Source organism: Seminibacterium arietis, assembly GCF_042675725.1.
Lineage (GTDB): Bacteria > Pseudomonadota > Gammaproteobacteria > Enterobacterales > Pasteurellaceae > Seminibacterium > Seminibacterium arietis.
The window spans coordinates 288,358-346,028 of sequence record NZ_JBHTJN010000004.1 but is presented as its reverse complement, the minus strand read 5'-3'; the positions used below and the strand labels follow the sequence as shown (position 1 = coordinate 346,028).

Annotated in this window: 51 protein-coding genes, 7 tRNA genes and 1 riboswitch (2 of these 59 only partly in view); of the genes, 35 read left to right on the top strand and 23 right to left on the bottom strand. The window is 35.3% G+C overall.

Translation table 11 applies throughout. The features are described from left to right. The 3 genes in view from ACFQ02_RS02570 to ppdD are tightly spaced (at most 15 nt apart) and all read right to left on the bottom strand, a layout consistent with a single transcriptional unit that may run on beyond the window. Positions 1–329, bottom strand: the 5' portion of a protein-coding gene (locus ACFQ02_RS02570) for a type II secretion system F family protein (RefSeq protein ID WP_449329119.1). 892 nt of this gene lie to the left of the window's left edge; only the first 329 of its 1,221 coding nucleotides appear in the window; it begins with the start codon at positions 327–329; the stop codon falls past the left edge of the window. Beyond that, positions 316–1,713, bottom strand: coding sequence for a GspE/PulE family protein (locus ACFQ02_RS02565; RefSeq protein WP_380818867.1), 1,398 nt, complete (start codon positions 1,711–1,713; stop codon positions 316–318). The genes ACFQ02_RS02570 and ACFQ02_RS02565 overlap by 14 nt, the downstream gene beginning before the upstream one ends. Before the next feature lie 15 nt (positions 1,714–1,728). Continuing rightward, positions 1,729–2,163, bottom strand: a complete 435-nt coding sequence (gene ppdD, locus ACFQ02_RS02560; protein WP_380818863.1) for a prepilin peptidase-dependent pilin — start codon at positions 2,161–2,163, stop codon at positions 1,729–1,731. Between the two features lie 122 nt (positions 2,164–2,285). On the opposite strand from ppdD, the gene ampD reads away from it, so the two are divergent. Next, the gene (gene ampD, locus ACFQ02_RS02555) at positions 2,286–2,840 is read left to right on the top strand and encodes a 1,6-anhydro-N-acetylmuramyl-L-alanine amidase AmpD (protein ID WP_380818858.1); all 555 of its coding nucleotides are present in this window, start codon (positions 2,286–2,288) and stop codon (positions 2,838–2,840) included. Positions 2,841–3,000: 160 nt separating this feature from the next. Here ampD and ACFQ02_RS02550 read toward each other — a convergent pair. Together ACFQ02_RS02550 and gltX are read right to left on the bottom strand one after the other, a co-directional pair. Continuing rightward, a tRNA-Ala gene (locus ACFQ02_RS02550) sits at positions 3,001–3,076 on the bottom strand. Positions 3,077–3,154: 78 nt separating this feature from the next. Beyond that, positions 3,155–4,597, bottom strand: coding sequence for a glutamate--tRNA ligase (gene gltX / locus ACFQ02_RS02545; RefSeq protein WP_380818853.1), 1,443 nt, complete (start codon positions 4,595–4,597; stop codon positions 3,155–3,157). Positions 4,598–4,761: 164 nt separating this feature from the next. Between gltX and ACFQ02_RS02540 the strand changes: the two genes are divergently transcribed. From ACFQ02_RS02540 to ACFQ02_RS02530, 3 genes are all read left to right on the top strand, one after another. Further along, positions 4,762–4,837 (top strand) — tRNA-Val (locus ACFQ02_RS02540). 47 nt (positions 4,838–4,884) lie between these two features. Then, positions 4,885–4,960: transfer RNA gene (locus tag ACFQ02_RS02535), tRNA-Val, on the top strand. 74 nt (positions 4,961–5,034) lie between these two features. Next, positions 5,035–5,110, top strand: a tRNA-Val gene (locus ACFQ02_RS02530). Between the two features lie 303 nt (positions 5,111–5,413). Here the strand turns inward: ACFQ02_RS02530 and mglC are convergent. The 4 genes from mglC to ACFQ02_RS02510 all read right to left on the bottom strand — a co-directional run bounded on the left by mglC (position 5,414) and on the right by ACFQ02_RS02510 (position 10,176). Continuing rightward, positions 5,414–6,415 (bottom strand): galactose/methyl galactoside ABC transporter permease MglC, encoded by a 1,002-nt coding sequence (gene mglC, locus ACFQ02_RS02525; RefSeq protein WP_380818851.1) that lies wholly within the window; start codon positions 6,413–6,415, stop codon positions 5,414–5,416. A gap of 28 nt (positions 6,416–6,443) precedes the next feature. Then, positions 6,444–7,967 (bottom strand): galactose/methyl galactoside ABC transporter ATP-binding protein MglA, encoded by a 1,524-nt coding sequence (gene mglA, locus ACFQ02_RS02520; RefSeq protein ID WP_380818849.1) that lies wholly within the window; start codon positions 7,965–7,967, stop codon positions 6,444–6,446. A 52-nt stretch (positions 7,968–8,019) separates the two neighbouring features. Continuing rightward, entirely contained in the window at positions 8,020–9,012 is a 993-nt protein-coding gene (gene mglB / locus ACFQ02_RS02515; RefSeq protein ID WP_380818846.1) for a galactose/glucose ABC transporter substrate-binding protein MglB, read from the bottom strand. A gap of 162 nt (positions 9,013–9,174) precedes the next feature. Then, positions 9,175–10,176, bottom strand: coding sequence for a substrate-binding domain-containing protein (locus ACFQ02_RS02510; protein WP_380818844.1), 1,002 nt, complete (start codon positions 10,174–10,176; stop codon positions 9,175–9,177). A gap of 240 nt (positions 10,177–10,416) precedes the next feature. Here ACFQ02_RS02510 and galT point away from each other — a divergent pair, with 240 nt between their 5' ends. The 5 genes from galT to lnt all read left to right on the top strand — a co-directional run bounded on the left by galT (position 10,417) and on the right by lnt (position 16,204). After that, on the top strand, positions 10,417–11,457 hold the full coding sequence (gene galT / locus ACFQ02_RS02505; protein ID WP_380818841.1) for a galactose-1-phosphate uridylyltransferase: 1,041 nt from the start codon (positions 10,417–10,419) through the stop codon (positions 11,455–11,457). Between the two features lie 19 nt (positions 11,458–11,476). Next, complete coding sequence (gene galK / locus ACFQ02_RS02500; protein ID WP_380818838.1) at positions 11,477–12,634, top strand: galactokinase; 1,158 nt, start codon at positions 11,477–11,479, stop codon at positions 12,632–12,634. Next, the gene (galM, locus tag ACFQ02_RS02495) at positions 12,628–13,656 is read left to right on the top strand and encodes a galactose-1-epimerase (RefSeq protein ID WP_380818836.1); all 1,029 of its coding nucleotides are present in this window, start codon (positions 12,628–12,630) and stop codon (positions 13,654–13,656) included. Before galK ends, galM begins: the two co-directional genes overlap by 7 nt. 131 nt (positions 13,657–13,787) lie before the next feature. Beyond that, the gene (gene corC, locus ACFQ02_RS02490) at positions 13,788–14,660 is read left to right on the top strand and encodes a CNNM family magnesium/cobalt transport protein CorC (protein ID WP_380818833.1); all 873 of its coding nucleotides are present in this window, start codon (positions 13,788–13,790) and stop codon (positions 14,658–14,660) included. Between the two features lie 5 nt (positions 14,661–14,665). Then, positions 14,666–16,204: an apolipoprotein N-acyltransferase gene (lnt, locus tag ACFQ02_RS02485; RefSeq protein ID WP_380818831.1), complete on the top strand. Its 1,539-nt coding sequence runs from the start codon at positions 14,666–14,668 to the stop codon at positions 16,202–16,204. 14 nt (positions 16,205–16,218) lie between these two features. Here lnt and glpE read toward each other — a convergent pair whose 3' ends face one another. Continuing rightward, a complete protein-coding gene (gene glpE, locus ACFQ02_RS02480; protein ID WP_380818828.1) occupies positions 16,219–16,563 on the bottom strand; it encodes a thiosulfate sulfurtransferase GlpE in 345 nt (114 codons plus the stop codon). A 115-nt stretch (positions 16,564–16,678) separates the two neighbouring features. Between glpE and ubiA the strand changes: the two genes are divergently transcribed. The 5 genes from ubiA (at position 16,679) to ACFQ02_RS02455 (ending at position 24,000) form a co-directional block, all read left to right on the top strand. Continuing rightward, positions 16,679–17,542, top strand: coding sequence for a 4-hydroxybenzoate octaprenyltransferase (ubiA, locus tag ACFQ02_RS02475; RefSeq protein ID WP_380818826.1), 864 nt, complete (start codon positions 16,679–16,681; stop codon positions 17,540–17,542). Positions 17,543–17,653: 111 nt separating this feature from the next. Then, complete coding sequence (hslV, locus tag ACFQ02_RS02470) at positions 17,654–18,178, top strand: ATP-dependent protease subunit HslV (protein WP_380818823.1); 525 nt, start codon at positions 17,654–17,656, stop codon at positions 18,176–18,178. A gap of 22 nt (positions 18,179–18,200) precedes the next feature. Next, a complete protein-coding gene (gene hslU / locus ACFQ02_RS02465) occupies positions 18,201–19,529 on the top strand; it encodes an HslU--HslV peptidase ATPase subunit (protein WP_380818820.1) in 1,329 nt (442 codons plus the stop codon). 274 nt (positions 19,530–19,803) lie between these two features. Then, entirely contained in the window at positions 19,804–21,018 is a 1,215-nt protein-coding gene (locus ACFQ02_RS02460; RefSeq protein ID WP_380818817.1) for an aromatic amino acid transporter, read from the top strand. Positions 21,019–21,264: 246 nt separating this feature from the next. Further along, positions 21,265–24,000, top strand: a complete 2,736-nt coding sequence (locus ACFQ02_RS02455) for a TonB-dependent receptor domain-containing protein (RefSeq protein WP_380818814.1) — start codon at positions 21,265–21,267, stop codon at positions 23,998–24,000. Between the two features lie 144 nt (positions 24,001–24,144). On the opposite strand, the gene ACFQ02_RS02450 is transcribed toward ACFQ02_RS02455, so the two are convergent. The 3 genes from ACFQ02_RS02450 to dnaQ form a co-directional block, all read right to left on the bottom strand. Continuing rightward, positions 24,145–24,221: transfer RNA gene (locus ACFQ02_RS02450), tRNA-Asp, on the bottom strand. A gap of 18 nt (positions 24,222–24,239) precedes the next feature. Beyond that, a tRNA-Asp gene (locus ACFQ02_RS02445) sits at positions 24,240–24,316 on the bottom strand. A gap of 96 nt (positions 24,317–24,412) precedes the next feature. Next, positions 24,413–25,174 (bottom strand): DNA polymerase III subunit epsilon, encoded by a 762-nt coding sequence (gene dnaQ, locus ACFQ02_RS02440; protein WP_380818812.1) that lies wholly within the window; start codon positions 25,172–25,174, stop codon positions 24,413–24,415. Between the two features lie 174 nt (positions 25,175–25,348). Here dnaQ and rnhA point away from each other — a divergent pair, with 174 nt between their 5' ends. Further along, complete coding sequence (gene rnhA / locus ACFQ02_RS02435) at positions 25,349–25,816, top strand: ribonuclease HI (RefSeq protein WP_380818811.1); 468 nt, start codon at positions 25,349–25,351, stop codon at positions 25,814–25,816. A 41-nt stretch (positions 25,817–25,857) separates the two neighbouring features. On the opposite strand, the gene ACFQ02_RS02430 is transcribed toward rnhA, so the two are convergent. The 4 genes from ACFQ02_RS02430 to rsmD all read right to left on the bottom strand — a co-directional run bounded on the left by ACFQ02_RS02430 (position 25,858) and on the right by rsmD (position 28,403). Then, positions 25,858–26,484: a 7-carboxy-7-deazaguanine synthase QueE gene (locus tag ACFQ02_RS02430; RefSeq protein WP_380818808.1), complete on the bottom strand. Its 627-nt coding sequence runs from the start codon at positions 26,482–26,484 to the stop codon at positions 25,858–25,860. Next, positions 26,481–26,903 (bottom strand): 6-carboxytetrahydropterin synthase QueD, encoded by a 423-nt coding sequence (gene queD / locus ACFQ02_RS02425; RefSeq protein ID WP_380818806.1) that lies wholly within the window; start codon positions 26,901–26,903, stop codon positions 26,481–26,483. The genes ACFQ02_RS02430 and queD overlap by 4 nt, the downstream gene beginning before the upstream one ends. Further along, positions 26,896–27,579 (bottom strand): 7-cyano-7-deazaguanine synthase QueC, encoded by a 684-nt coding sequence (gene queC, locus ACFQ02_RS02420; protein ID WP_380818804.1) that lies wholly within the window; start codon positions 27,577–27,579, stop codon positions 26,896–26,898. The genes queD and queC overlap by 8 nt, the downstream gene beginning before the upstream one ends. 4 nt (positions 27,580–27,583) lie before the next feature. Then, positions 27,584–27,628: riboswitch (PreQ1 riboswitch) on the bottom strand. Positions 27,629–27,773: 145 nt separating this feature from the next. Next, a complete protein-coding gene (gene rsmD / locus ACFQ02_RS02415) occupies positions 27,774–28,403 on the bottom strand; it encodes a 16S rRNA (guanine(966)-N(2))-methyltransferase RsmD (RefSeq protein WP_380818803.1) in 630 nt (209 codons plus the stop codon). Positions 28,404–28,490: 87 nt separating this feature from the next. Here rsmD and ftsY point away from each other — a divergent pair, with 87 nt between their 5' ends. The 5 genes from ftsY (at position 28,491) to ACFQ02_RS02390 (ending at position 33,684) form a co-directional block, all read left to right on the top strand. Continuing rightward, complete coding sequence (ftsY, locus tag ACFQ02_RS02410) at positions 28,491–29,681, top strand: signal recognition particle-docking protein FtsY (RefSeq protein ID WP_380818801.1); 1,191 nt, start codon at positions 28,491–28,493, stop codon at positions 29,679–29,681. Positions 29,682–29,763: 82 nt separating this feature from the next. After that, positions 29,764–30,414: a cell division ATP-binding protein FtsE gene (locus tag ACFQ02_RS02405; protein ID WP_380818798.1), complete on the top strand. Its 651-nt coding sequence runs from the start codon at positions 29,764–29,766 to the stop codon at positions 30,412–30,414. Positions 30,415–30,423: 9 nt separating this feature from the next. Continuing rightward, positions 30,424–31,353: a permease-like cell division protein FtsX gene (ftsX, locus tag ACFQ02_RS02400; RefSeq protein ID WP_380818796.1), complete on the top strand. Its 930-nt coding sequence runs from the start codon at positions 30,424–30,426 to the stop codon at positions 31,351–31,353. 201 nt (positions 31,354–31,554) lie between these two features. After that, the gene (asd, locus tag ACFQ02_RS02395; protein WP_380818794.1) at positions 31,555–32,670 is read left to right on the top strand and encodes an aspartate-semialdehyde dehydrogenase; all 1,116 of its coding nucleotides are present in this window, start codon (positions 31,555–31,557) and stop codon (positions 32,668–32,670) included. Between the two features lie 45 nt (positions 32,671–32,715). Further along, positions 32,716–33,684, top strand: a complete 969-nt coding sequence (locus ACFQ02_RS02390; RefSeq protein ID WP_380818792.1) for an alpha/beta fold hydrolase — start codon at positions 32,716–32,718, stop codon at positions 33,682–33,684. Here the strand turns inward: ACFQ02_RS02390 and crcB are convergent. Continuing rightward, a complete protein-coding gene (gene crcB / locus ACFQ02_RS02385; RefSeq protein WP_380818790.1) occupies positions 33,655–34,035 on the bottom strand; it encodes a fluoride efflux transporter CrcB in 381 nt (126 codons plus the stop codon). The genes ACFQ02_RS02390 and crcB overlap by 30 nt on opposite strands. A 13-nt stretch (positions 34,036–34,048) precedes the next feature. Then, positions 34,049–34,867: a Cof-type HAD-IIB family hydrolase gene (locus tag ACFQ02_RS02380; RefSeq protein ID WP_380818789.1), complete on the bottom strand. Its 819-nt coding sequence runs from the start codon at positions 34,865–34,867 to the stop codon at positions 34,049–34,051. A gap of 361 nt (positions 34,868–35,228) precedes the next feature. On the opposite strand from ACFQ02_RS02380, the gene ilvG reads away from it, so the two are divergent. The 6 genes from ilvG (at position 35,229) to ACFQ02_RS02350 (ending at position 43,008) form a co-directional block, all read left to right on the top strand. Then, positions 35,229–36,875, top strand: a complete 1,647-nt coding sequence (gene ilvG / locus ACFQ02_RS02375) for an acetolactate synthase 2 catalytic subunit (protein WP_380818786.1) — start codon at positions 35,229–35,231, stop codon at positions 36,873–36,875. A gap of 13 nt (positions 36,876–36,888) precedes the next feature. After that, positions 36,889–37,113: an acetolactate synthase 2 small subunit gene (gene ilvM / locus ACFQ02_RS02370; RefSeq protein WP_380818783.1), complete on the top strand. Its 225-nt coding sequence runs from the start codon at positions 36,889–36,891 to the stop codon at positions 37,111–37,113. Between the two features lie 52 nt (positions 37,114–37,165). Beyond that, positions 37,166–39,001, top strand: coding sequence for a dihydroxy-acid dehydratase (gene ilvD, locus ACFQ02_RS02365; RefSeq protein ID WP_380818781.1), 1,836 nt, complete (start codon positions 37,166–37,168; stop codon positions 38,999–39,001). A gap of 52 nt (positions 39,002–39,053) precedes the next feature. Further along, complete coding sequence (gene ilvA / locus ACFQ02_RS02360) at positions 39,054–40,589, top strand: threonine ammonia-lyase, biosynthetic (protein ID WP_380818778.1); 1,536 nt, start codon at positions 39,054–39,056, stop codon at positions 40,587–40,589. A 265-nt stretch (positions 40,590–40,854) separates the two neighbouring features. Continuing rightward, positions 40,855–41,643 (top strand): glycosyltransferase family 32 protein, encoded by a 789-nt coding sequence (locus tag ACFQ02_RS02355; protein ID WP_380818774.1) that lies wholly within the window; start codon positions 40,855–40,857, stop codon positions 41,641–41,643. Between the two features lie 141 nt (positions 41,644–41,784). Beyond that, complete coding sequence (locus ACFQ02_RS02350) at positions 41,785–43,008, top strand: LysM-like peptidoglycan-binding domain-containing protein (RefSeq protein WP_380818770.1); 1,224 nt, start codon at positions 41,785–41,787, stop codon at positions 43,006–43,008. A gap of 83 nt (positions 43,009–43,091) precedes the next feature. Here ACFQ02_RS02350 and rdgC read toward each other — a convergent pair whose 3' ends face one another. Beyond that, positions 43,092–43,997: a recombination-associated protein RdgC gene (gene rdgC / locus ACFQ02_RS02345; protein ID WP_380818768.1), complete on the bottom strand. Its 906-nt coding sequence runs from the start codon at positions 43,995–43,997 to the stop codon at positions 43,092–43,094. 70 nt (positions 43,998–44,067) lie between these two features. On the opposite strand from rdgC, the gene proC reads away from it, so the two are divergent. Genes proC through xerD form a run of 3 tightly spaced genes read left to right on the top strand, consistent with a single transcriptional unit; the run spans position 44,068 to position 46,945 of the window. Further along, complete coding sequence (gene proC, locus ACFQ02_RS02340; protein WP_380818765.1) at positions 44,068–44,883, top strand: pyrroline-5-carboxylate reductase; 816 nt, start codon at positions 44,068–44,070, stop codon at positions 44,881–44,883. Continuing rightward, complete coding sequence (locus ACFQ02_RS02335; RefSeq protein WP_380818762.1) at positions 44,883–46,046, top strand: 3-phenylpropionate MFS transporter; 1,164 nt, start codon at positions 44,883–44,885, stop codon at positions 46,044–46,046. The genes proC and ACFQ02_RS02335 overlap by 1 nt, the downstream gene beginning before the upstream one ends. Before the next feature lie 5 nt (positions 46,047–46,051). Continuing rightward, the gene (xerD, locus tag ACFQ02_RS02330; protein WP_380818760.1) at positions 46,052–46,945 is read left to right on the top strand and encodes a site-specific tyrosine recombinase XerD; all 894 of its coding nucleotides are present in this window, start codon (positions 46,052–46,054) and stop codon (positions 46,943–46,945) included. Between the two features lie 80 nt (positions 46,946–47,025). Here xerD and rlmKL read toward each other — a convergent pair whose 3' ends face one another. Further along, positions 47,026–49,173, bottom strand: a complete 2,148-nt coding sequence (gene rlmKL, locus ACFQ02_RS02325; RefSeq protein WP_380818758.1) for a bifunctional 23S rRNA (guanine(2069)-N(7))-methyltransferase RlmK/23S rRNA (guanine(2445)-N(2))-methyltransferase RlmL — start codon at positions 49,171–49,173, stop codon at positions 47,026–47,028. A 119-nt stretch (positions 49,174–49,292) separates the two neighbouring features. On the opposite strand from rlmKL, the gene ACFQ02_RS02320 reads away from it, so the two are divergent. From ACFQ02_RS02320 to rnb, 3 genes are all read left to right on the top strand, one after another. Continuing rightward, positions 49,293–50,048: a Nif3-like dinuclear metal center hexameric protein gene (locus ACFQ02_RS02320; RefSeq protein ID WP_380818755.1), complete on the top strand. Its 756-nt coding sequence runs from the start codon at positions 49,293–49,295 to the stop codon at positions 50,046–50,048. A gap of 94 nt (positions 50,049–50,142) precedes the next feature. After that, positions 50,143–50,931: an enoyl-ACP reductase FabI gene (locus ACFQ02_RS02315; RefSeq protein WP_380818753.1), complete on the top strand. Its 789-nt coding sequence runs from the start codon at positions 50,143–50,145 to the stop codon at positions 50,929–50,931. Between the two features lie 67 nt (positions 50,932–50,998). Next, the gene (gene rnb / locus ACFQ02_RS02310; protein ID WP_380818751.1) at positions 50,999–52,981 is read left to right on the top strand and encodes an exoribonuclease II; all 1,983 of its coding nucleotides are present in this window, start codon (positions 50,999–51,001) and stop codon (positions 52,979–52,981) included. Positions 52,982–53,067: 86 nt separating this feature from the next. Here the strand turns inward: rnb and miaB are convergent, their stop codons facing one another. Beyond that, entirely contained in the window at positions 53,068–54,492 is a 1,425-nt protein-coding gene (miaB, locus tag ACFQ02_RS02305) for a tRNA (N6-isopentenyl adenosine(37)-C2)-methylthiotransferase MiaB (RefSeq protein ID WP_380818748.1), read from the bottom strand. Between the two features lie 183 nt (positions 54,493–54,675). Here miaB and ACFQ02_RS02300 point away from each other — a divergent pair, with 183 nt between their 5' ends. Both ACFQ02_RS02300 and ACFQ02_RS02295 read left to right on the top strand, forming a co-directional pair. Further along, positions 54,676–55,863, top strand: a complete 1,188-nt coding sequence (locus ACFQ02_RS02300; protein ID WP_380818745.1) for an FAD-dependent oxidoreductase — start codon at positions 54,676–54,678, stop codon at positions 55,861–55,863. Between the two features lie 232 nt (positions 55,864–56,095). Continuing rightward, positions 56,096–57,112, top strand: a complete 1,017-nt coding sequence (locus ACFQ02_RS02295) for a porin (RefSeq protein WP_380818742.1) — start codon at positions 56,096–56,098, stop codon at positions 57,110–57,112. Between the two features lie 160 nt (positions 57,113–57,272). Here the strand turns inward: ACFQ02_RS02295 and ACFQ02_RS02290 are convergent. Beyond that, positions 57,273–57,362 (bottom strand) — tRNA-Ser (locus tag ACFQ02_RS02290). A 176-nt stretch (positions 57,363–57,538) separates the two neighbouring features. Here ACFQ02_RS02290 and dauA point away from each other — a divergent pair. Continuing rightward, positions 57,539–57,671 carry the start of a C4-dicarboxylic acid transporter DauA gene (gene dauA / locus ACFQ02_RS02285; protein WP_380818739.1) on the top strand. 1,598 nt of this gene lie beyond the right edge of the window, so 133 of the gene's 1,731 nt are visible here — the first part of the coding sequence; the start codon lies at positions 57,539–57,541; its stop codon lies off the right edge, out of view.

Here is a 57,671-nt window from a genome sequence, read left to right as displayed (position 1 = left end):
AAGCTAAGTCCTGCTTCAAGATCTTGAATTAATAAACGTAACCAACGATTTAGTGATAGATTAATACAGTTTTGTAATAAAATTTGTAAACTCTGTTTTAATGTAACAGAAGCTTGTAATAGAACAGATAGTTGCATAACAAGGTCACATATTTCATATGGTTTTGGCTTGGTTGGAAATTGCCAATTTTTTTGTAAAGTGACTTGTCGTAGTCCTCGTTGAAATAATTCTCTTTGAGCAATAGCTTGGTTTTCTGCAACGATTAGACCTCGTTGTTTCTGTTGTAAGTGATTTTTACCCTTCCAATAAAATAGACTAAGCTTCATCATTTGCTTTCCCTAGTACACGTTCTACTTCTGTTATATTAGTAATACCAACTTTAATTTTTTCTAAGGCACTTTCTCTTAAGTTAGAAAAATCTGTTTGGTATGAAATTTGATTATCAATAAAGTGCGGTTGTAAAAATTGATAAATACCAATTCTTCCCTTGTATTCTTCACTATTAGCAAGACTTTTACGAACTAATCGTTGAGCGATTACAAGTAATAAAGTGTTTTCGATTTCATAAGATTTTATCCCTAGCTGTTGTAATCGAGATAGTGCCGACATCGCATCATTAGTGTGTAATGTTGAAAGTACTAAATGTCCAGTTTGAGCTGCTCTTAGAGCAATAGACGCAGTTTCATTATCACGAATTTCACCTAACATAATAATATCTGGATCTTGCCTTAAAAACGTGCGTAATAAGCGACTAAAGTCCAGTCCAATTTGGTTATTCACTTGCGTTTGAATGATACCTGGCAACTCTATTTCTATTGGGTCTTCTGCTGTTAAAATATGTTTTGATATATCGTTTAGCCATTGAAGTGCGGTATAAAGAGTAATTGTTTTTCCGCTACCCGTTGGACCAGTTACTAGAATTAGTCCTTGTGGTTGAGATAGAGCTTGTTGTAATACGTTTTGCTGATCGTCTGTCATACCTAATTCGGCAAAGTTTAGTTGAATAGGCTTATTTTGTTGTAATCGTAGTACTGCTTTTTCTCCAAAATGAGTTGGTAATGTAGACAAACGAAAATCTAGTACATCAGAGAATGTCGTTTTAAAATGAAACCGTCCATCTTGTGGTAAGCGAGTTTCACTAATATCTAATTTAGCTAATAATTTTAAACGAGAAATCACTCTATTTGTTAATGTAGTAGTAATAGCAGGTTGTAATTGTAAAACTCCATCAACTCTAAATCGCACTTGTAAATAATTTGCTTGTGGTTCAAAATGAATATCCGAAGCTTTTTTCTTTAGTGCATACTCAAAAATTTGATCTAATAGTTGGATAACAGGTTCATCTGTTTTATTGACTATCGGTTCATAAATAATCTTATCTTCTATGTTGTAAAAATTTTGAGAATCTTGTTCATAGAGAGAAGATTGAGGTGAAAGTGATTGTAATAAGAATTTTAAATGTTCTCCTTCTAATACTACAGGCTCTACGACTTTTCCTGTTAAAAAAGAAAAAGTTTCACAGGCGGAAAGATTAGTTAAATCATCAATACCTAGCCATAATGTTGTTTCATTTTCTTGTAGAGGTAAAGCGAAGTATCGCAGTAAAAGATCTTTTTGCTGCTGATTTTTTTGCCATAACTGCGGTGTTATTTCGAAACTATTACCATCTATAGATAAAACAAGTGGTGGCAAGCTAAAAGTGCGGTCTATCATCTTTCCACCTTCATATTATTTATTACAAAAACCCGCAGGGAAAATATCAGCAGGATTGCAAACGACAGTCCAAGTGATGCCGCTTGAAACATCGCCCTCTGGAGTTAATGTGTATTGGGTATTAGCGAGACTATCTTTTCCTATTACAGTGATTACGCCGCCTTGTACATCGATTGAGCTGACACGTCCTTTATTTGATAATTTATTTTGAATACCATTGCTTCCAGCGTTACAGCTATCTTTACTGCCTTTATTATAAATACAAAGTTCTACTTCTGAGCGATATGGTGCTGATGCCTGTAATAATTCAGAAATAGCCGCTTTTTTAGTATAATTTTGATAAGATGGAATAGCTATAGTGGCTAAGATAGCGACTATTGCAATAACTATCATTAATTCGATCAAAGTAAAGCCTTTTTGGGGAAATGAAAAATGAGATAATGTCTTCATGAGATTTTCCTTTTATTGATAAATTCATCTGTCAGAAATGACATTAGAAGTGTGCAATAAAAGAATAAATAGAAAAAATAGCTTACTCTTTTTTATCGATCTAGATCGCAAAAATATTATTTATGACAGAAAAAAGACTATATATTAAACAAGGTTGGCTAGAAAATGCTGATAGACTTCTATCTCCGCATTTTGATCAACGTCCAGATCCAATGGATATTTCTCTTTTGGTTATTCATTATATTAGTTTACCTCCACAACAGTTTGGTGGTGGTTATATTAAAGATTTTTTTCTTGGAAAGCTTAATCCGACAGTTCATTCTTACTTTGCTGATATTTATCAAATGCGTGTTTCTGCCCATTGCTTTATTGATCGCTTAGGACAGATTACTCAGTTTGTTAATTTTAATCATCGAGCCTGGCATGCGGGATTATCTGAATTTCAAGGGCGACAAAAGTGTAATGATTTTTCTATTGGTATTGAGTTAGAGGGATGTAACGAATCACCTTTCACCATGCACCAATATGTAGCTTTAACTATGTTAACTAAAAGTATTATGTCAGCTTATCCACAAATTACGAAAGAGCGGATTGTTGGACATTGTCATATTGCACCTGAACGTAAGCTCGATCCTGGACAATATTTTGATTGGAGAAAATATCTGGATTCTTTATAAGCAATATAAGAGCGGTTAATATTTTCAATCTTTACAATAGAAAAAGAGGATTTAGAAAGTTAATTTAGGCTTGGTTTGAGGGGGAGTAAAAACTTAACTTATCTAAGTTCAAGGCATTATTTAGGATTGACATAGTTAAACTATAAACTAAAACAGTTATTGGTGGAGATAATCGGGATCGAACCGACGACCTCTTGAATGCCATTCAAGCGCTCTCCCAACTGAGCTATATCCCCATTCGTGGTGGTCATAATAAATTCCACCACATTGACTGTCAATATAAAATTGTGACGATTTACTTAGTCGACTAAATATTAAGCGTTCTGTGACTGAATAAAATCAATTGCTTTTTGTATACGAGCTAATACACGTTCACGACCAATGCCTACTAAAGTTACATCCATTGAAGGTGACTGCCCAACACCTGTAACTGCAACTCGTAATGGCATTCCTACTTTCCCCATACCTAGTCCTAATTCTTTGGCTGTATCTTCGATAGCTTGATGAGTGTTTTGTAAGTTCCAACTGCTAACTGCGGTAAGTTTTTCTTTTACTTTACATAGTGCTTCAATAGCTGTAATTTTAAAATGTTTTTTAACCGCACTTTCATCAAAATTATCAAAATCTTCAAAGAAATAACGACTAGTTTCAGCCATTTCTTTAAGTGTTTTACAACGTTCAGCTAGCATGGTTACAATTTCAGCTAACGCAGGTCCATTTGATGTATTGACTCCTTGATTTTGATAATGCCACGCCAGATGTTTAGCTACATAATCAGCAGGTAGAGTACGGATATAGTGGTGATTTAGCCATAACAATTTTTCTGTATTAAATGCACTAGCTGACTTACTTACTTGTTCTAATTCAAATAGTTTGATCATTTCTTCGATAGAAAAAATTTCTTGGTCACCATGCCCCCAACCTAATCTGACTAAATAATTTAACAAAGCTTCTGGTAAATAGCCCTCATCACGATATTGCATTACGCTGACCGCACCATGTCGTTTCGACAATTTTTGACCATCATCTCCCAAAATCATCGAAACATGGGCATAAGTTGGAACAGGAGCATTAAGTGCCTTTAAGATATTGATTTGACGAGGTGTATTATTAATATGATCTTCACCACGTACAACATGAGTTATGCCCATATCCCAATCATCGATCACCACACAAAAATTGTAAGTCGGAGAATTATCTGAACGGCGGATAATTAGATCATCTAATTCGCTATTGCTGATTTCGATACGTCCTCTTACAGCATCTTCAAATACTACAGAACCTGTCTGTGGATTTTTAAATCTTACTACATGTGGTTTAGTTGGATCTTCGTGGCAATGCTTTAAACAAGCCCGATCATAACGAGGCTTCTCTTTTCTTGATTCTTGTTCATTACGTAAATTTTCTAACCGCTCTTTGCTACAGTAGCAACGATATGCTAAGCCCTGTTCAAGCATTTGATCAATTACTTGATTGTAGCGTTCAAAGCGTTTTGTTTGGTAGAAAGGACCGTGTTCCCAACGTAAATTTAACCATTCCATACTTTCTAAAATTGCTTGTGTTGCTTCAGGTGTTGAACGTTCTAAATCAGTATCTTCGATGCGTAACACAAACTCACCATTATTGTGTTTTGCATAAAGCCATGAATAAAGAGCGGTTCTTGCTCCTCCTACGTGTAAATAACCTGTTGGACTTGGAGCAAAACGAGTACGAACCTTAATATTAGGATCTAAGTTAAATAGAGACTGAATTTTCATTACGTAACCTTTGATTATTAAAAATTTTATTTATTGTACTATGACTTTGATTAATGAACGACAAAAATATGCAATCTTGCCTATTTTTACAACAAACAAGCAAGAAAATATAAAAATGTGTTGACTCAAATCTATCAGCAATTATAATGCACCCCACAACGTAAGGGCGATTAGCTCAGTTGGGAGAGCACCTCCCTTACAAGGAGGGGGTCACTGGTTCGAGACCGGTATCGCCCACCAATTTTCACGATGACTTGAAAAGACTTACGTTGAATGCTTAAACTAACGGGCGATTAGCTCAGTTGGGAGAGCACCTCCCTTACAAGGAGGGGGTCACTGGTTCGAGACCAGTATCGCCCACCACGCTAGTTTAAGTTCCCATTTGATTTTTAAATCAAAGCCGATAATTAAAGTAAATTTTTTACTTTTTTAGTGTCGGGCGATTAGCTCAGTTGGGAGAGCACCTCCCTTACAAGGAGGGGGGCACTGGTTCGAGACCGGTATCGCCCACCAAACCTATGTGAACTCCTCTATTTGATTACTTTTTAAGTAAAAGTGTTATTCGTATAGCAATAAAAGTGAGCATTTTTATGCTGATTAAAAACGTAGCCGACAAAGAATCATGTCTATGTCGATATGCTATTCTAATTACGATAATAGTTAGATTGTAGAGAGTTAGATGATAAATTTAGCAAGTTTTGAACCGCTCTTTGAATAATAGTAAGTGTCGGCACGAACAGCTCGTTCACTATTTATGTCTCACTTTAAGTAGAGGTTACTGCTAAAAGAGCGGTCTTTTTTTTAAAAAATTAATCGTTATTTTTTCTTCGCATATTTTAGTGAATCAATAGCTACAGCTAGAATGATTATGCTACCTTTAATGATATATTGCCAGTAAGGGTTCACACCAATATAAGTTAAACCATAGTTTATTACCGTGAAAATTAATACCCCTGTTACTACGCCAATAATTGTACCTACACCACCAGCAAAAGAAACGCCGCCTACTACGCAAGCAGCAATTGCATCCATTTCATACATAAAACCTAAGTTATTGGTCGCACTGCCGATACGTCCAGCTTCTAACATACCACCAAAGGCATAAAAAACACCCGCTAGAGTGTAGATGATTAATAAATTACTAATAACATTGACACCCGATACTTTAGCAGCTTCAGGATTGCCTCCAATAGCAAATATATTCTTTCCAAAACGAGTTTTATTCCACAATATCCACATAATTATTGTCGCAATAATAGCGTATATAGTGATGTAGGATAGTTTAAATGCCCCTATTCGATAAAATCCTTGTGCAAAATTTGAGAAATTTTCTGTGAAACCTGCTATAGGTGATGAGCCTACAGCATCATAATAAAGAGAATTAATACCATACACGATGATCATCGTACCCATTGTAGCAATGAAAGGAGTTACATTTAAAACAGCTATAACAAATCCATTGAGTAAACCAATGATTGCACCGATAGCACATACTAAAATTACAACCGCAATAATAGGCATTTCTGGTAGATCTGGGAAAACCCTATTCATGTTGTCCATTCCTTGTAACATTGTCGCAGAAACTACAGCAGCTAAGCCCACTTGACGACCAGCAGACAAATCCGTTCCCTGTACTACTAATAATCCAGCGATACCTAGTGCGATGATGAGACGTACTGACGATTGAGTCAAAATGTTACTAAAATTTCTTAAGCTGAGAAAGCTAGGATCTTGTGCAATGATAATTAGCAATAAAATTAATAAAACGAAATAAATTGCATTTTGTTTAAAAAAATCCCAAGTTTTATTTTGATTCATAGTTATAACTTCCTTCTTGTTTAATTTGTTATAAATACTTGGCGGCAAGTTGTAAAATTTCTTCCTGAGTCGTTTTTGCGGTTTCGACAATTCCCGCAACTCGACCATTGCTCATAACTAAAATTCTGTCGGTGATACCAAGTAATTCAGGCATTTCAGAAGAAATCATAATGATTCCTTTATCTTTTTGTGCAAGTTGCATAATTAATTGATAAATTTCATATTTAGCACCAACGTCAATCCCTCTTGTCGGCTCATCAAGCATGAGGATTTCAGGTTGAGTAAGTAACCAGCGACCAATTACTACTTTTTGTTGATTACCGCCTGAAAGAGAGCCTATATTTGTTTTATGTGAAGGAGTTTTCACATTCATGGCATCAATTACCCATTGAGTATCACTCTTCATTTTTTTATTGCTGAGTAAACCAAAGCGGCTGATGTAAGATTTTATATTTGAGATTAATGAGTTAAATTCGATACTAAGGTTGGAATAAATCCCTGTGGATCTACGTTCTTCAGTTACTAAAGCGAACCCGTTATTAATTGCTTCAAGTGCGGTATGATTTTTTAAGTTTTTTCCATTTAAAATAATCCTACCTTCTTTCCTTTCACGTACGCCAAAAATAGTTTCAACTATATCAGTACGCTTTGCTCCTACAAGCCCTGCAATACCAAATATTTCTCCTTTCCTCAGTTCAAAACTAACGTCTTTAATTGAAGGTTGGTTGAGAGCAGTTAGGTTTTGCACTTGTAGTATTATTTCTTTCGGACTGTTTATTTTTTCTGGAAAACGCTGAGTTAATTCACGACCAACCATCATAGCTATAATACTATCCATCGTCGCTCCTTTAACTGGTACAGTGTTAATCCATTTCCCATCGCGTAAAATAGTAATTTCGTCACAAATTCTAAATATCTCATCCATCTTATGAGAAATATAAATAATTCCACAGCCTTTATTTTTTAGCTTCTCGATGATTTTAAAGAGATGATCCACTTCTTTTTCTGATAATGAAGAAGTTGGCTCATCCATAATGACTATTTTAGCATTGTAAGAAAACGCTTTTGCAATTTCTATCATCTGCATTTGTGAAACAGATAAGTTTGCTACTTTTTCTTTTGGATCGATGTCGATTTCTAATTCTTTGAATATGTTCTTAGTATCATTGTACATTTTTGCATGGTCAACGAAGACACCCGCTTTTAAAGGGTAGCGTCCCAGCCATAAGTTTTCCATTACACTGCGTTGCCTAACTAAATTTAATTCTTGGTGAACCATTGAAATGCCATTTTCTAATGCTTCTTTTGATGCTTTGAAATTAACTGTTTTGTTTAAAAACAAAATTTCTCCTTCATCTTTTGCATAAATTCCGAACAAACACTTTAATAATGTTGATTTACCTGCTCCATTTTCTCCCATTAAAGCATGAACAGAATAGGATTTAACTGTCAAATTCGCACGATCTAACGCCTTTACTCCAGGAAAAGATTTACTGACATTTGTCATAGCGAGCAATATTTCACCCTGATGTCCTTCAGTTTGTACCGTCATATCCAACCTCATTTATAAAAGGGAGAGACGGTTCTCTCCCTAAATAGCAATATTATTTTAAGAATTGATTTAAATTATCAGCATCAATACCAACGTAAGGAATGCGTAAGACTCGTTTTTCTAATGACCAATTCGTTCCTTCTGTTGCTGGTTTACCTTTTGCTAAGTTATTCGATAGTTGGACAATCGCTTTTCCTTGTGTTACACCATCATTTAGTACTGTTCCTGCTATTTCACCTTTTTTCACTAACTGCAATACTTCTGGTAGTGCATCAACACCAAAAATAGGGAGCTTTTTACCGTGTGCTTTACTTGCTTCTAATGCGCCCATTGCCATACCATCGTTATTTGCAATGATTACTTCAATTTCATTGGCTTTAGAACTTGATAACCATGCATCCATTTTGTCTTTTGCTAAAGCAGCATCCCACATTCCAGTATCAATGAAAATTTGTTCAGTTTGTATACCTTTTGCATTTAAACCTTCAATAACATATTTTGTGCGAGCTTCTGCATCAGGGTGTCCTGGCTCACCTTTTAATAATACATATTGAATTTTACCGTCTTTGTTTAAATCAAATGCAGGGTTTGCTTTCCAATGTTTTGCAATTAAATCTCCTTGAATCAGTCCTGATTCTTTTGGCTCAGTACCAACGTAGTAAGCATTTTCGTAGCTAGCAATTGCCTTTTCACCAGGATCTTTATTAAAGAAAATAACAGGTATATCTTCCACTTTTGCTTTACTGATAATTGTTGGAGCGGCAGCAGGGTCAACTAAGTTAATTGCTAATGTTTTAACTCCTTTTGAAATAAGCACATCAACTTGATCATTTTGTATAGATTGAGCATTTTGAGAGTCATTCATCAATAGTTCAATATCTGCGACTTTTTTCGCTTCTTTATCGATTTCTTGACGCATTAATGCCATAAAATTGTCATCATATTTGTAAATAGTTACACCAATACGATTAGCAGCTTGTGCTGAAGTTACTACTGTACCTAAACCTACAGCTAATGCGATTATACTTAACCCTTGTTTTTTCATAAAACGCTCCTTTAGTGCATTAATAATTGATGTTACGTAAAAGTAATATCAGATTTGTGAGATTAGAGAATATACTAAAATCTGTTTAAATACTGTGATCATTCTCACATTTATGAAAACGATTACAAAAAATAAAAACATAGAGTGTTAGTGGCGTGTCAGTTAAACAAGACTTTTTGTCGAAAAACGCTTAACTAAAGTTGGATTAAAGTGCATGTGATTAGGTGGACTTACACCATCATCAACTAAACTTAATGCTAAATTTGCGGCATATGTTGCCATTAAATCAATAGGATAGCGTATAGTTGTGAGTTTTGGGATAAGATAGCGAGCAATAGGCATATCATCGAAACCAATAATAGAAAATTGTGTTGGTACATTGATGTTATTTTCATTTAAAACTGAAATTGCTCCAGCCGCCATGCTATCATTGTAAGCAACTACAGCGGTGAGGTTAGAGTTATAACTTAATAAATCAATCATTGCTTTTTCTCCTCCTTCGAAATCAGGTGAGCTATTAGCAATAACATATTGATTTAGATGTATATTATAGTGTTTAAGTGCGGTCAAATAACCATCCATTCTTTCTTTAGCATCAGTAATTTGATGATTTGAACCAATATAGCCAATGTGTTGGTGACCTAAATGAATTAGAGTTTCTGTTGCGTAAAATGTGCCTTTGATGTTGTCTAGACTGACACAGCGATTCTCAAATTTTGGTACAACACGATTAATAATTACCATACCTGGTACTCTAGTTAAATACTGTTGTAATTCAATATCGCTCAGTGCTTTTGCATGAACAACTAAACAACTACAACGTTTACACAACAGCGTATCTATTGCTTTACGTTCTTTTTCTTCGTTGTGATAACCGATGCCAATCAAAATAGTTTTATGGTGTTGTTCCGCAACTTTATCTACAGCTTTCACTAAAATAGCAAAAAAAGGATCTGCTACATCAGTAACAACTACGCCAATAGTATCATTATGTTGCATTGCTAGTGCTTTGGCATTAGCATTTGGATAATAACCCAATTTTTCAACCGCACTTTGCACTGCTAAACGAGCTTTTTCACTAGAAGATCGATGGGAGTTTAATACTCTGGAAACGGTTGCAACAGAAACACCTGCTTGTTTTGCTACATCACGAATAGTAATCATAAGACACCTTTATAAGAGCAAACTTTTGATCCTTATGATAACGGATATTCAGTAAATTTAAAGAGCTAATAATAAAAATAAATACGTATATTACTGTAATAAATTGTTCAAGTGATTTTTATAGTAGCTAAAATTTTTATTTTTTAATCAATTTTGTGATCTAGTTAATAGTTTATTTTTTTAAATCTGCTATCTTATAGCGATATTATTTTGTAATCGCTTTCATTTTAGGGTTTGATCATGGTTGATTTATTTATTCCAACAGAACATCCACATCGCCGTTACAATCCGCTTACTGAGCAGTGGGTATTGGTTTCACCTCATAGAGCAAAACGTCCTTGGCAAGGGCAACAAGAAAAGCCAGCTAAGCAACATAATATAGTTTATGATCCAGATTGTTATCTTTGTCCAAATAATGTCCGTATTACGGGGGAAAAAAATCCTAACTATCATAAACCTTTTGTGTTTAGTAATGACTTTTCCGCATTAATGGAAAATACACCTTCTCCGCCTCAATCCTGTGATCCTTTATTTAAAATGTCGCAGGCAAGAGGAGAAAGCCGGGTCATTTGCTTTTCACCAGATCACAGTAAAACACTTCCTTTACTTAGTATTGAAGAAATAATAGATATTATTCATGTGTGGCAAGCACAATTAGCAGAATTGAGTCAAAAATACCTTTGGGTGCAAATTTTTGAAAATAAAGGTGCAGCAATGGGCTGTTCTAATCCTCATCCTCATGGTCAAATTTGGGCAAATAGTTTTTTACCTAATGAAGTTGCTAAAGCTGATCAGTCCCAGAGAAATTATTTCCAGAAGCATGGTTCAGTTTTGTTACTTGATTATGTACAGAGGGAACTTGAGCTAAAAGAACGTGTTGTTGTAGAAACTCAGCATTGGCTTGCAGTTGTACCTTATTGGGCAGCGTGGCCATTTGAGACACTTTTGTTACCGAAATTCCACGTTAAATGTATGATGCAACTCACAGAACCACAAGTCGCTGATTTTGCCTTAATATTAAAAAAACTCACAACAAAGTACGATAATTTATTTAATACTTCCTTCCCTTATTCTATGGGATTTCATTTTGCTCCTTTCAATGGTGAGGATAATTTACATTGGCAGTTGCATGGACATTTCTATCCACCATTATTGCGTTCAGCTACTGTGCGAAAATTTATGGTTGGTTATGAGATGTTGGGGGAAACTCAGCGAGATTTGACTGCTGAACAGGCTGCTGCTCGGTTAAGAGATTTAAGCGATATTCATTATCATTTATGACGAAATTCTGGAGAATATTATGAATCCTCAACAATTGGCGAAAAAATTATTTATTGAAAAATTCCACCGCACTTCAACACTGACAACTTATGCACCTGGAAGAGTCAATATTATTGGTGAACACACAGATTATAATGAAGGTTTTGTTATGCCTTGTGCTATTAACTATGGTACTGCAGTTAGTGGTGCGAAGCGAGAAGATAAAATATTTCATGTCTATGCAGCACAATTGGGGCAGTATGATAAATTTCGTTTAGATCAACCTATTGAACCTAATACTCAATATAAATGGACAGGTTATGTGCGAGGTGTCATTAAATTTATCCAAGAACGATGCCCAAATTTTACACAAGGTGCAGATTTAGTCATTACAGGAAATGTGCCTCTTTCTGCAGGACTTAGTTCTTCAGCATCTTTAGAAGTTGCAATAGGTAAATTTTGTCAACAATTAGCTGATTTGCCACTTACTGACACTGATATTGCTCTAATTGGGCAGAAAGCAGAAAATCAATTTGTTGGTTGTCAATGTGGCAATATGGATCAGCTGATTTCTGCTTTAGGTCAGCAAGATCATCTGCTTATAATTGACTGTCGTACGCTGGAAACGTTTCCGACGCCAATTCCATCAAATGTTGCAGTTATTATTGTGAATTCCCACATTAAGCATGATTTAGTGTCAGGAGAATATAACAATCTTCGTCGTCAATGTGAAAGTGCAGCAAAATTTTTTGGAGTTAAATCGCTACGAGATGTATCTATTGCAAAATTTACTGAAAAACTATCAGAATTGACCGCACTTAATGCTGAAATAGCAAAAAGAGCGAAACATGTTATCACAGAAAACCAGCGGGTACTTGATGCGATGGAAGCTTTACAACAAGGTGATTTGCGACGTTTAGGTAAATTGATGTCACAGTCTCATCAATCAATGAAAGAAGATTTTGAGAACACAGTACCAGAGATTGATTATTTAGTTGAATTGGCACAAAAAGCTATTGGTGAGGAAGGTGGAGCAAGAATGACGGGAGGTGGATTTGGCGGTTGCATTGTCGCAATTTCGCCAATTAATAAAGTGGAACAAGTACGAAAAATGATAGCGGATAATTATGAAAGACGAACAGGTTTGAAAGAGGATTTTTATGTTTGTACTGCTTCTCAAGGAGTAAATGTATGCTAAGAATTCATTCACAAGGCATAGCACCTGATGGAAAGCCATTTCGATGTTTTGATATAACAAATAATAGAGGAATGACTATCAGTATTATGGATTGGGGAGCTACTTGGGTATCTTGTAGAGTACCTGTTGAACAACAATTGAGAGAAGTGCTACTAGGTTGCCGAATAGAAGACTATCCGAAACAAACGGTCTATTTAGGTGCAACAATAGGACGCTATGCCAATCGTATTGCGAACGCTCGTTTTCGTTTGCAAGGTAAAACAGTTTGCTTGGTAGCAAATCAAGGTAAACATCAATTACATGGCGGCAAAGGATTTGATAAACGTCGTTGGAATGTAGAAAAGTGCGGTGATAATTTTGTCACTTTTAGTTTATTTTCAGCAGATGGTGATCAAGGATTTATAGGAAATTTGCAAGTTCAAGCCACTTATCAACTGACAGAAGATAATGCTGTATTGATTAGATTCAATGGTATAACTGATCAGAACGGCCCATTAAATTTAACTAATCATGCTTATTTTAATTTAGATAATGCAGAAATTGGTACAGATGTTCGTCAGCATTATTTACAAATTAAGGCTGATTATTTTTTACCAGTTGATCAACACGGAATACCTAATAACATATTAAGCTCAGTTAAAAATACTAGCTTTGATTTTGAGTCAACTAAACAAATAGCAAGAGATTTTATGCAAGGTGAGCAATGCTCGACAAAAGGTTATGATCATGCGTTTCTACTTCATAAGAATAGTAGTAATCAGCCTTGTGCAACACTTTATTCAGCAGATAAAAAACTGACCATGAAAGTTTCAACTTCTCAACCTGCGTTACAAGTTTATACGGGTAATTATTTAGCAGGAACGCCAAATAGGTGGGGAAGTACTTATAATAATTATGCAGGGATTGCTCTGGAAACTGAAAGCCTTCCTGATACTCCGAACCATTTAGAGTGGCATAAATTTGGTGGAATGGCTAAAGCAGATAGTGTTTATTCACAATGGACAGAATACCGTTTTGAGTGATCACGCTTATTACATTGTTAAAATCTCTGTTTAAATTCGTAAATAGGGATTCTATGTTTTAATTTTGCGATCCTAGATAAAATATGGTAATTTGCTTTGAGTCAATTCGACGGTAACTATTAGAACGAACTATGAATAATCACCAGACACAGAACCAATCAATACCCTCATCTAAAAAAAATTTTTTTCAATCTTTGTTGGGCCTATTTTTCCAAAACGATCTTAAAAATCGAGAGGAATTAGTGGAAGTTATTCGTGATTCAGAACAGAACTCCCTGATTGATACAGATACTCGAGAAATGATTGAAGGGGTGATGGAAATTGCTGAGTTGAGAGTACGTGACATCATGATACCGCGTTCCCAAATTACTTTTATTGAAACGGAACAAGATCTAGATTCTTGTTTGCAAACTATTATTGATACAGCCCATTCTCGTTTCCCTGTTATTACAGATGGGCGTGATAATGTTGCGGGAATTTTACATGCTAAAGATTTATTGAAATTTTTACGTCCTCAACAACAAGAATTCAACCTGCTTTCATTGCTGCGTCCAGCAGTTATTGTACCTGAAAGTAAGCGAGTGGATCGCATGCTAAAAGACTTTCGTTCAGAGCGTTTTCATATGGCAATTGTAGTTGATGAATTCGGAGCAGTGTCAGGTTTAATTACTATTGAAGATATATTAGAACAAATTGTTGGTGATATAGAAGATGAATTTGATGAAGAAGATATTGCTGACATTAGACAGATTTCTCGTCACACTTATTATGTGCGAGCTTTGACTGATATAGAAGATTTTAATCATCAATTTAATACTCATTTTGCTGATGAGGAAGTTGATACTATTGGTGGTGTGATCATGCAAGCTTTTGGTTATTTACCAAAAAGAGGGGAAGAAATCACACTGGAAAATCTTATATTTAAAGTTACATCAGCAGATAGCAGGCGGATTATTCAACTGCGAGTTACTGTGACTGAAAAAATAGAAACTGTAGTGGAATAATATTTGTGAAAAATTACTTGTTTTATTTAATTGCTATATTTAGTGGGGGAGTTGGTGTTTTCGCTTTTTCGCCTTTTGATTTTTGGCAAGTAAGTTATTTTTCTTTGCTTTCTTTAATTTGGGTTATTAAAACGGCACCGAAAAAAATAGCCCTTTATAGTGCCTTTTTATGGGGAATAGCCTTTTTTGGTTTTGGAATAAATTGGGTTCATATTAGTATCTACCAGTTTGGTGGAGCTTCATTAATAGTTAGCTACATATTAGTTATACTATTAGCTTCTTATTTAGCTTTATACCCTTTATTATTTGCTTATCTTATAAGACGATTTAACGTTACTAGCCCAGTCATTTTTTCTATTATTTGGACATTTTGTGAATACTTACGAGGAACACTATTTACAGGGTTTCCGTGGCTACAATTTGGTTATACTCAGATCGATAGTCCTTTTTTAGGTTTAGCACCATTGTTTGGAGTAGAAAGTTTAACTTTCTTCGTTGTCTGGGTAAGTGCGGTGCTTTTTAGTGTTATTTCTAGATTTACTTGTAAACCAAAAATGTTATCTTCAGTTTTTGTTCAATTATGTTCTCTTTGTCTTATTAGTGGATTAGCTACATTTTCCTCTACAATAAATTATACAGAGGAAGTTGAAAATAAAGCGATTAATATCACTTTAATACAAGGAAATATTGCTCAAAATTTAAAATGGGATCCTAAATATTTATTTGATACTCTTAATACTTATCAAAAATTAATTTATCGCCATTTAGGAAAAACTGATCTGATTATTTTACCCGAATCTGCATTGCCTATTTGGGAAAATAATATTCAGCCATTTTTCACCGCACTTCAGCACACTGCCCAGCAAAATAACACTGAGATTATCATGGGGACGATATACTATGATGAAAATCAAAGTAAACAATTTAACTCAATTATTAATGTTGGAAATTTAGATTTGCCTTATGAAATGAATACATCAAATCGATATAACAAGTATCATCTTGTTCCTTTTGGTGAATATGTTCCTTTGGAATCCTTGCTACGACCTCTCGGAAATGTATTTAATTTACCTATGTCAGCATTTCACAGTGGAGAAACTGTTCAACCGCCTTTATTAGCTAAAAAACGGTATTTTACTCCAGCAATTTGTTATGAAATTATTTTTGGTTCACAATTACAACAGAATATTCGTTCAGACAGTGATTTTATATTAACTATTTCTAATGATGCTTGGTTTGGGAATAGTATTGGTCCATGGCAACATTTACAAATAGCACGCATGCGAGCATTAGAATTAGGCAAACCTGTGATTCGAGCAACTAACACAGGGATCAGCGTTTTTATTAATGCTAAAGGAAAAATTATCGCTCAGGCTCCACAGTTTAGGGAAACTACTTTAACTCAGAAAATCGCACCAACAACAGGACGCACACCTTATTCTATCGTAGGAAATATCCCGCTTTATTTATTGAGCCTATTACTAATTTTATTGCATATTAGTATGGCATTGTTGAAACGTAAGTTGCGGTTGACTACAGCGTAAAGCAAAATTAATCCCTAAGTCATTTGGGGATTAAATTTGCTTTCATTTTCTGTAGGAAGGTTGTTTTTAACCCAACTGTCGAATCCACCAATTAAACTATATACTCGCTCATAACCTTGTTCGATTAAAAACGCCGCAGTATTAAGGCTACTGACACCGTGATAGCAAACGACAATGACAGGACGATCATAATCACATTGTTGTTGAAAGGTGTTGTAACTTTGGTTCGTTAAATGAAAAGCATTTTTAGGGTGAGAAAGATTAAATTGAGTTGAGTCTCGAATATCTACTAAAATAGCATTTTTTTCAATTTGCATTTTCCATGCTTGCCGTGCAGTTATTTCACTAAATGAGGTCATTTTTCAATCCAAAATTATAAATGATGAGTATATTATCAATTTAACTTATTTTGTTAAAGAAATTTAACAAAATTTACAGTAAAATAACTTAACGATTAACTTAAATATAAAAAACATGTTTCTATCAAAAGAAAAATTGATCGCTTATGTGCAATTAATGCGTTTTGATAAGCCGATTGGCACGCTATTATTACTTTGGCCAACTCTTTGGGCATTGGTATTAGTAAAAAAAACTATGCCTGATTTTTTCACTTTACTGATATTTATTTTAGGTGTTATTTTAATGCGTGCAGCTGGCTGCGTGATAAATGATTATGCTGACCGAAATATTGATGGTAATGTGAAACGTACATCATTACGGCCATTAGCCACGGGAAAGGTGAGTCCAAAAGAAGCAAAAGTGCTATTCATAGTATTGATCTTTTGTGCTTTTATTTTAGTGTTATTCTTAAATTATTATGCTGTTTTACTTTCTTTTATCGCTGTATTACTGGCTTTTATTTATCCATTTATGAAACGTTATACTCATTTACCACAATTTTTCCTTGGCATCGCGTTTGGGTGGTCAATCCCAATGGTTTATGGAGCATTAATTGAACAGCTTCCTCTTGAGTGCTGGCTACTTTTTATTGCAAATTTGTCTTGGACAGTTGCCTACGATACACAATATGCAATGGTAGATCGTGATGATGATTTGCGTATAGGCGTAAAATCTACAGCTATTTTATTTGCTCAATATGACAATAAGATCGTCGCATTATTGCAATTTATCGCACTAATTGTTTTGATGATTATTGGTTATTTATCTGAATTAAATGACAGTTATTTTATTTTGCTCTTTATTGCTTCATTTTTCTTTATTTACCAATCTAAGTTAACGAAAACTCGTTTTAGAGAGAATTGTTTCAAAGCATTTTTAAATAATAACTACTTTGGAATGACTGTTTTTATTGCGTTTTTGGCTGGCATTTTTATTTGAGTTTAGCTTGATGATAAATTATCTGTACAATAAAATTTGCCTTATTTAACTTGAAAAACCAGTTTCAGTCCTCATATTTGACTACAGTCATTAGATAAAAAAGGAAAATATATGACAACAATAGTTAGCGTTCGTCGTAATGGAAAAGTTGTAGTAGGTGGAGATGGTCAGGTATCTCTTGGTAATACCATAATGAAAGGGAATGCACGCAAAGTTCGCCGTTTGTATAACGGTAAAGTGTTAGCAGGCTTTGCAGGTGGTACAGCTGATGCTTTTACATTATTTGAGTTATTTGAAAGAAAATTAGAAATGCATCAAGGACATTTGCTAAAAAGTGCGGTTGAATTAGCAAAAGATTGGAGAACCGACCGAGTTTTACGCAAGTTAGAAGCCATGTTGATTGTTGTTGATGAAAAAGAAAGTTTAATTATTACTGGAATTGGTGATGTTGTACAACCAGAAGAAGATCAAATTTTAGCGATTGGTTCAGGTGGTAATTACGCATTATCTGCGGCTCGTGCATTAGTTGAAAATACAGAACTTTCTGCACGAGAAATTGTAGAAAAATCTTTGAAAATTGCTGGAGATATTTGTGTATTTACTAACTTAAATCACACTATCGAAGAATTACCTTAATCAAAATTTGAAGGAATTAATTATGTCTGAAATGACACCACGTGAAATTGTATCTGAATTAGATCGTCATATTATTGGACAGTCAGAAGCGAAAAGAGCGGTTGCTATTGCTTTACGTAATCGCTGGAGAAGAATGCAGCTACAGGATCCTTTACGTCATGAAGTGACTCCTAAAAATATTTTAATGATTGGACCGACAGGCGTAGGAAAAACAGAAATTGCTCGTCGTTTGGCGAAGCTGGCCAATGCTCCTTTTATCAAAGTAGAAGCAACAAAATTTACTGAAGTGGGGTATGTTGGTAAAGAGGTGGATTCTATAATTCGTGATTTAACTGACAGTGCAATGAAGTTAGTACGTCAAACGGAAATAGAGAAAAACCGCTATAAAGCCGAGGAAATGGCTGAGGAGCGTATTTTAGATGCTTTACTCCCACCACCTAAAAATCAATGGGGAGAAACAGAAAGTTGTGATAATAACAATACTCGACAACTGTTTCGTAAGAAATTGCGAGAAGGGCAGTTGAACGATAAAGAAATCGAAATAGATGTTATTGCGCCAACTATGGGAGTTGAAATTATGGCACCTCCTGGCATGGAAGAAATGACTAACCAATTGCAATCTATATTTCAAAATTTATCGTCTGGAAAAACTAAAAAACGCAAGATGAAAATTAAAGATGCCTTAAAAACTTTGATTGACGATGAGGCAGCTAAATTGATTAATTTAGAAGAATTAAAAGATAAAGCGATTGAAGCTGTTGAGCAAAATGGAATCGTATTTATTGATGAAATTGATAAAATTTGCAAAAAAGGGGAATATAGTGGAGCTGATGTTTCTCGTGAAGGAGTACAGCGTGATCTACTTCCTTTAGTAGAAGGTTCAACAGTGAATACTAAACACGGAATGGTAAAAACCGATCATATTTTATTTATTGCATCTGGAGCATTTCAAATAGCTCGCCCTTCAGATTTAATTCCTGAATTGCAAGGTCGTTTACCGATTCGAGTTGAGCTTTCTGCATTAACGACAACCGATTTTGAGTGTATTTTAACGGAACCTAATGCTTCCTTAACAGAGCAATATCAAGCACTGATGGCAACAGAAGGGGTTAATATTGAGTTTACGGAAAGTGCGGTCAAAAAAATTGCTGAAGCAGCATTTCGTGTTAATGAAAAGACAGAAAATATAGGTGCTAGACGTTTGCATACAGTCATGGAGCGTTTAATGGATAAAATTTCTTTTAACGCTAGTGATATGAGTGGTCAAAAAATTATTATTGATGGAGAGTATGTGACTGAAGCTTTAGGTGATATTGTCGAAAATGAAGATTTGAGTCGTTTCATTTTATAACTTCATTAGTTTAAATTAATTTAATAATCTATTAAAAATCGAGTTTAGCAATAAACTCGATTTTTTTGTTTTTTTAGTTGTAAAAACAATAATTACATCGCAATAATTGTAAATTATAGTTTACAATCCGTAATATATTTGGTACATTTGCTTTCCGATAAGCAAGGATTATTGATTAAATCGAAAGCGTAATTGTTCCTTAGGGGATTGTTTAGGGCAGGTCTCTGCTTATTGTGATCGCATTTTTATTTCTTTAAAAGAAAAAGGATATACTATGAATAAAACATTAGGAACTACTTTTCTTGTTTCAGGAACCATGATTGGTGCAGGTATGCTGGCAATGCCATTAACCTCAGCTGGAATTGGCTTTACTTTTACTGTAGTTTTGTTATTTGTGCTTTGGTTCTTGTTGACATACAGTGCATTGCTATTTGTCGAGGCTTATCAAACTGTAGAAAGTGATGCTGGGATTGGATCTCTAAGTGCGGTTTATTTTGGTGGTTTTGGTCGATTTATTTCTACAGCAGCGTTAATGATCTTTTTATATGCCTTGTTAGCCGCATATGTAACAGGAGGCGGTAATCTATTATCTGTTATGGTGCCAACAATTCAATCTGCTGAAATAACTTCTCAAATTAGTATCATTATTTTCACTGTAGTTTTTGGTGCTTTTATTATACTTGGCACACAGACAGTTGATGGATTAAATCGTATTTTACTTTTTACTATGTTAGTCGCATTAGGTGCAGTGTTATTTTTGTTAGTTCCCGAAGTAAAAATGGATAACTTAATGGCTATGCCAATTGATAAAGCGCTCTTAATTTCTGCTAGCCCTGTTTTCTTTACTTCTTTTGGCTTTCACGGTTCAATACCAAGTTTGAATAGATATCTTGGTGGTAATATTAAGGCATTACGTATCTCGATTTTAATTGGTTCGTTTATCACACTCTGTGTTTATATCTTATGGCAATTAGGTACGCATGGTGTATTAACTCAATCTGTTTTTTTACAAATTTTACAAGATGAACCAACTTTGAATGGACTTGTGGCAGCTACTAAACAAGTAACAGGAAGTGATGTCATTTCAGGTACAGTCAAATTGTTTTCCGCTTTAGCTTTGATTACTTCATTTTTAGGCGTTGCTTTAGGATTATTTGAGTGTATTGATGATCTATTGAGCCGAGTTTTTAAATTGAAAGCAGGACGTATTACACTTGGATTGTTAACATTTATTCCGCCGTTATTATTTGCTTTGTTTTATCCAAAAGGTTTTATTTTAGCTTTAGGGTATGCAGGACAGATGTTTGCTTTCTATGCAGTAGTGTTACCTGCGGCGTTAGTATGGAGAGTGAGAAAATTGCATCCTAATTTACCTTATCGAGTGTTAGGTGGTTCAGCATTGCTAATAATTTCTGCACTCTTAGGTATATTGATTACTATGATCCCATTTGTCATGAAAGCGGGCTATTTGCCATCAGTTGTGGGATAAAAACATTTATTTTATAGAAAATCGGTACTCAAGATAGTGCCGATTTTTTTTATTTTTATCAACTCGTTAAACTATAAAAATATTGAAAACAGTTTCATTAACTTAATTTTAGAATAAAAATAATTATCATTTATTGACATAGAGTGTTGTTTTTATATACTGTCAACCATCTTTTATTCTATTGGTAAAAGATGGTTAGTTTGTCTATAACATGAAAATTTTTTATTTTTTACATTAGAGGAATGTATGTTTAACCAATTTAAACTTAGTATAGCTACATTAGCTATATTTAGTGCAACTGCGTATGCGGAACAGCTTGAACAAATTAATGTTGAAGCATCTATTCCACCTAAGGAACAAGTATTTAAAAAAGCGAGTGCGGTTAGTACTCGTGAGAATATTTCAGCTTCAACTCAGTCTATTGATGATATTATCAGAACAGTGCCAGGTGCATTTACAAATTTAGATAAAAGTTCTGGCACAGTGTCTGTTAATGTACGTGGTTTAACGGGCTTCGGACGTGTTAATACAATGGTTGACGGAGTGTCTCAAACATTTTTTGCTACTTCTGGCGATAATAGTGAAAAGGCAGGTGGTACATCTCAATTTGGAGCAACAATTGATCCTTCTTTTATTACAGGTGTTGATATTCAACGAGGTGGTATAGGAGGAAGAGCAGGTGTTAATGCATTAGTTGGCTCAGCGAATTTTAGAACAATTGGGGTTGATGATGTTCTAATAGAAGGTAAAAATGTAGGTGCATTATTGAATGTAGGTGGAGGAACAAATGCAACAGGTCCTAATTATCTAGGTGCATTAGCATATCGCTATCCTTTATCTGATACCGCTTCACTCGGTTTTATGTATGCTTATAGCTGGCGTAAAATTTCTCAGGATTTTAAAGTCGGGGGGGGGCTAAACATAAAAGATGTTGATGACGAAGAAGTCGAAAGATTGGTTGATAAAGCCTGTAGTGGTGAAATATTTTGTAATAGAGAAGAAGCTCGCAAAAAATATGGATTAGAACCTTATGAACCAAGCAAGTTGTTGAATTATCCTGAAAGCCATTTAGTAAAACTTGAGTATAATGATGAACACAATAAAGCAGTGCTTTCATACCGAACTTTAGCAACCGCACTTTCAGGCAGAAAGTTAGGTAATAAAAACTACCAACTAAATTATCAGTTGAAACCAAAGGAAAATTTACAATTAGAATTAATCTTAGCTGACAATACTTCCACACAAACTTATCAAAAAGGGACGTTATTTAATCATAAAGAATTAGAGAATGTGCTAGAAACTAAAAACCGTTCAAAAACGATGGATCTAAATGTACATTTTTCTGTTCCATTGACAGAAAAATTCTCTTATGAAGCAACATTAGGCGGAAACTTTCTTGAGAATAAATACAGCAAAAATCGACACCCAAGAGAGTTAGCTTATTATTTCGAAGGTGGTGAACCTAACTCTAGTGATGGATGTGATAAAGTTGGTGACTATAAAAATGCGTGTAAGTATCACGGTATAAGATCTAATACATTTCAACCTGATGGTCAACAACGCTTTAAAACATTTTATTTTGATCAAACCTTTAAATACGATATTTATAGTTTAAAATTAAATGTTAATCGTCAAATGTATAAGTATAGTGGCACAACTTTCCCTCGTGATCCTAGAGATAAATTTTCTGGTGAATATCATGAAACAGAGTTAGAAACAAAAGATGGTTTAAAAGTTTGGGTAAACGCTAATTCAGAAGAAATAGTTAATAAGTATGGTGTTGAAGAAGCAATAAAACAAGGATGTAACATTTACCGTAATGAAAGTAAGGGTTATGTAGATATTTATAATTGCCCTACAGACTATTCAGTCAAAAAAGGGAGTTCAAGATCTCATGATAATTACTCTTTATCTTTCTCAGCAGATTTTCATCCGCTCTTTTCACCATTTGTCAGCTACGCAAAAACACACAGGGTTCCAAATATCAAAGAAATGTATTTTTCTGAGTTCGGTACTTTAGCAGTGAATACAGACTTAAAATCAGAAAAAGCAAAAACTATTCAATTTGGTATTAATGGCTATAAAGATAGAATTTTCTCAGAGTATGATGTGCTAGGATTTAAAATATTGGCTTACCAAACAAAAATTAAAGACTACATTTTAAATGTAAAACAAGAGTGTAGTACTAATAGTTATCGAGGTGGCGATAATCCTCCGACTGCTTATGATTGTATTGAGCATATTAGTCATATTAACTATAATGGCGGTAAAACAATTCTTAAATCAGGAAAAAAATATACGGGTGATTTCTGGGTTGACGAGCATCAGCTTATTCCTGTTGATTCATCTCCAGTTGTCAAGATTCAAGGACTAGAACTGGAGTTAAATTATGATATTGGTTGGTTCTATGCAAATTTATCTTATGCAAGACAAAAAACTAATCAACCAAGTTCGTTTTCTGACTCTAGTTATAGAGTTAATACTGAAAGCGAGAATGGAAAATATTTACAAGGTTTTGGTTTAAGTAAAATATCAGTTCTACCGAGAGATTATGGCTCCCTTGATATTGGTACTCGCTTATTTGATGGTAAATTAACGCTAGGCAGTATTGCAAAATACTATGGTAAAAGCAAAAGATCTAGACTTGATAAAGTAGATGGCGATGTTATTTTACCAGGGACTTTTGAATCTAGAGATGGTAAAGTATATCTCACTTACGTGCGTATAAGCGGTACGGAAGAAGTCAAAGCTCAACCAATGATTTTTGATGTTTATGCTATTTATCAACCAACAGAGAACTTGACAATCAAAGGTGAGATTCAAAATTTATTTGATAAAAAATATATTAACCCATTAGAAGCGAATAATGATTCTTCAAGTCAAATGACTTATGCTATGGGAGTGGGTGATGGATATAACAAAACCTTAAACAATTACGCAAAAGGTCGTACTTTTATCTTGAATGTAAATTATAAGTTTTAAGAATTAGTTATTAAGAAAGACATATTTTAAACCTAGAGTAGAATATGTCTTTTATTTTGTTTCTAGTCACAAATAGATAAATTAAAACTGAGTTCTTATGACGATTAGAATTCATTTAGATATTTTTATAGATGCTAGGAAAATTGGCGGAACGGACGGGACTCGAACCCGCGACCCCCTGCGTGACAGGCAGGTATTCTAACCAGCTGAACTACCGCTCCGTATTAGAATATAAAAATTGGCGGAATGGACGGGACTCGAACCCGCGACCCCCTGCGTGACAGGCAGGTATTCTAACCAGCTGAACTACCACTCCGTAAGACCGAAACGAATAATAATAGCGAATGCTAAATTCGTCAAGATATTTTTAGTATTTATGTTTTATTTGTTTAATCCATGAACGTTAATAGCGTTAATGTTTTATTTTTTCCTCGACTTGTTTATACCATAAGCAATTTTCTTTACTTTTTTTATTGATTAATTTGAGATATTCAATATGGTCTTTTAACTCATCTTCGTTAGGTGGTATTAGTTTTAGATTTTTGGAAAAGGTTACCGCACTTGAGTCTATTTTATTTGGAGTTTCTATTTCAGTCAGCTCAGATTCTTGGTGATCAAATAAACTAGTTTGTCCACCAGTCATTGCTAAATAGACATCACCGAGTATTTCAGCATCCAATAATGCACCGTGCAAAGTGCGTTTACTGTTATCAATATGCAAACGGTCGCAAAGTGCATCTAAGCTGTTACGCTTTCCAGGGTAAGTTTGGCGAGCCATTTGTAATGTATCAGTAACTACACAAATATCATTTGTTTTAATGTTGATATTATGTTTTTGAAACTCGTAATCAATAAAACCGACATCGAACGGTGCATTATGAATAATTAACTCAGCACCTCGAATAAATTCGATAAATTCTGTAGCAATAGTTAAAAAATTTGGTTTATCTTTTAGAAATTCGTCTGTGATGCCGTGAATTTTTACCGCTTCGGGATCAACTGACCTATCAGGTTTAATATAGAGGTGTAATTTTCTACCTGTGTATTGTCGATTGACCATTTCAACCGCACCAATCTCAATAATGCAATGTCCTTCGTAATGAACACCGTAATTGTTAATACCTGTAGTTTCTGTATCTAAAATAATTTGACGAGTGGGAATCATGTAATTCATTCTTTATTGCAGTGGACTATTCATTAAGCATAGTTTCTATTATCTCTATTTTTAAAAAAAATGGATAGTGTAAAATAGAATTTTATAGTTTGGTTAGGCTTAATAGATTGAGATTGCAACTTTTTTTTGCTAGAGTTCGGTCTATTTTCTGATAATTTTTTGATATTTAGAAAGATGCAAAAACAAGTAGAAATATTTACTGATGGTTCCTGTTTAGGAAATCCTGGTGCTGGTGGAATAGGTGTATTACTTCGCTATAGAAAACATGAAAAGTCATTTAGTAAAGGCTATTTTTGTACAACTAACAATCGCATGGAGTTAAGTGCGGTGATAGAGGCATTACAAATGTTAAAAGAACCTTGCTCAGTTACTTTATATAGTGATAGTCAGTATATGAAGAAAGGAATTACACAATGGATTTTTGCGTGGAAGAAAAATAATTGGAAGGCTTCAACTGGAAAACCTGTTAAAAATCAAGATTTATGGATTCTTTTAGACCGTCTTGTGCATAGACATAAAATTAATTGGCGTTGGGTGAAAGGACATAGTGGTCATCGTGAAAATGAAATTTGTGATCAACTAGCAAAACAAGGTGCTGAAAATCCTCAGTTCGAAGATTCGGGCTTTAACTCAGGGTCTTAGCTTTCAGCAGTCCCCTGTTAAGTATTGCAAACAAAAATGTATTATTCAATTCCAATCAACTTATGAGATTGGATGCTGAGTTGCCATTTAAGTTTGCTTTGTCGTTGATTTAATCTTCCTAACAAGGTGATTGTCTCCAATAGATTCATTTGTAGGCGAATTTCACAAGGAGATAAATAATAGTATTTTGCGTTGATTTTTTGTTCAATGAACTCACAAAAAGCAAATATGTCTTCACCCTCATCAACTACAATTCGTACTTCATCAGCCTTTGATATACATTCTTGGCGATATTTATTCCAGTAATAGCATTTTGGACTTACTGCAATATAATCAATAGCTTGAGGTATAGGTTTTAATCCGTTGCTCTCAATTGCAATAAAGTAATTTTCTGCCTTTAAAGCGATTAATAGTTTATCTATTTGTGGCTGAATACTGGGTTCTCCTCCTGTAATGATGATATTTTTTGCTGAAAATGACCGCACTTTTTGCATGATTTCCGACAATGGCATTTTTTTAAAATGTTTATAATCAGTATTACACCATACGCAAGCTAAATTACATTTCCCAAAACGAATGAATATTGCAGGCATTCCTGTATTGCTGCCTTCTCCTTGTAAGCTTTGAAAAATTTCTACAATCGCATAAATAGGATCATTATTATTCATGAGCAGTACTCACAGAATGATGTAGGAGTTTCCCATAAACGAATGGCAGATATATTTAACCCTTCTGCTTGTAGTGTGTTGAAAATAAAGCGAGCTATTTCTTCAGCAGTTGTTCGATGGTTCATAGCAAAAGTCTTTGAGGCTAACTCATCAAGCAGTTTTGCTATTTTAGATTTTCTTTCACTGTTACAATCGTATAAAAAAGCGTGATCCATTGGGTCTAAGATAAGATTTTGCACTATAGTTTTTAAGTCACTAAAATCAATGACCATTCCTTTTTTGGGACCGCATTTATATAGATTCCCCGTGATTTCTACTTGTAAACGATAAGTATGACCGTGTAAATTTTTACATTTGCCATCGTGTCCATCTAATAAGTGGGCAATATCGAAAGTAAATTCTTTAGAAACTTTAAACATTTTTGACCGCACTTTTTTGTTGTAAATACTCAGATAGTCCTTTTTCTCGTAACAAGCAACTTGGGCAACTGCCACATCCTCCTTCGATACCGATATAACACGTATGAGTATGTTCACGTACATAATCTAAAGCATCCAGTTGATCAGCTAATTCCCAAGTTTGTGCTTTTGTAAGATACATTAACGGAGTGATAATATTAAAATTAAAATCCAGTGCTAGATTGATAGTAACATTCATTGATTTAATAAATACATCACGACAGTCAGGATAGCCACTAAAATCAGTTTCACATACCCCGATAATGATGTCATGAATACCTTGTGATTTAGCATAAATAGCAGCATAGAGTAGGAAAAGAGCATTACGACCATCTACAAAAGTGTTTGGTAAACCATTATCCATAGTTTTGATAGTCGCATTATCATCCATCAGTGCATTATGAGTAATAGATTTGATCACAGATGTATCAATCATAGTTTGTTTTACACCTAGATCTTGAGCAATCCATTTAGATTTTGTCAATTCAATTTCATGACGTTGTCCATATTGAAAAGTCAATGCTTCGACATTTTGGTTACCGTATTGCTTAATAGCTTGAATTAGGCAAGTTGTTGAGTCTTGTCCGCCTGAAAAAATCACTATTGCACGGCGTTGATTTTTATTTAAATTGTTCATTATCTTTTTCCTAGTTTTTTAATGTGGGAGGTTTACGAACCACAAGTTTACAGAACTCGCTATTCTACAATTAAAGTAATTATAATACAAAGAGTTAACGTAGTTTGTTTTAGCTAACCTTATTTAAATCATTTACTTTTTGATCTTTTAGTGGCAGTTAATCAGTGTTAAATTGTACTATTCTTTGATTGTAATTAAGCGTTCAATTCAGTTTTGCTGTGATGTTGGTACAAACGATAACAGACTTGTCCAGTTATTTTTTCCTTTAACAGTTGCCAGTTTTGAGGTGTAAAGAGCGGTTTATTTTTTTCTGTTTCTATATAAATCAAAGACTGATCTTTTAACCAATTATTTTTTATTAAACTCTCAATAGCTTGTTCGACTAGATTGAAATGGAAAGGCGGATCAAGAAAAATTACATCAAAGAGCGGTGTGTTTTGTCGTTGTTCGAGAAATTTCAAGCTGTCTTGATGCAATACTTGTGCATTTTGACACTGTAGTTTATGTAAATTTTTTTTCAATTGTGTTGCTACAGATTTTTCCTTCTCCAAAAAAATAACTTGTTTTGCTTGGCGAGAAAGTGCTTCAAATCCCAGTGAACCACTGCCAGCAAAACAATCTAAGCAACATGCGTCTACAATATCATGTGCTAGCCAATTAAATAATGTTTCTTTGACACGGTCACCTGTTGGTCGTAGTCCATTTGCATTTAGTACAGGGAGTTTTCGACCACGCCAGAGTCCCGCAATAATTCGCACTTCACCTTTGAAATTATTAGATTTTAATTGATTATGTTGAGTATTTTTATGAAGATTTTTTTTCATATTTGATCTTTAAATTATGATAGACTATGCAAAATTTTACTTTATTTTCTCTAAAAACTCAGCAAGCAAATTTGATGGTAGAAAATTATGTCGGAACAAAATAAAAAAAGTGGGTTTTGGTCTTGGTTAGGACGCTCTAAAAATAAAGACCAGATACAACAATCTATAGAAAATGAATCTATTGAAAGTGAACAACAGAATACAACGGTAGAATTACAGCAAGTACAAAATGAACAACAAAATTTAACTGAAATTGCGGTTAAAACTACAGAAGACGTTCTTGTGGAACAAGAACAAAGCAATGAAATAGAAGATGGTGAGCAAAATTTCTTTATTCAAGAGCAGGAGAAACCGTCACAGGGTGGTTTTTTTAGTCGTTTAGTAAAAGGATTACTGAAAACTAAACAAAATATTGGCGTAGGGTTTCGTCATTTATTTACAGGTAAGAAAATTGATGACGAATTATTTGAACAGTTAGAAGAACAATTGATAATCGCAGATATTGGTATGCCGACTGCTACAAAAATCATCAATAATTTAACTCAGCACGCTAGTCGAAAACAGTTACAAGATGCAGATCTATTATATCAACAACTTAAAACAGAGTTAGCGGATATTTTGCTTCCAGTCGAGCAACCATTAAAAATTGACAATAATAAAAAACCTTATGTGATTTTAATGGTAGGCGTAAATGGAGTAGGTAAAACCACAACGATTGGTAAGCTGGCTCGGCAATTTCAATCTCAAGGCAAGTCAGTGATGTTGGCAGCAGGTGACACTTTCCGAGCAGCTGCTGTTGAACAGCTTCAAGTTTGGGGAGAACGCAATCATATCCCTGTAGTGGCACAAAGTACAGGTGCAGATTCTGCTTCAGTGATTTTTGATGCAATGCAGTCAGCAGCTGCGAAAGATATTGATATTTTAATTGCTGACACAGCAGGAAGGCTACAGAATAAAGTAAATTTAATGGATGAGTTGAAAAAAATTGTTAGAGTAATGAAAAAATACGATGATTCTGCTCCGCATGAAATTATGTTGACGCTAGATGCAGGCACGGGTCAAAATGCAATTAGTCAAACTCAATTATTTAATGAGGCTGTTGGATTAACAGGGATTAGTTTAACAAAACTTGATGGAACAGCTAAAGGGGGAGTGATTTTTGCTATTGCAGATCAATTTAAACTTCCTATTCGTTATATCGGTATAGGTGAAAAAATAGAAGATCTTCGCCCTTTTCAAGCTAAAGAATTTATTGACGCATTATTCAGCAGTGAGTAATTTATTTTGCTATGTAATGGAATAATAACTGATAAAGTGCGGTGAAAGTTTTAATATTTTCTATTGTGCTAAGGATTGTCCTATGATTCGTTTTGAAAATGTAAGTAAAGCATATTTAGGTGGTAAAACTGCCTTACAAGGAATAAGTTTACATTTACCCGTAGGGAGTATGGGATATTTGACTGGGCATTCTGGAGCTGGAAAAAGTACATTATTAAAACTGATTATGGGGATGGAAAAAGCAAATGGTGGACGGATTTGGTTTAATGGCCACGATATTACTCGTCTTTCTTCGATAGAAATTTCTTTTTTACGTCGACAAATCGGCATGGTTCATCAAGATTATCGATTACTTCCTCATCTTCCTATTGTAGAAAATGTATCTTTACCTTTGATTATTGCTGGTATGTCAATGAAAGAAGCATTACCAAGGGCTTTGGCTGCATTAGATCGAGTTGGATTACGAGATTATGCAAATCACTTACCTGTTTATTTATCAGGGGGAGAGCAACAACGTGTGGACATTGCCCGTGCGATTGTACATAAGCCCCAACTTCTATTAGCAGATGAGCCAACAGGAAATTTGGATAACGATTTATCTCGAGATATTTTCAATTTATTTAAAGAAATGAACGCATTGGGAATTACGGTATTAATTGCAACTCACGATTTAAATTTGGTGCAACAAGAACCTAGTACCTGCTTTGTGTTAGAGCAAGGGCATTTACGCTAAGGATTTACAATGACTCAATTTAAATTTTCTTCATGGGTACAAATGAAATATATTTTTGCTAAAGTGATACTAAATTTATGGAAAAAAAAACTGAATACTTTTTTGACAGTTTTAGCTATTGCCGTTTCTCTTAGTACGCCGACACTTAGTTATCTGCTATGGAAAAATTTAAATTTTTCTATGATGCAGTTTTCTCTCACTTCAGAATTAACTTTATATCTACATAAAAATTTATCTGAGAAAGACAGTAAACATCTTGCAGAGAAAATTCGTAAGCAAAATGGTGTAGAAAACGTACATTATATTTCACGGCAAGCTAGCCTTGATGAGTTTCGCCAATGGTCAGGTTTACGGGACAGTTTGAACATTTTAGAGGATAATCCATTGCCTGCTGTAATTATTGTTACACCACAAAAAGATCTCACTGAAATCAAAACATTAGCAGAAAGTTTGAGTAAATTCAAAGGCGTGCAAGAGGTCCAATTAGATTCTGAAAAATTAGAAAAACTGACCGCACTTTCTGGATTAGCGGGACATATAGTTTTGTTTTGTGTAGCTGTAATGCTAATTTGTGTTTGTTTAGTTATTGGTAATGCTATTCGAGCTGATCTTTATGCTAGTCAAGCAAAAATTGCAGTACTGAAATTATTAGGTGCAACAGATTATTTTGTATTACGGTTTTATCTTTATACAGGCTTAATTTACGCTTTATTAGGTGGATTATTAGCTTGTGGATTGAGTGTTTCATTACTTTATTATTTCAATCAACTAGTACAAAAGATCACAGCAATTTTTGCTGCGGATTTTGAATTACAGTTATTTTCGTTGGGAGAGGTTGCGTTTTTACTCATTAGTACAGCTCTAATTGGTTATATAGCAGCGTGGTGTTTTGCTAGTAGCACGATTAGTCAAATGGAAAAACAACGTAATATGATTTAAATAACGTTTGTCTATTTTCATACTTCTGTTGATCATGCCCTTCAAATAACTCAGTTTTTAATTTTAACTGCATAAAACTGCGGTATGATTTTTTGAAATTTTCATCGTTTTGGATAAAAAGCTTGATTTTATTTAATAAATCTTGTAATAAATTAGATCTACTTTGAATTTAAAACACAACATCAGAAAAGGAAAATTATTATGCAAAATGTCGGTTTTGTCGGTTGGCGTGGTATGGTGGGATCTGTTCTAATGGATCGTATGGAGCAGGAAAATGATTTCACTAATTTAAATCCAGTTTTTTTTACTACTTCACAATCAGGACAAAAAGCACCTGTATTCGGTAGTAAGGATGCTGGAGAACTAAAAGATGCTTTTGATATTGATGCACTAAAACAACTAGATATTGTAGTTACTTGCCAAGGTGGCGATTACACTAACGAGGTGTATCCAAAATTGCGTGCTGCGGGTTGGAATGGTTACTGGATTGATGCTGCTTCTGCTCTACGTATGAAAGATGAAGCTATTATCGTATTAGATCCTGTTAATCAGCATGTAATTAGCGAAGGTGTAAAGGCTGGAGTGAAAACGTTTGTGGGAGGTAATTGCACAGTAAGTTTGATGTTAATGGCATTAGGTGGATTATTTGAGCGTGATTTAGTCGAGTGGATTTCTGTTGCTACTTATCAAGCTGCCTCTGGAGCTGGTGCAAAAAATATGCGGGAACTATTAGTGCAAATGGGACAACTTGAAGACAGTGTTGCTGATGAATTGTCTAGTCCTGCGTCATCAATTTTAGATATTGAACGTAAAGTAACTGCTAAAATGCGTGCAACAGATTTTCCAACAGATAATTTCGGTGCGGCATTAGGTGGTAGCTTAATCCCTTGGATTGATAAATTGTTACCTGAAACAGGGCAAACTAAAGAGGAATGGAAAGGATACGCAGAAACCAATAAAATACTCGGTTTAAGCGATAATCCGATCGCAGTTGACGGTTTATGTGTACGTATAGGTGCTTTGCGTTGTCACAGTCAAGCTTTTACTATCAAAATGAAAAAAGATTTGCCGTTAGCAGAAATTGAACAAATTTTAGCAGGTCATAATGAATGGGTAAAAGTGATTCCAAATGATAAAGAAGCTACTTTGCGTGAATTAACCCCTGCGAAAGTGACGGGGACATTAAGTGTACCTGTTGGACGTTTGCGTAAATTAGCAATGGGACCTGAGTATTTGGCCGCTTTCACTGTTGGAGACCAATTATTGTGGGGCGCAGCAGAACCAGTTCGTCGTATTTTAAAACAATTAGTAGCTTAATTTAATAGGGATTGTCTTCGGATAATCCTTAGTTTTATAAAACTTATGGAAAGAGAACCGCACTTTCACCGCTTTGTGTTGACAAAAATAGCACCTTTTATTTCACAATTTCCTATCCAATACATCAATGGAAAAAGAAATTGTGCTATTGCGTATCGCCATTTTGTTCATCTTAATCCAAGCAAACGTCAACTAATAGTTTTAGTTAATGGGCGTTCAGAAAATTTACTTAAATGGTCTGAAGTTGCTTATGATTTTTATCAACAAGGTTTCGATGTGTTGCAATTTGATCATCGAGGACAAGGTTATTCAGATCGTCTGTTGAAAGATCAATATAAAGGTTATATTGATGAATTTCGATTTTATGTAGAAGATATGGATTCACTAATAAGTTATGTGAATTCTAAATATAATTATAAAAATCAATACGTTATTGCTCATTCAATGGGGGCGTTGATTTCATCTTATTATTTGGCTAATTTTGATCATCAAATAAAAAGTGCGGTATTTTCAGCCCCATTTTTTGGCTTACCTACAGAACATCCTTTGCGTGATGAACTTATCATTAATTTAATGATGTTGTTTGGGCAAGGGCAGCGTTATGTGTTCGGTAAAACAGAATATAAACCAGCAGATTTAAAAGTGAACGAACTAAGTTTTTGTAAGACTCGAATGCGGTGGATGAATCGAATTAATCGCCATAATCCAGAATTACGTTTAGGTAGTCCAACTTTTCGCTGGATTCATCTATGCTTAATTGCAATTAAACAATTGCCTAGCATCTTACCGCGTATTGAAATTCCAGTATTAATTTTGCGTGCGGAAAAAGAAAAAATTGTGAAAAATGAAAACCTTGATCAATTAGCTACATTTTTACCACAGAGCAAAGTGCAAGTTGTTCCTAATGCAAAGCATGAAATTTTATTTGAACGAGATAGTATTCGTAACAAAGTATTAGCACAAATTATTTCCTTTTTTATCCTATCATTTCAACAAGATACGACAAAAGAATAAACCAAACATTGTGAAAAAGATACCGCCCACTAAATGAATTGAGATCAAACTGAAAACAGTTAACCATTTTTCAGAGAGAAAATTTTCGATTACTTCAGCAGAAAAAGAGGAAAATGTAGTAAAGCTACCAAGAAAACCAGTCATTAAAAACAATCGCCATTCATTTGATATTTGTGGGAATTGCCAGAAAATTGCTAATAACATGCCAATAATGAAACAACCTAGAAGGTTAGCAACTAATGTTCCAAGCGATAAAAATTCAAGTAGAGGATCCAATATTAAATTAAGTCCCCAGCGAGCGGTTGCACCTAATATTGCTCCACAAGCGACTAAACTAACAGATTGCCACATTTTTACTTCCTTTTTAATTAATAGCAAAAATTGCTCGTAAATAGCTTGCTACTGCTTCATGTTGATTGCTACCAATTTGTTCTAATTGCGGTAAGTGAGATTTTAAACGTTGATCTGCGTTGTGCATGATACAACCTTTTTTCACTATGCTGAGCATTTCTAAATCATTCATGCCATCACCGAAAGCAATACATTGTTCTACTCCATAGTCACGTTTAGCGAGTACTTCTAAAAGTGCGGTTGCTTTCGATACATTTTTGTTCATGATTTCAAGACAATTAGGCAGAGAATAAGTTAACGTGATTTGATCATGAAATTGATTTTCAAGCTGATGTTCAATAGCTAACAAATCTTGTGGTGTACGTCCAATAAAAAATAATTTTTCTACGCCACTTGCATGATGTTTTTTAAAATCAACTACTTGGTATTGAAATCCAGAATCCTGATGGAATTTTGATAACTGTGGTACATCTTTATTGATAAACCAGCCATCATCTTGATAAGTGTTAAAGCAAACGTTCTCTTGATCAAAAGGCAATTGCATAATTTCAAGTGCTATTTGTTCGGGGACGTTATTTGCAAGTAGCCGTTCTCCTTGCAAATTATGTACTCTAGCTCCATTAGAAGTGATCATAACAGCATGATTTGTATTAATTTTAGTTAAAATAGACGATACATCAATGTAATTTCGACCCGTTGCAAGAATAATATCAATATTGTGCTTGGCTAGTTTTTCTAACGTCTCAATAGTGAACTGACCAATCATATGATTTGCATTTAGTAATGTGCCATCTAAGTCTGATATTACGGCACGAAAAGGAAGTGAAAACATTATTTTTTCCTGATATAAATTTGCAATCTACTTTGAATTATAATCTAAATTATCGTGCTTTGCTTTTTCTTTGAAAATTTTTTATCACGGATAAATTTTAAAAAAATATTTCTTTTATAGCTAATATGTGTTATTTATATAGACATCAGTGAAGTTTTGAATTTCTATTTAGCAATTTTTTTTACAATATGATGAAAAATCTACTTTCAGTATTCAGTATTATTATTAACCTCGTGGTGATTATTATCACTGCGAGGTGCTTGCTGGTATCTAGAATGTAGTTAAATTCTTAATATTTGTAGCCCCTCGCAATTATCGAGGGGCTTTTTGTATTTGAAAAATAAATAATAAGGTGAGTGAAATGAATGGAGCGAGATTAGTCACGGAATGTTTAAAAGCACATGATGTTAGAACTGTTTTTGGTTATCCTGGTGGAGCGATTATGCCAGTATATGATGCAATTTATGACTCAGGTTTAGATCATTTACTTTGTCGTAATGAGCAAGGGGCAACGATGGCGGCAATTGGTTATGCTAGAGCAAGTGGTAACGTGGGCGTTTGTATTGCTACATCGGGTCCTGGTGCAACAAATTTGATTACAGGATTAGGTGATGCTTTAATGGATTCAATTCCAATTGTTGCGATTACTGGACAAGTAGCCTCCTCCTTTATTGGAACAGATGCTTTTCAAGAAGCTGACGTATTAGGTTTATCTTTAGCTTGTACGAAACATAGTTTTATTGTACAAAGCATTGATGAACTACCTGAAATCTTCGCTAAAGCTTTTCAAATCGCACGAAGTGGACGTCCTGGTCCTGTACTAATTGATATTCCTAAAGATATTCAATTTGCCGAAACAAATTTGCAGCCATTCACATTTCCAATAGAAAAACCAACCGCACTTCCAGCAGAAAAAGTACAGCAAGCAGTAGAACTGTTGAAGCAAGCAAAACATCCAATTGCCTATGTTGGTGGTGGTGTCGGTATGGCAAACGCGGTGCCTGCTTTGCGAAATTTTCTAAGCGTAACTCAGATTCCAGCAGTTTCTACTTTGAAAGGTTTAGGAACAGTATCTCCTGACAGTCCTTATTATATGGGAATGATTGGTATGCATGGAACAAAAGCAGCAAATCTTGCTATGCAAGAGGCTGATTTGTTATTGGTATTCGGTGCGAGATTTGATGACCGTGTAACAGGAAATTTAGACACTTTTGCCCCTAATGCGAAAGTCGTGCATTGTGATATTGATATTGCTGAACTTGGTAAATTACGCCAACCTGATGTGGCATTACGTGGAGATTTAAATGAAATTTTTTATGCACTTACAATTCCACTAGAAATTGCGGAATGGCAGAAAAAAATTGTTCAATTAAAAGCTCAATTTGATTTTTGTTATACAGCGAATGAAGGCTATAAACCTATCAATCCTTGGTGGTTGTTGAATACGGTTTCTAATCGAAAAGATAATAATTCGATTGTCGTAACAGATGTAGGGCAGCATCAGATGTGGTCAGCACAGCATATGCGTCATTATGCACCTGAAAATTACATTACTTCAGCAGGTTTTGGCACGATGGGATTTGGTTTGCCTGCTGCTATTGGGGCGAAAAAAGTGCGGTCAAATGATGAAGTTATTTTGATCACAGGAGATGGCTCAATTATGATGAATATTCAAGAGCTTGGAACGATCAAACGAGCAAAAACACCGATCAAAATAATTTTGTTGGATAATCAACGTTTAGGCATGGTAAGACAATGGCAAACGCTGTTTTTCCAAGCTCGTCACAGTAATACAATTTTAGATGATAACCCTGATTTCATTACACTTGCTTCTGCTTTTGGAATACAAGGTGAACGCATAGAAATAGGAAATGATGTCGATGGAGCATTGGACCGTTTATTTGCAGCACAAGAAAGTTATTTGCTGCATGTTTGTATTCCAGCAGAAGAAAATGTATGGCCACTTGTGCCACCAAATGCGTGTAATACAGATATGTTAGAAGGTTAGAAAGGAGTAAAAAATGAAGCAATATGAATTGTCTATGATATTTAATAAACGTCCAGAAACGTTAGAGCGAATTTTACGCGTTGTGCGGCATCGTGGTTATGATGTGATTGATTTAAAAAGTAAAACTGATGAAAATCAAATTGATTTACAGCTTCGTATTCAGAGTAAAAGAGCGGTGGAATTGTTAGTAAATCAACTAATTAAGTTGCCAGACATGGTAAAGTTAAAACAGATTTAATCATCATACTTTTTAACTATTTTTGAATTTATGTTTTTTACTTGGAGAGATTATGCCTAAATTAAGATCGGCGACTAGTACACAAGGTCGCAATATGGCGGGGGCAAGAGCTTTATGGCGAGCTACGGGAATGAAAGAAAATGATTTCGGTAAGCCGATTATTGCAGTAGTAAATTCATTCACTCAATTTGTACCTGGCCATGTACATTTAAAAGATATTGGGCAATTAGTTGTGGCTCAAATTGAGCAAGCTGGTGGTGTGGCAAAAGAATTTAATACGATTGCTGTTGATGACGGTATTGCGATGGGGCATGGTGGCATGTTGTATTCTTTGCCATCTCGAGATCTTATAGCTGATAGCGTTGAATATATGGTGAATGCACATTGTGCAGATGCAATGGTCTGTATTTCTAACTGCGATAAAATTACCCCTGGTATGTTAATGGCAGCGATGCGATTAAATATTCCAACAGTATTTGTGTCAGGTGGACCTATGGAAGCAGGCAAAACTAAATTGTCTGATCAACTAATTAAATTGGATTTAATTGATGCAATGATTAAAAGTGCGGATAAAAATGTATCGGATTTAGATGTTCAATCCGTAGAACGGTCTGCATGTCCAACCTGTGGCTCTTGTTCAGGCATGTTTACTGCAAATTCGATGAATTGTTTAACGGAAGCTCTAGGTTTAAGTTTACCAGGTAATGGTTCCTGTTTAGCTACTCATGTTGACCGAAAACAATTATTTTTAAATGCAGGAACACAAATAGTTGAGTTATGTCGTAAATTTTATCAACAAGATGACTATTCTGTATTACCACGTTCTATTGCGACTAAAGCAGCATTTGAGAATGCGATGAGTTTAGATATTGCGATGGGGGGATCAACTAATACCGTGCTACATTTGTTGGCAGCGGCCCAAGAAGCCGATGTGGATTTTACTATGGCAGATATTGATCGTTTATCTCGTAAAGTACCTTGCTTAAGTAAAGTCGCTCCTAATACTACTAAATATCATATGGAAGATGTACACCGAGCAGGTGGGATTATGGCTATTTTAGGTGAATTACACCGTGCGGATTTGCTAAATGTTGATGCTCGTACCGTTTTAGGTTTATCTATGGCGGAGCAAATTCAAAAATACGATATTACACTTACGCAAGATGAGGAAGTACACAAATTTTTCCGTGCAGGTCCTGCAGGTATTCGAACTACACAAGCTTTTTCACAAGAATGTCGTTGGGATACTGTAGATAATGATCGACAAAACGGTTGTATTCGCAGTAAGAAGTTTGCTTATAGTCAAGATGGTGGGTTAGCAATGCTGTCAGGTAATATTGCTCTAGATGGCTGTATTGTAAAAACTGCTGGAGTTGATGAGTCTATCTTAAAGTTTAGAGGCAAAGCGATTGTGTTTGAAAGCCAAGAAGACGCGGTAGCAGGGATTTTAGGTGGTCGGGTACAAGCTGGAGATGTAGTTGTTATCCGCTATGAAGGTCCAAAAGGTGGACCTGGCATGCAAGAAATGCTTTATCCAACCAGTTATTTGAAGTCAATGGGACTAGGTAAAGCCTGTGCATTATTAACAGATGGTCGTTTTTCAGGTGGTACATCAGGGCTTTCTATTGGTCATTGCTCTCCTGAAGCGGCAGCAGGAGGGATTATCGGTTTGGTTAGAGATGGTGACATTATTGATATTGATATTCCAAATCGTAGCATTCAGCTGGCAGTATCTGATGATGAGTTGGCTCAACGTCGTGTAGAACAAGATAAAAAAGGCTGGAAGCCAGTTCATCGTCAACGTGAAGTTTCTTTTGCATTAAAAGTCTATGGTCATTTTGCTACTTCCGCAGATAAAGGAGCGGTTCGTGATAAAAGCAAAATTTAATAATTAACAAAAAGTGCGGTATAAAATGACCGCACTTTAATTGGAAGGAAATATGACATACCATTTATCCAATCAGCCAACGAGTGCTGAATATTTAAAAGCAGTGTTGAGTTCAAAAGTTTATGATTTGGCTAGAATTACTCCACTTCAAGGAATGCCAAAGTTATCAGAGCGTTTAGAAAATCAAATTTTTGTAAAACGTGAAGATCACCAACCCGTACACAGTTTTAAATTACGTGGAGCATACGCAATGATTTCAGGTTTAACCCAACAGCAAAAAAGTGCTGGAGTTATTGCCGCATCTGCTGGGAATCATGCTCAAGGTGTTGCATTATCGGCAAAAAAACTCGGTTTTAAAGCCTTAATTGTCATGCCGAAAAATACACCCGCTATAAAAGTGGAAGCAGTAAAATCTTTTGGTGGCGAAGTCTTATTGCACGGTATAAATTTTGATGAAGCTAAAGCGAAAGCGATTGAATTAGCAGAAACTAAAAAAATGATTTTTATACCGCCCTTTGATCATCCAGCCGTGATTGCAGGACAAGGCTCATTAGCCATGGAGCTGTTACAGCAAAATACTCATATTGATCGTATTTTTGTGCCTGTAGGTGGAGGTGGCTTGATCGCGGGAATTGCTGTATTGATCAAACAGCTGATTCCAGAAATTAAAGTGATAGGTGTGGAAAGCAAGGATTCGGCTTGTTTGTATGAAGCACTTAAAGCAGGAAAGCCTATTAATTTAGAGCGAGTTGGCTTGTTTGCTGATGGGGTAGCAGTAAAACGTATTGGCGATGAAACATTCAGGTTATGTCAAAAATATGTTGATGATGTAGTACTAGTGAGCAGTGATGAAATCTGTGCGGCAATGAAAGATATGTTTGAAAACGTACGTGCAGTAGCTGAGCCGTCAGGTGCTTTATCTCTTGCTGGGTTAAAAAAATATGTTAAAGAACATAACATCAAAGGTGAAACTTTGATTAATGTATTATCAGGTGCAAATTTGAATTTTCATACTCTGCGTTATGTATCAGAGCGGTGTGAAATTGGCGAGAAGCATGAAGCAATGTTGGCAGTAACTATTCCAGAGGAAAAAGGCAGTTTCTTACGTTTTTGTTATTTGTTAGGTGATCGTGCAGTAACGGAATTTAATTATCGTTATGCAGATCAAAAACAGGCTTGTATTTTCGTCGGTGTTAGAGTGAGCGGTGAATTAGAAAAGATAGATATTATCAAAATGTTGCAACAAAATAGTTATACGGTAATAGATTTATCTGATGATGATGTGGCAAAAACTCACATTCGTTACATGATTGGTGGACGCTCATCTAGTGAAGCCAAAGAGCGGTTATATAGTTTTGAATTTCCTGAACAAAAAGGTGCTTTACTGAAGTTCTTAGAGATGCTCGGTACTCATTGGAATATTTCACTTTTCCATTATCGTGCTCATGGTGCAGACTATGGTAATGTGCTTGCAGGGTTTCAATTAGATGAACATGATGAGCTGCGTTTCAACCAACACTTAGAAGAGTTGGGTTACACTTATCAAGATGTAAGCACAAGCCCAGCCTATCAGTATTTTTTAGGATAAATTAGAAAAATGACCGCATTTTTGCTAGATACTGATAGTAAAAGTGCGGTGTGTTTTATCAAATTTTTAAGCTGAGTTTGTTTTTTAATTGTGCTACTCTATGTGCTAACACATTATTGAAAGAAAAGTCATAGGTTTTATTTTAACGAAGATACTAGTGAAGAATAATCAATAAACGTTGAATTTAACCACATTTTTCTTTATAAGCGATTATTAATAACTTGATAAATTTTAGTAGAGTTATTTTTTATTTTGAGGTTAGTCAATGCAAAACAAAGTAAAATATCAATCTCTAATTCTAATTTCGAACGGTTTAACTAGATTATTGGGTAACATTGTGAAGATTCTTAGTTATCCTTTTCACTTTGTTTTTCCTAAAAAACGGTTCACTATTCCTAAATTTAGCCCTGCAAAATGTCAATCAAAGACGATAAATAAAATTAATAAAACGATTTGGCAAACTAATTATAGTAATAAAGTAACATTGCCAATTTACTGTAATTATTTGTTTAATCGATTAATGTCATTGAGTTATGATTATCGTTATGTGAGTACAGAAGAACGTTTGGAATATATAAAAGCGAATGCGGATGAACGCGTTGTAAAAGCTTATAGCCAGTTAACAGATGGTGCAGCCCAAGCTGATTTTTGGCGAGTTTTTGTTTTATATTCTGAAGGTGGAGTGTATATGGATATTGACGGGCAGTTAGTATGGAGTTTGTCGTCAATTATTCACCCTGATGATACAGAAGTAGTGATCACTCGTCGTGATAAATACACTAATTTCTTTTTAGCTTCAGAGAAAGGTAATCCGTTTTTAAAACGAACGTTAGATATTATTGTAGATAATATTGAAGCAAAACGCATTGACGGCGGTGTTTTTTATTTAACGGGACCTGTGACACTGAATCAAGCTTTGCAAGACCAGCAAGTGAATAGTCGTATTGATAAATTGACATGTTCTCAAGGGACTTTTAGTAATGAATATTTCCAATATATTGATAAAAAATATGGTAAATGGATTCATAAGAAAAATGAAGAATTACTGAAATAAACGAGACGGACAGAAGTAGCACGAAACAATAAATAGGCGTGCTATAGTCAAATACTTGAAGATCCTTTAAAATGAAACTCACAGTGCTTTGAATATAGTGTTAAAATACATTTTTTATTAATATTATTGGGGTATTTCATAATGAACGGGCAAAATGAGAATGAATTAATATCAGAAAATCAGCCAGCACAAAAGGAATTAGATTTAGGTTTCAGTCAGATTGAACCTATTACTCGGAAAAAACCTATTGAATCAACAAATTCTTTTGGGGAAAAAATAAACTCACTTTTGTTTCGTTTTGTCAAAAAAAGTAACAACCAATCCAATCTTGAGAAAACTAAAAAATCAAATCTAGCTGACTCTACTGAAATTGAAAATGAAAAAGAAGATGTGACAGAGCCTGTTATTGCTACTGTGACAGCAGAGAATGAGGCAGCATCGAGTGAAAATTCTTCGTCTGTTCTGAATGGAGAGAAAAAAGAGCCTAAAATCTCAACAACAATGTTGAAAAGCCCTGAGAATTGGGTGATCTTGCAAAAATTACCACCAAAATATCGTCGTGTATTCATTGTGTTATTGCTGATTGTCATCATTTTATTAATTATGTCATGGTTAAAACCTGATACAGAAACTGTACATTATTTTGAGCAAGCTGATCACAGTATTCCAACGCAATTTCAATCTTTGGATGATACTGATTCAACAAAAAATGTGTTAGAGATAACACATAGCCAGAACAATTTACTACTAACAAAGCATATTGAAGATAAAACGGATCTTCCTAATGATAGTTTGGTTGATAATAAAACTGATGAAAATAGTGTTCAACAACAAGCTGTTATCACAGAAAAAGTTGAAACACCAGTACAACAAAGCCCAATAGTTGAAGAAAATACATCAGCTCATAAACAGGTAATAGCACCAGCTCCAATGCCTGCAACTAAAACGGTAACGAACAAATCATTAGAGCAAAAACAAAAAACGGAAGTGAAAGCTACAACATCACAGCATAGTAAAGTGAATAAAGAAGAAAAAGTAACCGCTCCAGTAATAGAAGCTAAGCCTATTCCAAAAAATAAAGAAAAAAGAGAAAAAACTAAAGTAAACAGTAAGGCAAATGTAAAAACGCTCAACATACCACAAGGTAATTCACTAATGCAGGTTTTTCGGAATAATAATTTAAATATTGCGGATGTGAATGCGATGACAAAAGCAAAAAACGCAGGCAATATATTAAGTAGTTTTAAAGCGGGCGATAAAGTGAAAGTTGTAGTGAACTCAGAAGGTCGGGTAACGGAGCTTCATTTGCTTAATGGTAGCCGTTTTATTAGACAAGCTAACGGTAGTTATATATTTAAGAAATAGCATTTGAATGAATCATATTATGTAAAAACTGCGGCAATTAACCGCAGTTTTTATTTATCAATATTTTTTATTTTTATTTCTATTTAAAACCGCTCTTTTTCTCCGCCAAAGTCATTGAGCAGATTTTCTATTAGTTTACTTAGCGTAGCTGTCATTAAAATAAAATCCGCATCGAAACGCTGAGCAATATCTTCTTTTAAAATATCATCATTTTTTTCTTTAATTTCATCAGCAAATTTTAACCGTTTTAAAGAACAATCTTCTTGTAACATAAAACTTAAATTCTCTTCCCATTCCAAACTTAATTTAGTAATTTGCTTATCTGTTTTTAGCATCGAAATGATTTCTTCAGAATTTAAATTTTGCTGTTTACAACGGATAACAGAATTATTATCGTTGCCACGAAGTTCAGCATCATCTAAAGTGATGAGCCATTGAGGAATAGTATCATTACAGATCCAATCACTCATTACTAAGCTTGGATTATTAGCAAACGTTAATGGGACAACGGGCAATGAACCTAGCGTTTTACGCAATAGTCCTAAAGCATCTTCTGCTACTTTATTTGAAGCAGCGTCTACGTAAATTAGGTTATTTGCAGTATCAATCCAAAGTGCAGTCTGTTTTAGTTTGCTAAATGCACGGGGTAATAATGTCGCAATTACATCATCTTTTAACGCTTGTTTTTCTACTTTTTTCAATTGTCGATTTTCTTTTTGTTCAAGCTCTATAATGCGATTTTCTAACTCACGTTTAATCACTTGTGCAGGAAGAATTTTTTCTTCTTTTTTAGCTAATAATAATATTTGTTTATTTACAGAAAAGTGTAACATTTCACTATCACGTAGTGGAGGCGTCCAGCCGAATTTGCTCATGTCTGATTGATGACAAGGCGAAAAAGCACATTGTTGCAATTGTAATTGGAAGTCTTCGTTCATCCAATCTAAAGATTTAGTTAAACGGTAAATCATCAGGTTTTTGAACCACATAGTAGATCCTTTTTTTTATTCAGGTAAAATGATGTTATCTCGTTTATTGTAACCCATTTTGGAGAAAAAAATGCAGCATAAATTAATAGGTTTTATCGGCGGTGGTAATATGGCTAAAGCGATAATCTTTGGGCTATTAAAGAAAGGTTACCCTGCTAATAGAATTATTGTTTCTGATCCAGATCGTGAAAAATTAGCTATTTATGCAGAACAAGGTATTGAAATTACAGAAAATAATAAAAAAGCAGCAGAATGTGCTGAAGTCGTTTTATTAGCAGTGAAGCCACAAATTATAGCTACAGTTTGTGAACAATTAAGTGCGGTTGACTTTTCTAATAAATTGCTAATTTCTATTGTAGCGGCCATTTCCGTTGATAGATTCAGTTTTCTTTTGCCAACAGCAAAAAATATTGTTCGAGTAATGCCAAATACGCCAGCATTAGTCTCTTCAGGTATGGCTGGTTTATTTGCTAAAGCGAATGTGACTGTAGAAATGAAAAATTTTGCTCAAGATTTATTGAATTCTGTAGGTGAAAGTTGTTGGGTTGATGATGAAGAAAAAATGCACGCTGTTACAGCCGGTTCAGGTAGTAGTCCAGCCTATTTCTTTTTATTGATGGAAAGCATGCAGAAAGCGTTATTGGATATGGGGTTAGATTTTGAAACTGCTCGTTTGCTAGTACAGCAATCAGCATTAGGTGCTGCAAAAATGGTAATTGAAAATCCACGAACAGAGATTTCTTTATTACGACAAAATGTGACTTCAAAAGGCGGTACAACGGCGGCAGCATTAGAAGTATTTGATCAAGCACAGCTATCTGAAACTATTAAACAAGCAATGAGTGCTTGCGTTGCTCGTTCACAACAAATGGAAAAATTATTTTAATGAAACTCTCTCCTTTTAATTGGTTAGCGCTCAGTTTTTTGGGTTATTACTGTGCTTACGGTGTTTTTATGCCTTTTCTTCCTGCTTGGTTAAAATCTCAGGCTTATAGTGAAGAAACAATAGGGCTTATTATCGCATCTTCTTATTTGTTTCGTTTTGTAGGTGGATTGCTGTTTTCTTCATTAGTTAAAAAATCTACTTATTTATTAAATGCACTACGATATTTGTCATGGGCTGGTGCTGTTGCAATGTTAGTTGTTAGCGTTGTTGCAGAACATTTTTGGTTACTTTGCATTGCTATTTGGTTATTTTCTATGATTAATGCGGCTGGTATGCCTTTAGGTGACACACTTGCCACTACGTGGCAGCAGCAAATTAATTTAGACTACGGAAAAGTACGTTTGATTGGTTCTCTAGCTTTCGTCGTGGGCGTAGTTGTTTTTGGTAATATTATCGGATTTATTGGTGATTATTCTGTTGTTTGGGTGCTGACAGGATTACTTTTCCTTTATGCCGTTATGCAAATAGGGACCCCTACTACCTTGCCACAAGATCGGCAGGAAAGTGTAGAGCAAGTTAACATTTCTTTTATGCAATTATTAAAAAATAAAACTACTTTAAGATTATTAATTGCAGTTTCTCTTATTCAAGGCTCTCATGCAGCTTATTATTCATATAGCGTACTATATTGGAAAAGTATTGGCATTTCGGTTCAGACGACAAGTTTGCTATGGGGACTAAGTGTTATAGCCGAAATACTGTTGTTTTTCTTTTCTACTAAATTATTTAAATTTTCAAAAGTTAGCACTTTGTTTTATTATTCTGCGATTGCTGCAATAATCCGTTGGACAATATTAAGTTATGTGGAAAGTGTTAGCGTAATAGCAGTTACTCAACTCTTACATTGTTTAACTTATGCGTTAAGTCATTACGCTATTATTCGCTATATCAGTACTCAGCCACAAAATACGATGGCAAAATTACAAGGGCTTTATAGTGGCTTTTCGGCTTGTGCTGCAATTGCATTATTCACTGCATTGGCTGGAGTGCTATATCCAATTTCACCAGCAACAGCATTTATTACAATGAATATTTTTGCTTTTATTGCCATTTTTGTGATCCCTCGTAAAGTAGATGCCTTCTTAATTAGAAAAGTTGAATAAATACGATGAAAGATACCGCACTTATTGATTTATTTTTGAATGAAATTTGGTTACAAAAGCATCTCTCAGCTAATACGATTCAATCTTATCGCTTAGACTTAATCGCACTAGCAAATTGGCTTGAGAGTCAGAATATGAACTTGATAACTCTTGATTCGGTAGATTTGCAACATTTTCTTGGGATTCGTTTAGAGCAAGGCTATAAAGCAACTAGTACAGCACGTTTATTGAGTGCTTTACGGCATCTATTTCAATACTTATACCAAGAAAAATACCGAGTTGATGATCCTAGTGCGGTATTAAGTTCACCTAAATTACCTACTCGTTTACCAAAATATTTAACGGAGCAACAAGTTACGGATTTGCTGAATGCACCGAATATTGATGTTCCGTTAGAACTGAGAGATAAAGCAATGATGGAGCTACTTTATGCGACGGGTTTGCGAGTAACAGAGTTAGTATCGTTGACTCTGGATAGCATAAATTTGCAACAGGGAGTCGTGCGAGTTATTGGTAAAGGTAATAAAGAACGTATTGTACCAATAGGTGAGGAAGCAACATATTGGATTAAGCAATTTGTATCCTATGGACGCAGGGCGTTATTAAATGGACAATCTTCTGATTTTTTGTTTCCAAGTCGCCGTAATAGTAAGATGACAAGGCAAACTTTTTGGCATCGAATAAAATATTATGGAATTTTAGCTGATATTGATAGTGATAAACTTTCCCCTCACGTACTACGCCACGCTTTTGCTACTCATTTAGTTAATCATGGTGCAGATTTACGAGTTGTACAAATGTTACTTGGACATAGCGATCTTTCTACTACTCAAATATACACTCATGTTGCAAAAGAGCGGTTAAAAATTATGCACCAGCGTTATCACCCAAGAGGATAACAAGTAGTTAGTAAAAATTTAAATAACTCACCGCACTTTTGGTCTGTATTTAGAACAAAAGGTTGATAGTCACTAAAACATTATTGATGACGGATCAACCAACAATTATGGATTTGTTTATTCCGTTCAAAATCAAGAGGGATAGTTTTGTGTGAAATTTCCACCGCACTTAATTTTAACTCGGTTAGACTATCAAGATTCATTTTAAAACCACGTTTGTTATTAGAAAATACGATTACGCCATCTGATCGTAAAATCTTTTTCAGAGATGTCATTAAATCAATGTGATCTCGTTGTACATCCCAATTGTCTTTCATCCGTTTAGAATTAGAAAATGTTGGGGGATCAACAAAAATCAAATCAAATTGTTCAGTACATTCCGCAAGCCATTGCAAACAATCCGCTTGGATAAGTTTATGTTGTTTTCCTGTAATATCATTGAGCAATAAATTTTGCTCAACCCAGTTGAGGTAAGTATTTGACATATCTACAGTTGTAGTTGATTTTGCTCCGCCTAAAGCGGCGTGAACAGTCGCTGAACCCGTGTAAGCAAACAAATTTAGAAAATCTTTGTTTGCAGCCATTTCACCAAGCATTTTGCGAGTCAAACGGTGATCTAAAAACAACCCTGTATCCAAATAATCTGTTAAGTTTACCCATAATTTAGCACCGTATTCATTCACATAAAAATAATCACCTTTATTAGCTAGCTTTTCATATTGATTTGTACCCTTTTGTTTTTGACGTACTTTCAAAATCAACTTATCGGTTTTTATACCCGTAACTGATAAAGTAGCATTGACTGCATCAAGTAGGCGTTGACGAGCTTTATTTTCATCAATATTTTTTGGAGCTGCATATTCTTGTATTACAATATGATCGGCGTAGCGATCTACTGCTAAATTATATTCAGGTAAATCGGCATCGTATAAGCGATAAGCATCTAGCCCTTGTTGTGTCGCCCATTTTTCAATTTTCTTTATATTTTTTTGCAAACGGTTAGCAAAATCTATTGCAACTTGTGGACTAGTTGCAATTTCCACCGCACTTTCAGGCAATTCTTCATTTTTGTTATCGTTAGCTTTTAATTTGTCGCTAATGTGATAATTTTTTTGTACACAGTCTAGCGGTCCATTTTTCGCTTTAAACTGACGGTGAGAACGTAAACGAAGACAATCAAGTAACGCCGAATCACTACTAAATATAGATACATTCCAACCCATAAATCGATTTTTCAAGCGGTAGCCAAGTACAGAATAAAGAGCGACTAATTCGGGGGTTGAACCCAGTCTTTCACCGTAAGGAGGATTACAAATTACAGTCCCTAGCGTGTTTACGGGATTATCTAGTGCGGCAACATCAAGAGGTTTGAATTGAATTAAGTGTGCTACACCTGCATTTTTAGCATTACGTTTAGCTTTTTGTATAACATAGCTATCGACATCATAGCCATAAAAGTGCGGTTGGATTTCTACTACAGTTTGTTCTGCTAATTGTATTGCTTCAGTTTTAACTTTTTCCCATGCAATTTGATTATGCCCTTTCCAAAAATCAAATCCCCAACGAAGACGATGCAATTGAGGTGCAATTTTTGCTTCCATTTGGGCAGCCTCAATGAGCAATGTACCTGAACCACACATAGGATCGACCAAAGGTGTGCCTTTTTTCCAGCCTGAACGTAATACGATAGCTGCCGCTAAAGTTTCACGTAGAGGAGCTTTCCCCGTATCTTCACGATAGCCTCGCATGTGTAATGCCTCTCCGCTTAAATCAAGAGAGAGAATAAGATCTTCACGATGTAAATAAGCGTGAATACGTATATCAGGATCTTGTTTATCAACATCAGGACGCGCTTTACCTTGTCGCTCAAAATGATCTACTATGCCATCTTTTACTCGCATTGCTCCAAATTGACTATGACGAATTTCACGATTTGTACCATTAAAATCGACTAAAAAACGAGATTTCTCATCAAAAAATGCGGTCCAATTTTGAGCAGTGACTAAACTATATAAATCTAAATCGCTGTAGATTTTACCGCTTGCAATTGGTAATAAAATACGAGAGGCTAGTCTTGACCATAATAAGGCTCGATATAGCGTTTCATCGTCTCCGTTAAAATGAACGCCGCCTTGCACAACTTTGCATGAGATTGCTCCCAGTTCAGTTAATTCAGTTTTTAATAATTCTTCAAATCCTCTAGAAGTTGTTGCAAAAAGTGTGTTCATAAATAGCTCTCATGATTTTAATGGTAGGCAGATTATAACAGAGAGAAAAAGTGCGGTCGATTTTCTTGAGATCTTTTTATCTGATGTTTAAAATTCAATTCAACTTGGGAGATAAATTTATGAATCACATTGAATTAGAACGTATTTTAAATAGCAAGCTGGAAATAAGTAAAATTGCAGATTATGCACCAAATGGTTTACAAGTAGAAGGAAAACCTGAAATTCACAAAATTATTACAGGCGTGACTGCTTCACAAGCATTAATTGACTATGCAGTAACTCAACAAGCTGATGCAATTTTAGTACATCATGGTTATTTTTGGAAAAGTGAAAATCCGTGTATTCGTGGTATGAAAGGCAAGCGGATTAAAACGTTGCTATCCCATGACATCAATATGTATGGGTATCATTTACCTCTAGATATTCATGCAGAATTAGGTAATAACGCACAGTTAGCGGCGTTGCTTGGAATCGAAAATCTCCAACCGATGGAGCAAAGTACAGTAAGTATTCCTGTGTGGGGCAGGCTTAAAACAGCAATGACAGCCTTAGAATTTTCAAATCGTATTGAGCAAGTGCTACAACGTAAGCCTTTAGTTTGCAGTGAAAATGCACCGCACTTGATTCGCACTATTGGTATTTGTACAGGAGGCGGTCAGGGGTATATTGATTTAGCCGCAAGTCAAGGCTTAGATGCCTTTATTACGGGAGAAGTTTCTGAACAAACTATCCATTCGGCAAGAGAACAAGGTATTCATTTTTTTGCAGCAGGTCATCATGCTACTGAACGTTATGGTATCAAAGCACTAGGTGAGTGGCTGTCAAATGAATATAAGTTAGATGTTGAATTTAAAGATATAAATAACCCCGCTTAAATCACAAAGCGTGAAATTTCAGGTCTGCTTTGTGTAAAAATCGTTTTTAGCTTATACTACGTGCAATTTTTAATAACTAGAATAGGATATGAAAATGGGATTTTTAACAGGTAAACGAATTTTAGTGACAGGTTTAGCAAGTAATCGCTCAATTGCTTACGGTATTGCAAAATCATTTAAAGAACAAGGAGCGGAACTGGCGTTCACTTATTTAAATGACAAATTGAAAGGACGAGTTGAAGAATTTGCTAAAGAATTTGATTCCGATATTGTCTTACCTTTAGATGTTTCAGCTGATGAGAATATCGCACAATGTTTTTCAGCCTTAGCAAAACATTGGGAAAAGTTTGATGGATTTGTCCATGCAATAGCGTTTGCACCAGGAGACCAACTCGATGGTGATTATGTTAATGCCGCAACTCGAGAAGGTTTTCGCATTGCACATGACATCAGTGCTTATAGTTTTGTTGCGATGGCTCAAGCAGCTCGCCCAATGCTAAACCCAAATTCTGCGTTGCTCACGTTAACTTATTTAGGTGCAGAGCGTGCTATTCCAAATTACAACGTGATGTGCTTAGCTAAAGCTTCTCTTGAGGCTGCTACTCGTGTAATGGCTGCCGATTTAGGTAAAGATGGTATTCGTGTGAATGCAATTTCTGCGGGACCTATTCGAACTTTAGCGGCTTCTGGAATTAAAAACTTCAAAAAAATGTTGGCAGCTTTTGAACATACCGCACCGTTACGCCGTACTGTGACAATAGAGGATGTCGGTAATTCTGCTGCATTTTTATGTTCAAATTTAGCCTCAGGTGTAACAGGTGAAGTATTACATGTGGATGCAGGTTTCAGTATTACTGCAATGGGCGAATTAGGTGGCGAATAATTTTATTTTTAATAAGGCAGAGTTGATCTGCCTTTTTGTTTAGTCAATTTATTATTGAGAACTATTTATGTTTCAAAATAACCCGATATTATCTCAATTAAAACAACAAATTAGAGATAGCCAAGTGTGGGTAGAAGGCACTGTTAAAGGTACAGACAAAGCTTATGGCTTTTTAGACAGTGATAAAAAAAGTTACTTCATTCCACCTACAGCGATGAAAAAAGTGATGCACGGCGATAAAATCAAAGCAGTGATCGAAACTGTAGCTGAAGATAGAGAACAAGCCGAACCAAAAGAATTAGTTGAACCAATGCTAAGTCGTTTTGTGGCAAAAGTGCGGTGGAATAAAGACCGAAAATTAACACTTTTAGTAGATCATCCATTGATTAGCCAACCAATTATGGCAAATTTGCATAAGTCAGTTGAGCAAAAATTGAAAGATGGGGATTGGGTAGTAGCGATCCTAAAAACACATCCATTGCGTGATGATCGTTTGTTTTTTGCCCAAGTAATAGAATTTATTTGTTCTGCTGAAGATCAGTTCGCACCTTGGTGGGTAACGCTCGCTCGTCATCAACAATCTCGCTATCCTGTGCAGGGGGCAGAAAGTTATCAGATGTTGGATCAGCAATCTCGTCAAGATCTGACCGCACTTTTTTTTGTGACTATCGACAGTGCCAATACGCAAGATATGGATGATGCCTTATATATCGAGCCAATAAAACAAGATAGCGAACAAACAGGTTGGAAATTAGTCGTCGCAATTGCCGATCCAACCGCTTATATTGCGATAGATTCACAAATTGAAAAAGATGCGGCTCAGCGTTGTTTTACTCATTATTTACCAGGTTTCAACGTGCCGATGTTGCCTCGTGAATTATCTGATGATCTTTGTTCTTTAATGCCAAATGAAAAACGCCCTGCATTGGTATGCTATATTGAAACAGATTTAGCAGGAAATATTATTCATTCCCCTTATTTTGTCTCTGCTTATGTGCAATCGAAAGCGAAACTCACCTATGATGGAGTCTCGGATTATTTAGACAACGTGGAAAATTCATGGCAACCTGAAAATACAGAAATTAAGCAACAAATTGAGAATTTACATCAGTTTGCTTTAGCTCGCATTCAATGGCGAAAAAATAACGCATTATTATTTAAAGAAAAACCTGATTACGCTTTTGAACTCGCAGAAAATGGTAACATCATTAATATTAAAGCTGAACATCGCCGAATTGCACACAAAATAGTGGAAGAAGCAATGGTCATTGCAAATATTTGTGCAGCTGAATATTTAGCTGAAAAAGTAAAATGCGGTATTTTTAGCAAACATTTGGGATTTGATCCGAAACATCTGTCTCTTGCAAATGAATTTTTACTGACTCATATAGCGAATGATCAAAGTCAAGAAGCGTTAGCAGAACGCTATTCAGTAGAAAATTTATCTACTCTAACAGGTTATTGCGATATGCAACGCGATCTTGAACAACAACAAAATAACTATGTTCAGTTACGGTTGCGTCGTTTATTGCAACCTGCTGAATTTAGCAGTGAAATCGCACCGCACTTTGGCATGGGATTAAATGGTTATGCAACTTGGACTTCACCAATTCGCAAGTATTCGGATATGGTCAATCACCGCTTGATCAAAGCAACTATTATAGATCAACAATACGACAAACCTCAGCCAGAAACGTTGAAACGGTTGCAAGAAGCTCGCCGCCAAAATCGCCTTGTAGAACGTGATATTGCAGATTGGTTGTATTGCCGTTATCTTGCAGAAAATATGGCAAAACAACCGCACTTTGAAGCAGAAATTGTGGATATTATGCGAGGTGGATTGAGAGTTCAATTGCTTGAAAATGGAGCATTTGTGTTTATTCCAGCCCCAATGTTGCACAATAATAAAGAGGAAATGCAATATAACGCTGAGCAAATTGCTATGTATATTCAAGGTGAAAAAGTCTATCAATTAGGTGATTTAATTCGCATAAAATTGATTGAAGTACGAGAGAACACCCGCAGTATTGTTGGTGATATTGCAGTTTAGTTTAGAGTAAGCACCTATTAAAAACATCTATTAAAAAGAGCGGTATTTTTTCCGCTCTTTTTTATGTTTAACACTCACATTTTCTATTACGCAACATAGCGACCAACACCCAGTTCATCTTCTTTACGAGTGCGATTGATGATAGCTTGTGGCGATTGTGATATGCGTAATCCCATTTCATCTTCAGTACGCACCACATCACCACGAAGAGAATTGGTAAATACATCAGTGATTTTAATATCGACAAACTTACCGATCATATCAGGCGTTCCAACAAAGTTTACAATGCGGTTCGTTTCTGTTCGACCTGTTAATTCCATAATGTCTTTTTTGGACGGACCTTCAACTAATACACGTTGTTCAGTGCCGAGCATCGCACGACTAAATTGTGCCGCTTGATTGTTAATTCGCTGTTGTAGAATATATAAACGTTGTTTTTTCTCGTCTTCCGTTACATCATCAGGCATGTCTGCTGCTGGTGTGCCAGGACGAGCAGAATAAACAAAACTAAAACTCATATCAAAGTTGACTTGAGCAATTAAATTCATTGTATCTTCAAAATCTTGATCCGTTTCTCCAGGGAAGCCGACGATGAAATCAGAACTAATTTGAATGTGCGGTCGAACTTTTCGTAATTTACGAATAATCGATTTATACTCAATAGCAGTATGACCACGTTTCATCATATTTAGCACACGATCTGAGCCACTTTGCACAGGCAAATGTAAGAAACTGACTAATTCAGGCGTATCTGCATACACTTCAATAATATCATCAGTAAATTCAATTGGGTGGCTAGTCGTAAAGCGTAAGCGATCGATGCCATCAATTGCAGCAACTAAACGCAACAATTCAGCAAAAGTGCAAATTCCACCATCATAAGTTGGTCCTCGATAAGCGTTCACATTTTGTCCTAATAAGTTGACTTCACGCACGCCTTGTTCTGCTAATTGTGCTATTTCAAATAACACATCATCGAGTGGGCGGCTTACTTCTTCTCCACGAGTGTAAGGAACTACACAGAATGAGCAATATTTATTACAACCTTCCATAATAGAAACAAAAGCGGTTGGTCCTTCTGCTTTTGGTTCAGGCAGGCGATCAAACTTCTCGATTTCAGGAAAACTGACATCAACTACCGCACTTTTACCGCCACGAATTTGATTGATCATTTCAGGTAAACGATGTAGCGTTTGCGGACCAAAAATAATATCAACGAAAGGAGCTCGAGTGCGAATATGCTCCCCTTCTTGTGAAGCCACACAGCCCCCCACGCCAATTACCAGTGCAGGATTGTTTTTCTTTAATTCTTTCCAACGCCCCAACTGATGGAACACTTTTTCTTGTGCTTTTTCACGAATCGAGCAAGTATTTAGCAACAATACATCGGCTTCTTCAGGAATTTCTGTTAATTCAAAGCCGTGTGTACTATTGAGTAAATCCGCCATTTTTGAGCTGTCATACTCATTCATTTGACAGCCCCAAGTTTTAATATGTAATTTTTGCGTCATATAGCAGTAAATAAATTATCCGATAAAAAATTGATTGGCTATTTTACAGCCTTGTATTGATGGTGGCTAGTCTAAATCAGATTTTCTTTTGAATTTTAGTTGGAATGAGTAGAATAGAGAATACAAACTTAAAGTGAGTAAAGCAAAAATCAAGTGTAACGCATAAAAACAAAGGGGCTAAAAATGCAACAGCAAAAAGAGATCATTATTGTTGGTGGCGGTATGGTGGGGGCAGCTTGTGCTGTAGAATTAGCAAAATTAGGATTACAAATTCATTTAATTGAGCGTTCACCACTACCGCACTTTTGCCACGACATGCCTTACGACCTGCGGATTTCCGCCGTTAGCGTTGCATCAGTCGATTTATTAAAGCAACTCGGTGCATGGCAACATATTGAAGCAATGCGAGTTTGTCCTTATCAAGGGCTAGAAACGTGGGAAATTGACGGATTTTCAATCTCATTTCGTAGCGAACAGCTTAATTTATCTGAATTAGGCTACATGGTAGAAAATAATGTGATTCAGTTAGGGTTATGGAAAACGCTAACTCAATTTGAAAATGTGACAACTAGTGTTGGGTTTTCCGTTAAACAGAGTGAAAAGTGCGGTGAAAACTGGCAAATTCGTTTAGAAAATGATGAAGTTTATACCGCACCGTTAGTGATTGCAGCTGATGGGGCGAATTCACAGTTTCGCCAATTAGCAGGCATTGGGTTAACGGGGTGGCAGTATCGACAAAATTGCATGTTGATTGTGGTCAACACTGAATTACCACAGCAAGATACTACATGGCAACAATTTTACCCAACAGGTCCTCGTGCGTTTTTGCCTTTATGCAATCATCAGGCTTGTTTAGTGTGGTATGACAGCCCACAAAAAATTCGGCAGCTTAGTACGCTTTCAGCAGAAAAACTGGCAGAACAAATTCATCATTATTTTCCGCCACGTTTAGGTAAAGTTAGCGTGCAGTGTGCGGGCAGTTTTGAATTAATCCGCCGTCACGCACAACATTATTTCAAACAAGGCGTGGTGCTAGTGGGCGACTCAGCACACACGATTAATCCTCTAGCTGGGCAAGGGGTCAATTTAGGATTTAAGGATGTCAAAACATTGCTCGAGGTGCTAGAAAGTGCGGTCAAAAATCAACAAAATTTTGCATCTGATACAGTATTAAAACGCTATCAACGGCAACGTAAAGCCGATAATTTGTTGATGCAATCAGCGATGGATTTATTTTATAAAAGTTTTAAAGAAGATATTTTACCGCTCAAAATTGCTCGTAATGTGGCATTGTTAGCGATTAATAGAGCAGGATTTGTGAAAAAACAGGCGTTGAAATATGCTTTGGGATTGGCATCGTTGCCATTTTAACAGTATGTTTTTTAAGCGGTAATCGTGATAGGTATGATAATCGCTTTAATAATGAACAAAACAATTTATCATAATTGTGATCTGGATCACTAAATTGAAAGAACTTTTTCTTTTTTTCGTTGACACGCTATATATTTTCTGAAAATATAGCAATGCTTTTCGTGAAAGTAAGCTTGAGTTTCAAGCCTGCTTTTGTGTTATTATTATTTTTGATTCTGTAAGGAATTTTATTATGAAAAAGACATTAGTAGCATTAGCAGTTGCAGCGGTTGCCGCAACTTCAGCAAACGCCACTGTGGTGTATAACCAAGATGGCACTAAAATTGGTGTAAGCGGTCGTGTTGCTTTAGTTGTTTCTAAAACAAAAGAAACACGTACAGATTTGTATGACAACGGTTCTCGTTTCCGTATTGATGCATCACAAGAATTAGGAACTGGTTTTAGTGCATTAGGTGCTGCTGAATTACGTTTCGGTAATAAAAATAATGAATTTAAAGATATTGTATTAAAACGCCTCTATGCAGGATTAAAACATGATAACGTCGGTACATTAACATTCGGTAAACAATTAACTATCGGTGATGATGTTACTGTTGCAGACTACACTTACAACGGTTTTGGTGCAAATACTGTTATTTCTTCTGGTGACAAAGTAATTCGTTTACAATCACCTGATTTAGACGGTCTTACTTTAGAAGCTGACTATGTCTTCAGTGGTTCTAACAAGAAAGGAGAACCGAATGCAGATGGTTTTGTTGTAGGTGCGAAATACGAAACTTCATATGATGATTTCGGTGTGAATTTAATCGCAGCGTATAGCCAAAAACGTATTGCTGAACACAAAGTTGATAAAGTTGAAAGTCATAAATTAAAAGGATTAGCAGTGGGTGCAGAAGTTTCTCATGGTCCTGTAGCTGTTGCTTTCAACTGGGCTAACGAAAAAGGTACTCCTTCAACAGAAGCTGGAAAATTAAAACGTGACCTATTTGAAGTGGGTGCTAAATATCAATTCACTGACGTGAACTCAATTTACGGTCAATATTACTGGGGTAACGGTAAACTTACTAAAGCTGATAAAACAACTAAAGGTAAACTTAAAGGATGGTTTGTTGGTGCAGATCACAAATTTGCTAAAAATGTTCTTGTTTACTTAGAAGGCGGTAAATCAAAAGGTGAAGTTGGTTTAGCTGACATGAGCAAAGACGGTAAAGAAAAAGTTGTTCACGCTGGTTTACGTGTATTGTTCTAATTTGTTAGTGCAATAACATTACTTGTTGAAAGCCGCTTAAAAGCGGCTTTTTATTTTTTGCTTTTCGTTTCAACGTTATTGCTATAATTAAATGATGTTAAAAGTGCGGTGCGTTTTGGCAAATTTTTGATATTGAGTTAACGGCTAGTCGCTTAAGACATGGCGGTGAGAAGGGGATTCGAACCCCTGATGCACTTTCGCACATACACGCTTTCCAGGCGTGCTCCTTCAACCACTCGGACATCTCACCAAAGGATAGGGCGAAAATATAAATTTTTTGATTAATTTCGTCAAGTGTTTTTTATTTTTATTGCTCTGGTTGGGTAATCCAACAGCATTTTTAAGGCAAAATAAGTAAACAATAGTTCTTCTCGGCATTAATTTAAGCTAAAATAAAGCCTCTTAATTTCTATCAAATAATCAACTATGTTAAAAAAATGGTTTTTAACTAAAGACGTATTCCTCGCTGTAAAACCTTTCAGTGCATTAAAAGACAGCTTTAAAGCAGGCTATAGCAAAACTCATTTAGCAAGAGATATTATTGCAGGGTTGACGGTCG

Coding starts and splice junctions, on each gene's coding strand:
- ACFQ02_RS02565 (WP_380818867.1), bottom strand. CDS start 1,713: ATGATAGACCGCACTTTTAGCTTGCCACCACTTGTTTTATCTATAGAT.
- ppdD (WP_380818863.1), bottom strand. CDS start 2,163: ATGAAGACATTATCTCATTTTTCATTTCCCCAAAAAGGCTTTACTTTG.
- ampD (WP_380818858.1), top strand. CDS start 2,286: ATGACAGAAAAAAGACTATATATTAAACAAGGTTGGCTAGAAAATGCT.
- gltX (WP_380818853.1), bottom strand. CDS start 4,597: ATGAAAATTCAGTCTCTATTTAACTTAGATCCTAATATTAAGGTTCGT.
- mglC (WP_380818851.1), bottom strand. CDS start 6,415: ATGAATCAAAATAAAACTTGGGATTTTTTTAAACAAAATGCAATTTAT.
- mglA (WP_380818849.1), bottom strand. CDS start 7,967: ATGACGGTACAAACTGAAGGACATCAGGGTGAAATATTGCTCGCTATG.
- mglB (WP_380818846.1), bottom strand. CDS start 9,012: ATGAAAAAACAAGGGTTAAGTATAATCGCATTAGCTGTAGGTTTAGGT.
- ACFQ02_RS02510 (WP_380818844.1), bottom strand. CDS start 10,176: ATGATTACTATTCGTGATGTAGCAAAACAAGCAGGTGTTTCTGTTGCA.
- galT (WP_380818841.1), top strand. CDS start 10,417: ATGGTTGATTTATTTATTCCAACAGAACATCCACATCGCCGTTACAAT.
- galK (WP_380818838.1), top strand. CDS start 11,477: ATGAATCCTCAACAATTGGCGAAAAAATTATTTATTGAAAAATTCCAC.
- galM (WP_380818836.1), top strand. CDS start 12,628: ATGCTAAGAATTCATTCACAAGGCATAGCACCTGATGGAAAGCCATTT.
- corC (WP_380818833.1), top strand. CDS start 13,788: ATGAATAATCACCAGACACAGAACCAATCAATACCCTCATCTAAAAAA.
- glpE (WP_380818828.1), bottom strand. CDS start 16,563: ATGACCTCATTTAGTGAAATAACTGCACGGCAAGCATGGAAAATGCAA.
- ubiA (WP_380818826.1), top strand. CDS start 16,679: ATGTTTCTATCAAAAGAAAAATTGATCGCTTATGTGCAATTAATGCGT.
- hslV (WP_380818823.1), top strand. CDS start 17,654: ATGACAACAATAGTTAGCGTTCGTCGTAATGGAAAAGTTGTAGTAGGT.
- hslU (WP_380818820.1), top strand. CDS start 18,201: ATGTCTGAAATGACACCACGTGAAATTGTATCTGAATTAGATCGTCAT.
- ACFQ02_RS02460 (WP_380818817.1), top strand. CDS start 19,804: ATGAATAAAACATTAGGAACTACTTTTCTTGTTTCAGGAACCATGATT.
- ACFQ02_RS02455 (WP_380818814.1), top strand. CDS start 21,265: ATGTTTAACCAATTTAAACTTAGTATAGCTACATTAGCTATATTTAGT.
- dnaQ (WP_380818812.1), bottom strand. CDS start 25,174: ATGAATTACATGATTCCCACTCGTCAAATTATTTTAGATACAGAAACT.
- rnhA (WP_380818811.1), top strand. CDS start 25,349: ATGCAAAAACAAGTAGAAATATTTACTGATGGTTCCTGTTTAGGAAAT.
- ACFQ02_RS02430 (WP_380818808.1), bottom strand. CDS start 26,484: ATGAATAATAATGATCCTATTTATGCGATTGTAGAAATTTTTCAAAGC.
- queD (WP_380818806.1), bottom strand. CDS start 26,903: ATGTTTAAAGTTTCTAAAGAATTTACTTTCGATATTGCCCACTTATTA.
- queC (WP_380818804.1), bottom strand. CDS start 27,579: ATGAACAATTTAAATAAAAATCAACGCCGTGCAATAGTGATTTTTTCA.
- rsmD (WP_380818803.1), bottom strand. CDS start 28,403: ATGAAAAAAAATCTTCATAAAAATACTCAACATAATCAATTAAAATCT.
- ftsY (WP_380818801.1), top strand. CDS start 28,491: ATGTCGGAACAAAATAAAAAAAGTGGGTTTTGGTCTTGGTTAGGACGC.
- ACFQ02_RS02405 (WP_380818798.1), top strand. CDS start 29,764: ATGATTCGTTTTGAAAATGTAAGTAAAGCATATTTAGGTGGTAAAACT.
- ftsX (WP_380818796.1), top strand. CDS start 30,424: ATGACTCAATTTAAATTTTCTTCATGGGTACAAATGAAATATATTTTT.
- asd (WP_380818794.1), top strand. CDS start 31,555: ATGCAAAATGTCGGTTTTGTCGGTTGGCGTGGTATGGTGGGATCTGTT.
- ACFQ02_RS02390 (WP_380818792.1), top strand. CDS start 32,716: ATGGAAAGAGAACCGCACTTTCACCGCTTTGTGTTGACAAAAATAGCA.
- crcB (WP_380818790.1), bottom strand. CDS start 34,035: ATGTGGCAATCTGTTAGTTTAGTCGCTTGTGGAGCAATATTAGGTGCA.
- ACFQ02_RS02380 (WP_380818789.1), bottom strand. CDS start 34,867: ATGTTTTCACTTCCTTTTCGTGCCGTAATATCAGACTTAGATGGCACA.
- ilvG (WP_380818786.1), top strand. CDS start 35,229: ATGAATGGAGCGAGATTAGTCACGGAATGTTTAAAAGCACATGATGTT.
- ilvM (WP_380818783.1), top strand. CDS start 36,889: ATGAAGCAATATGAATTGTCTATGATATTTAATAAACGTCCAGAAACG.
- ilvD (WP_380818781.1), top strand. CDS start 37,166: ATGCCTAAATTAAGATCGGCGACTAGTACACAAGGTCGCAATATGGCG.
- ilvA (WP_380818778.1), top strand. CDS start 39,054: ATGACATACCATTTATCCAATCAGCCAACGAGTGCTGAATATTTAAAA.
- ACFQ02_RS02355 (WP_380818774.1), top strand. CDS start 40,855: ATGCAAAACAAAGTAAAATATCAATCTCTAATTCTAATTTCGAACGGT.
- ACFQ02_RS02350 (WP_380818770.1), top strand. CDS start 41,785: ATGAACGGGCAAAATGAGAATGAATTAATATCAGAAAATCAGCCAGCA.
- rdgC (WP_380818768.1), bottom strand. CDS start 43,997: ATGTGGTTCAAAAACCTGATGATTTACCGTTTAACTAAATCTTTAGAT.
- proC (WP_380818765.1), top strand. CDS start 44,068: ATGCAGCATAAATTAATAGGTTTTATCGGCGGTGGTAATATGGCTAAA.
- ACFQ02_RS02335 (WP_380818762.1), top strand. CDS start 44,883: ATGAAACTCTCTCCTTTTAATTGGTTAGCGCTCAGTTTTTTGGGTTAT.
- xerD (WP_380818760.1), top strand. CDS start 46,052: ATGAAAGATACCGCACTTATTGATTTATTTTTGAATGAAATTTGGTTA.
- rlmKL (WP_380818758.1), bottom strand. CDS start 49,173: ATGAACACACTTTTTGCAACAACTTCTAGAGGATTTGAAGAATTATTA.
- ACFQ02_RS02320 (WP_380818755.1), top strand. CDS start 49,293: ATGAATCACATTGAATTAGAACGTATTTTAAATAGCAAGCTGGAAATA.
- ACFQ02_RS02315 (WP_380818753.1), top strand. CDS start 50,143: ATGGGATTTTTAACAGGTAAACGAATTTTAGTGACAGGTTTAGCAAGT.
- rnb (WP_380818751.1), top strand. CDS start 50,999: ATGTTTCAAAATAACCCGATATTATCTCAATTAAAACAACAAATTAGA.
- miaB (WP_380818748.1), bottom strand. CDS start 54,492: ATGACGCAAAAATTACATATTAAAACTTGGGGCTGTCAAATGAATGAG.
- ACFQ02_RS02300 (WP_380818745.1), top strand. CDS start 54,676: ATGCAACAGCAAAAAGAGATCATTATTGTTGGTGGCGGTATGGTGGGG.
- ACFQ02_RS02295 (WP_380818742.1), top strand. CDS start 56,096: ATGAAAAAGACATTAGTAGCATTAGCAGTTGCAGCGGTTGCCGCAACT.